This window comes from Eubacteriaceae bacterium Marseille-Q4139, from assembly GCA_018223415.1.
Taxonomy (GTDB): Bacteria; Bacillota; Clostridia; order Lachnospirales; family Lachnospiraceae; genus CABSIM01.
This window is the reverse complement of sequence record JAGTTQ010000001.1, coordinates 516,658-574,328: the sequence shown is the minus strand read 5'-3', so window position 1 is coordinate 574,328 and position 57,671 is coordinate 516,658. Positions and strand designations below refer to the sequence as shown.

52 protein-coding genes and 1 pseudogene (2 of these 53 only partly in view) are annotated in these 57,671 nt (G+C 54.1%); 39 read left to right on the top strand and 14 right to left on the bottom strand.

Annotated features, from left to right (window positions below; translation table 11 throughout):
* Both KE531_02785 and sigE read left to right on the top strand, forming a co-directional pair.
* A protein-coding gene (locus KE531_02785; protein MBR9952554.1) for a sigma-E processing peptidase SpoIIGA crosses the window boundary here: on the top strand, positions 1-412 show its 3' portion. It extends 377 nt beyond the left edge of the window; only the last 412 of its 789 coding nucleotides appear in the window; the start codon falls outside the window, past its left edge; it ends in the stop codon at positions 410-412.
* A gap of 40 nt (positions 413-452) precedes the next feature.
* Positions 453-1,193 (top strand): RNA polymerase sporulation sigma factor SigE, encoded by a 741-nt coding sequence (gene sigE / locus KE531_02780; GenBank protein ID MBR9952553.1) that lies wholly within the window; start codon positions 453-455, stop codon positions 1,191-1,193.
* A gap of 40 nt (positions 1,194-1,233) precedes the next feature.
* Here sigE and KE531_02775 read toward each other — a convergent pair whose 3' ends face one another.
* Positions 1,234-1,947, bottom strand: coding sequence for a hypothetical protein (locus KE531_02775; GenBank protein ID MBR9952552.1), 714 nt, complete (start codon positions 1,945-1,947; stop codon positions 1,234-1,236).
* A gap of 277 nt (positions 1,948-2,224) precedes the next feature.
* Here KE531_02775 and KE531_02770 point away from each other — a divergent pair, with 277 nt between their 5' ends.
* From KE531_02770 to holA, 7 genes and pseudogenes are all read left to right on the top strand, one after another.
* A complete protein-coding gene (locus KE531_02770) occupies positions 2,225-3,136 on the top strand; it encodes a DegV family protein (GenBank protein MBR9952551.1) in 912 nt (303 codons plus the stop codon).
* Positions 3,096-4,574 carry a two-component sensor histidine kinase gene (locus KE531_02765; GenBank protein ID MBR9952550.1) on the top strand — a complete coding sequence of 493 codons (1,479 nt, stop codon included), beginning with the start codon at positions 3,096-3,098 and terminating at the stop codon, positions 4,572-4,574. The genes KE531_02770 and KE531_02765 overlap by 41 nt, the downstream gene beginning before the upstream one ends.
* 20 nt (positions 4,575-4,594) lie before the next feature.
* On the top strand, positions 4,595-5,518 hold the full coding sequence (locus tag KE531_02760; protein MBR9952549.1) for a GerMN domain-containing protein: 924 nt from the start codon (positions 4,595-4,597) through the stop codon (positions 5,516-5,518).
* A gap of 46 nt (positions 5,519-5,564) precedes the next feature.
* The gene (locus tag KE531_02755; GenBank protein MBR9952548.1) at positions 5,565-7,913 is read left to right on the top strand and encodes a DNA internalization-related competence protein ComEC/Rec2; all 2,349 of its coding nucleotides are present in this window, start codon (positions 5,565-5,567) and stop codon (positions 7,911-7,913) included.
* A 71-nt stretch (positions 7,914-7,984) separates the two neighbouring features.
* Positions 7,985-9,412, top strand: a pseudogene (locus tag KE531_02750) (redoxin domain-containing protein).
* Positions 9,413-9,790: 378 nt separating this feature from the next.
* A complete protein-coding gene (locus KE531_02745; protein MBR9952547.1) occupies positions 9,791-10,204 on the top strand; it encodes an Rrf2 family transcriptional regulator in 414 nt (137 codons plus the stop codon).
* Entirely contained in the window at positions 10,192-11,166 is a 975-nt protein-coding gene (holA, locus tag KE531_02740; protein MBR9952546.1) for a DNA polymerase III subunit delta, read from the top strand. Before KE531_02745 ends, holA begins: the two co-directional genes overlap by 13 nt.
* A gap of 53 nt (positions 11,167-11,219) precedes the next feature.
* On the opposite strand, the gene KE531_02735 is transcribed toward holA, so the two are convergent.
* From KE531_02735 to rpsT, 6 genes are all read right to left on the bottom strand, one after another.
* A complete protein-coding gene (locus KE531_02735) occupies positions 11,220-12,260 on the bottom strand; it encodes an ABC transporter substrate-binding protein (GenBank protein MBR9952545.1) in 1,041 nt (346 codons plus the stop codon).
* A gap of 54 nt (positions 12,261-12,314) precedes the next feature.
* Entirely contained in the window at positions 12,315-13,169 is an 855-nt protein-coding gene (locus KE531_02730; GenBank protein MBR9952544.1) for an ATP-binding cassette domain-containing protein, read from the bottom strand.
* The gene (locus tag KE531_02725) at positions 13,072-14,103 is read right to left on the bottom strand and encodes an iron chelate uptake ABC transporter family permease subunit (protein ID MBR9952543.1); all 1,032 of its coding nucleotides are present in this window, start codon (positions 14,101-14,103) and stop codon (positions 13,072-13,074) included. Before KE531_02725 ends, KE531_02730 begins: the two co-directional genes overlap by 98 nt.
* Complete coding sequence (locus KE531_02720) at positions 14,048-15,079, bottom strand: iron chelate uptake ABC transporter family permease subunit (GenBank protein MBR9952542.1); 1,032 nt, start codon at positions 15,077-15,079, stop codon at positions 14,048-14,050. The genes KE531_02725 and KE531_02720 overlap by 56 nt, the downstream gene beginning before the upstream one ends.
* Before the next feature lie 182 nt (positions 15,080-15,261).
* Positions 15,262-16,185 carry a helix-turn-helix transcriptional regulator gene (locus KE531_02715; protein ID MBR9952541.1) on the bottom strand — a complete coding sequence of 308 codons (924 nt, stop codon included), beginning with the start codon at positions 16,183-16,185 and terminating at the stop codon, positions 15,262-15,264.
* Between the two features lie 202 nt (positions 16,186-16,387).
* The gene (gene rpsT / locus KE531_02710) at positions 16,388-16,651 is read right to left on the bottom strand and encodes a 30S ribosomal protein S20 (protein ID MBR9952540.1); all 264 of its coding nucleotides are present in this window, start codon (positions 16,649-16,651) and stop codon (positions 16,388-16,390) included.
* A 396-nt stretch (positions 16,652-17,047) separates the two neighbouring features.
* Here rpsT and gpr point away from each other — a divergent pair, with 396 nt between their 5' ends.
* The 9 genes from gpr to KE531_02665 all read left to right on the top strand — a co-directional run bounded on the left by gpr (position 17,048) and on the right by KE531_02665 (position 27,129).
* On the top strand, positions 17,048-18,025 hold the full coding sequence (gene gpr, locus KE531_02705; GenBank protein MBR9952539.1) for a GPR endopeptidase: 978 nt from the start codon (positions 17,048-17,050) through the stop codon (positions 18,023-18,025).
* Positions 18,026-18,256: 231 nt separating this feature from the next.
* Positions 18,257-19,486 (top strand): stage II sporulation protein P, encoded by a 1,230-nt coding sequence (locus KE531_02700; GenBank protein MBR9952538.1) that lies wholly within the window; start codon positions 18,257-18,259, stop codon positions 19,484-19,486.
* A gap of 129 nt (positions 19,487-19,615) precedes the next feature.
* Complete coding sequence (gene lepA / locus KE531_02695) at positions 19,616-21,430, top strand: translation elongation factor 4 (protein ID MBR9952537.1); 1,815 nt, start codon at positions 19,616-19,618, stop codon at positions 21,428-21,430.
* A gap of 15 nt (positions 21,431-21,445) precedes the next feature.
* A complete protein-coding gene (locus tag KE531_02690; protein ID MBR9952536.1) occupies positions 21,446-22,462 on the top strand; it encodes an NUDIX domain-containing protein in 1,017 nt (338 codons plus the stop codon).
* Complete coding sequence (locus KE531_02685; protein MBR9952535.1) at positions 22,459-23,598, top strand: oxygen-independent coproporphyrinogen III oxidase; 1,140 nt, start codon at positions 22,459-22,461, stop codon at positions 23,596-23,598. Before KE531_02690 ends, KE531_02685 begins: the two co-directional genes overlap by 4 nt.
* Before the next feature lie 7 nt (positions 23,599-23,605).
* Positions 23,606-24,397, top strand: a complete 792-nt coding sequence (locus tag KE531_02680; protein ID MBR9952534.1) for a glycoside hydrolase family 25 — start codon at positions 23,606-23,608, stop codon at positions 24,395-24,397.
* Positions 24,394-25,137 (top strand): GNAT family N-acetyltransferase, encoded by a 744-nt coding sequence (locus tag KE531_02675; GenBank protein MBR9952533.1) that lies wholly within the window; start codon positions 24,394-24,396, stop codon positions 25,135-25,137. The genes KE531_02680 and KE531_02675 overlap by 4 nt, the downstream gene beginning before the upstream one ends.
* A 14-nt stretch (positions 25,138-25,151) precedes the next feature.
* Positions 25,152-26,600 (top strand): HD domain-containing protein, encoded by a 1,449-nt coding sequence (locus KE531_02670; protein MBR9952532.1) that lies wholly within the window; start codon positions 25,152-25,154, stop codon positions 26,598-26,600.
* A gap of 22 nt (positions 26,601-26,622) precedes the next feature.
* Positions 26,623-27,129 (top strand): DNA topology modulation protein, encoded by a 507-nt coding sequence (locus KE531_02665; protein MBR9952531.1) that lies wholly within the window; start codon positions 26,623-26,625, stop codon positions 27,127-27,129.
* A 185-nt stretch (positions 27,130-27,314) separates the two neighbouring features.
* On the opposite strand, the gene KE531_02660 is transcribed toward KE531_02665, so the two are convergent.
* Together KE531_02660 and KE531_02655 are read right to left on the bottom strand one after the other, a co-directional pair.
* Positions 27,315-29,021: a CvpA family protein gene (locus KE531_02660; protein ID MBR9952530.1), complete on the bottom strand. Its 1,707-nt coding sequence runs from the start codon at positions 29,019-29,021 to the stop codon at positions 27,315-27,317.
* A 270-nt stretch (positions 29,022-29,291) separates the two neighbouring features.
* Positions 29,292-29,993, bottom strand: a complete 702-nt coding sequence (locus KE531_02655; GenBank protein ID MBR9952529.1) for a 3D domain-containing protein — start codon at positions 29,991-29,993, stop codon at positions 29,292-29,294.
* Between the two features lie 266 nt (positions 29,994-30,259).
* Between KE531_02655 and KE531_02650 the strand changes: the two genes are divergently transcribed.
* Positions 30,260-30,982 (top strand): hypothetical protein, encoded by a 723-nt coding sequence (locus KE531_02650; protein ID MBR9952528.1) that lies wholly within the window; start codon positions 30,260-30,262, stop codon positions 30,980-30,982.
* Between the two features lie 108 nt (positions 30,983-31,090).
* Here the strand turns inward: KE531_02650 and KE531_02645 are convergent, their stop codons facing one another.
* Complete coding sequence (locus KE531_02645; GenBank protein ID MBR9952527.1) at positions 31,091-31,852, bottom strand: 3D domain-containing protein; 762 nt, start codon at positions 31,850-31,852, stop codon at positions 31,091-31,093.
* Between the two features lie 272 nt (positions 31,853-32,124).
* Between KE531_02645 and hrcA the strand changes: the two genes are divergently transcribed.
* The 4 genes from hrcA to dnaJ all read left to right on the top strand — a co-directional run bounded on the left by hrcA (position 32,125) and on the right by dnaJ (position 36,957).
* Positions 32,125-33,156 carry a heat-inducible transcription repressor HrcA gene (gene hrcA, locus KE531_02640; protein MBR9952526.1) on the top strand — a complete coding sequence of 344 codons (1,032 nt, stop codon included), beginning with the start codon at positions 32,125-32,127 and terminating at the stop codon, positions 33,154-33,156.
* A gap of 60 nt (positions 33,157-33,216) precedes the next feature.
* The gene (grpE, locus tag KE531_02635; GenBank protein MBR9952525.1) at positions 33,217-33,786 is read left to right on the top strand and encodes a nucleotide exchange factor GrpE; all 570 of its coding nucleotides are present in this window, start codon (positions 33,217-33,219) and stop codon (positions 33,784-33,786) included.
* Positions 33,787-33,861: 75 nt separating this feature from the next.
* Positions 33,862-35,724, top strand: a complete 1,863-nt coding sequence (dnaK, locus tag KE531_02630) for a molecular chaperone DnaK (protein MBR9952524.1) — start codon at positions 33,862-33,864, stop codon at positions 35,722-35,724.
* A 90-nt stretch (positions 35,725-35,814) separates the two neighbouring features.
* Complete coding sequence (gene dnaJ, locus KE531_02625) at positions 35,815-36,957, top strand: molecular chaperone DnaJ (protein MBR9952523.1); 1,143 nt, start codon at positions 35,815-35,817, stop codon at positions 36,955-36,957.
* Positions 36,958-37,049: 92 nt separating this feature from the next.
* Here dnaJ and KE531_02620 read toward each other — a convergent pair whose 3' ends face one another.
* Positions 37,050-37,982 (bottom strand): LysR family transcriptional regulator, encoded by a 933-nt coding sequence (locus KE531_02620; GenBank protein ID MBR9952522.1) that lies wholly within the window; start codon positions 37,980-37,982, stop codon positions 37,050-37,052.
* A gap of 150 nt (positions 37,983-38,132) precedes the next feature.
* On the opposite strand from KE531_02620, the gene KE531_02615 reads away from it, so the two are divergent.
* From KE531_02615 to KE531_02605, 3 genes are read left to right on the top strand one after another with little or no spacing between them, the layout of a single operon-like run.
* On the top strand, positions 38,133-38,852 hold the full coding sequence (locus KE531_02615; GenBank protein ID MBR9952521.1) for a DUF5058 family protein: 720 nt from the start codon (positions 38,133-38,135) through the stop codon (positions 38,850-38,852).
* Between the two features lie 26 nt (positions 38,853-38,878).
* A complete protein-coding gene (locus KE531_02610; GenBank protein MBR9952520.1) occupies positions 38,879-39,580 on the top strand; it encodes a hypothetical protein in 702 nt (233 codons plus the stop codon).
* Positions 39,581-39,594: 14 nt separating this feature from the next.
* Positions 39,595-40,773, top strand: a complete 1,179-nt coding sequence (locus KE531_02605) for an amidohydrolase (protein ID MBR9952519.1) — start codon at positions 39,595-39,597, stop codon at positions 40,771-40,773.
* 13 nt (positions 40,774-40,786) lie between these two features.
* Here KE531_02605 and KE531_02600 read toward each other — a convergent pair whose 3' ends face one another.
* Positions 40,787-41,659, bottom strand: coding sequence for a LysR family transcriptional regulator (locus KE531_02600; GenBank protein MBR9952518.1), 873 nt, complete (start codon positions 41,657-41,659; stop codon positions 40,787-40,789).
* Between the two features lie 151 nt (positions 41,660-41,810).
* On the opposite strand from KE531_02600, the gene KE531_02595 reads away from it, so the two are divergent.
* Genes KE531_02595 through KE531_02565 form a run of 7 tightly spaced genes read left to right on the top strand, consistent with a single transcriptional unit; the run spans position 41,811 to position 49,440 of the window.
* The gene (locus KE531_02595; protein MBR9952517.1) at positions 41,811-42,260 is read left to right on the top strand and encodes a winged helix-turn-helix transcriptional regulator; all 450 of its coding nucleotides are present in this window, start codon (positions 41,811-41,813) and stop codon (positions 42,258-42,260) included.
* Entirely contained in the window at positions 42,257-43,996 is a 1,740-nt protein-coding gene (locus KE531_02590) for an ABC transporter ATP-binding protein (protein ID MBR9952516.1), read from the top strand. The genes KE531_02595 and KE531_02590 overlap by 4 nt, the downstream gene beginning before the upstream one ends.
* 16 nt (positions 43,997-44,012) lie before the next feature.
* Positions 44,013-45,899 (top strand): ABC transporter ATP-binding protein, encoded by a 1,887-nt coding sequence (locus KE531_02585; GenBank protein ID MBR9952515.1) that lies wholly within the window; start codon positions 44,013-44,015, stop codon positions 45,897-45,899.
* Between the two features lie 20 nt (positions 45,900-45,919).
* On the top strand, positions 45,920-46,099 hold the full coding sequence (locus KE531_02580; GenBank protein MBR9952514.1) for a hypothetical protein: 180 nt from the start codon (positions 45,920-45,922) through the stop codon (positions 46,097-46,099).
* A gap of 22 nt (positions 46,100-46,121) precedes the next feature.
* Positions 46,122-47,267 (top strand): amidohydrolase family protein, encoded by a 1,146-nt coding sequence (locus KE531_02575; protein ID MBR9952513.1) that lies wholly within the window; start codon positions 46,122-46,124, stop codon positions 47,265-47,267.
* A 32-nt stretch (positions 47,268-47,299) separates the two neighbouring features.
* Positions 47,300-48,601, top strand: a complete 1,302-nt coding sequence (locus KE531_02570; GenBank protein MBR9952512.1) for a hypothetical protein — start codon at positions 47,300-47,302, stop codon at positions 48,599-48,601.
* 23 nt (positions 48,602-48,624) lie between these two features.
* A complete protein-coding gene (locus KE531_02565) occupies positions 48,625-49,440 on the top strand; it encodes an MBL fold metallo-hydrolase (GenBank protein ID MBR9952511.1) in 816 nt (271 codons plus the stop codon).
* Positions 49,441-49,509: 69 nt separating this feature from the next.
* Here the strand turns inward: KE531_02565 and KE531_02560 are convergent, their stop codons facing one another.
* Positions 49,510-50,040 (bottom strand): dihydrofolate reductase, encoded by a 531-nt coding sequence (locus KE531_02560; protein ID MBR9952510.1) that lies wholly within the window; start codon positions 50,038-50,040, stop codon positions 49,510-49,512.
* A 264-nt stretch (positions 50,041-50,304) separates the two neighbouring features.
* Here KE531_02560 and KE531_02555 point away from each other — a divergent pair, with 264 nt between their 5' ends.
* From KE531_02555 to KE531_02540, 4 genes are all read left to right on the top strand, one after another.
* Positions 50,305-51,576, top strand: coding sequence for an SLC13/DASS family transporter (locus tag KE531_02555; GenBank protein MBR9952509.1), 1,272 nt, complete (start codon positions 50,305-50,307; stop codon positions 51,574-51,576).
* A 66-nt stretch (positions 51,577-51,642) separates the two neighbouring features.
* Positions 51,643-52,791: an amidohydrolase family protein gene (locus tag KE531_02550; GenBank protein ID MBR9952508.1), complete on the top strand. Its 1,149-nt coding sequence runs from the start codon at positions 51,643-51,645 to the stop codon at positions 52,789-52,791.
* Between the two features lie 124 nt (positions 52,792-52,915).
* Positions 52,916-54,154: a DNA methyltransferase gene (locus tag KE531_02545; GenBank protein MBR9952507.1), complete on the top strand. Its 1,239-nt coding sequence runs from the start codon at positions 52,916-52,918 to the stop codon at positions 54,152-54,154.
* Between the two features lie 4 nt (positions 54,155-54,158).
* Positions 54,159-54,941: an endonuclease gene (locus KE531_02540; GenBank protein ID MBR9952506.1), complete on the top strand. Its 783-nt coding sequence runs from the start codon at positions 54,159-54,161 to the stop codon at positions 54,939-54,941.
* A 111-nt stretch (positions 54,942-55,052) separates the two neighbouring features.
* Here KE531_02540 and KE531_02535 read toward each other — a convergent pair whose 3' ends face one another.
* Positions 55,053-56,015, bottom strand: a complete 963-nt coding sequence (locus KE531_02535) for a LysR family transcriptional regulator (protein ID MBR9952505.1) — start codon at positions 56,013-56,015, stop codon at positions 55,053-55,055.
* 216 nt (positions 56,016-56,231) lie between these two features.
* Here KE531_02535 and KE531_02530 point away from each other — a divergent pair, with 216 nt between their 5' ends.
* Both KE531_02530 and KE531_02525 read left to right on the top strand, forming a co-directional pair.
* On the top strand, positions 56,232-56,933 hold the full coding sequence (locus tag KE531_02530) for an RraA family protein (protein ID MBR9952504.1): 702 nt from the start codon (positions 56,232-56,234) through the stop codon (positions 56,931-56,933).
* A gap of 21 nt (positions 56,934-56,954) precedes the next feature.
* A protein-coding gene (locus KE531_02525; protein ID MBR9952503.1) for a hydroxyacid dehydrogenase crosses the window boundary here: on the top strand, positions 56,955-57,671 show its 5' portion. Its footprint extends 312 nt past the window's final position; the window shows 717 of its 1,029 coding nt (coding positions 1-717); it begins with the start codon at positions 56,955-56,957; its stop codon lies beyond the right edge, outside the window.

Below are 57,671 nucleotides of genomic sequence, written 5' to 3'. Positions count from 1 at the left end.
TTTTTCCTGGGGCGCAGGCCTCCTTTTGGGAATCTGGCGGGAGCGGACGGGACGCGGGAAGGCACGGCTTCTCGTGAGGCTCTATTACAAGGGGAATATGCGGGAATTCCGGGCGCTCTGTGATTCCGGGAACCGGCTTTTTGAGCCGGTCACGGGAAAGCCGGTCAGTGTGATTTCCTACGTGGACTGCCGCGGCTTCTGTGAGAGTGTGGCATCACTTCTTTTTATCCCCTACCGGGCAGTCGGGACGGAATCCGGGGTGCTGCCGGGGATTGTGTTTGAAAAAATGGAGATATTTACGGGGGAGAGGCAGTTCGAGATCACGAAGCCGGTGGTGGCCGTGGTGAAGGCGCCGCTTTCCGAAAACGGGGATTTTACGATGCTTCTTCCGGAGGCGTTGATTTCCTCATAAAGAATGGCCTGCGGAGAGCAGGCGCAAAAGGAGGGTTTACATGATTATAAAAGTTTCGGTTCCGGGCAGGTTTAAGCTTAAAAAGACGGCGACCTTAAAGACCGTCCTCATGCAGAACCAGGGCGAGGTTTATTATATCGGAGGGGCGGATATCCTTCCTGCACCGCTTTCGGCCGAGGAGGAGAAGAGGGCCCTTGACTGTTTCGGGACGGAGGGAGAGAAGGAGGCCAAGGCCAGCCTGATCGAGCATAATCTCCGCCTTGTGGTGTACATAGCCAAGAAGTTTGACAATACCAGCGTCGGCGTCGAGGATCTGATCTCCATCGGCACCATCGGGCTTATCAAGGCCATCAACACCTTTAATCCGGAGAAGAATATCAAGCTTGCCACCTACGCCTCCCGCTGCATCGAAAACGAGATCCTGATGTATTTGAGGCGCACCAGCAAGACCCGGCTGGAGGTGTCCATCGACGAGCCCTTAAACGTGGACTGGGACGGGAACGAGCTTCTTCTCTCGGACATTCTCGGAACCGACGAGGATGTGATCTATAAGGGCATGGAGGACGAGATCGAAAAGCAGCTTTTAAACAATGCCATCGAGCATTTAAACCCCAGGGAGAAGCAGATTGTGGAGCTGCGGTTCGGCCTTAAGAATTCCGACGGCATGGAGATGACCCAAAAGGAGGTGGCAGATCTGATGGGAATTTCCCAGTCCTATATTTCAAGGCTGGAAAAGAAGATCATGAAGCGGCTGAAAAAAGAGATTGTGCGGTTTGAATAAAAAAGCTGCCGGGCATTCTTTCCCGGCAGCGCAAGTTTCTTTATTCTTCTTTCTCATCGTACAGCTTCGCGTAAATCATGTCGCAGAGGGAGTCCACATAGGCCTGGTCGGGGAGATCACGGCCGGTGATCAGGTAATCCTGGATCAGCTCGAACCGCTTTAAACTCAGCTCTTCCGGGGAGAGGTCCGGCTCGTCCATGAGGATCTGGCTGTCCAGATCATCGCCGGAGTAGGTGATTAAAAACCAGTGCAGGATCTCTTCGGTTTCCTTCTCCTCGTCGGCCGCCTGGATTTTTAATTCCTTCGCAGACCGTCTGGAGGAGACAGCCACGGCAAAACAGCCGACGGCCATAACGGTCACGACGCCCTGGAAAATATAGCGGGATACCGTCACCATGGGCAGGGTGACAAAGCCGCTCCACATGAGGACGGCCAGCACAGCCAGTATGCCGCCCACGAGAAAGAAGGCGGAGGCAGAGGAATTCATGTCCTCGTACCGCTGTTCCTTTTTTACATAGGCGCGCACCCGGGTCTTTTTCTCCTCTTTTTCGGCTTCTTCCATGGCCGCCTGCTGGCCCTCGGGGGAAGCGAGGAATTCCTCGTATCTGCGCTTCATCTCTTCTTCTTCCTGTTTCCTGGAGGCTTCCAGAGCGGCCATGGCCTCTTCCTTTGTGTCATAGAGCGGGCCGCCGCAGTCGGTACACGTCGTGACGCCCTCTACAAATTCCATATCGCATTTCGGACAGTACGGCATATCAGAAAAACATCCTTTCCTTACGAAATCAAACCGGTCATTTACGGCTATTATAGCGCATCCTCTGTATTTCGTCCAGAGATATCACGTTTTGTGCTTCCATTTCTTTTGAAAATAGGATACAATAACCGCAGAGCGGTTATTGTATCCTGCGCAAGCCGGTTTCCGCGTTCACCGCGGAAAGCCGGGCGCTGAAATCCGCCGGAGGCATCGTGGCCGCGCAGCGGACAGGATACAATAATGAAGAATACGTTTGGAGCAAGAAAGGGGTAAACGGATGAAAATAGCGGTTGTAGCAGACAGCAACAGCGGAATTACACAGGCACATGCCAGGGAGCTGGGAATTTTTGTGCTTCCGATGCCGTTTATGATCGACGGGGAGACGTATCTCGAGGAAGTCGATCTGGCGCAGGAGGATTTTTATAGAAGACAGGAGGCAGGCGCAGATATTTCCACGTCGCAGCCGTCGCCGGAGGATGTGATGAATTTGTGGGACAGGCTTCTTGCCGACCATGACCAGGTGGTGCATATCCCCATGTCCAGCGGCCTTTCCGGCTCCTGTGAGACAGCGCTTATGCTTTCCGGGGACGAGCAGTACGAGGGAAAGGTCTTTGTCGTCGATAACCACAGGATTTCCGTCACCCAGGAGCAGTCGGTGAAGGACGCCGTCATGCTGGCAAAGAAGGGGCTTTCCGGCGCGGACATCAAACGGCGGTTAGAGGAAACGGCGGCCGATTCGACGATTTATATTACGGTGGATACGCTCAAATACCTGAAAAAGGGCGGCCGGATTACGCCGGCGGCAGCGGCCCTCGGAACGCTTTTAAGGCTTAAGCCGGTGCTCTCGATTTTCGGCGAGAAGTTAGACGCCTATGCCAAGGCACGCACCATGAAGCAGGCGAAGTCTATCATGGTGGCGGCCGTCCAGAAGGATCTGGAGACGAAATTCCAGGACAGCGAGTGCCGGTTCACGCATCTGGCCGTGGCCCACACGAGGAATGCGGAGGCGGCCGAGGAATTTAAGAAGGAACTGATGGAGCTGTTCCCGTATGCCGATGTGCTGGTGGCGCCGCTTTCCTTAAGCATCGCCTGCCATGTGGGGCCGGGAACTCTTGCGGTGGCGGCTACGAGGAAGATGGTTGAAGAATATGAAGACGGTTTGGAAGCTTCTCAGGGGCTTTTATCATAAGCATACGCCGAGTGTCAAGGTGCCCATGGTGATTCTGGCGCTGATTTTCTGCATGGTGCCCCTGATGATCCAGGCGCGGGTGCTTGCCAGCTCGTCGCGCCAGAGCCAGGTGGAGAACAGGATCATCGAGGTTCAGAACCAGTGCCAGATTTTAAGCAACAAGATGTCGCGGAACGGCTACCTTGCAAATTCCGTTGTGGACAACTCCGGCATCGATGCGGAGATTTCCACGCTGGCGGATATTTACAGCGGCCGGATCCTGATCGTAAATTCCGGGTTCAAGATTGTGGAGGACACGTTCGCCCTGTCGGAGGGGAAAATCTGCATCTCCGAGGAAGTCATCCGCTGCTTCCAGGGCGAGGCCACTTATACCTATGACACGAAGAAGCAGTATATCGTCCTGACGGTTCCGATTGCGGAGACGGCCGGCACGGCAGCGGCGGCCGGAGGGAACGGCGGGAAGACGTCCGGCGTCCTTTTGATGACGGCGTCGACGGAGGCCATGTTCGCCCTGGAGGAAGCCCTTCTGGAAAAGGCCTCCCTGTATGCCATTGTGATTTTTGCCGTCATGTTCGTGGCGGTGATGATTGTGGTGGGGATTCTCATGCATCCCTTTGACAGCCTGGTAAAATCCATCAACCGGGTGGCTGACGGGAACCTGGACGAGGATATCGCTGTCACGTCCTACCGGGAGACGAAAAATATCTCCATGGCCATCGACAGGACGTTAAAGACTTTAAAGGCGGCGGAACAGTCCAGGCAGGAGTTTGTCTCCAACGTCTCCCATGAGTTAAAGACGCCGATCACCTCGATCCGGGTGTTAGCCGATTCTCTGATGGGCATGGAGGAGGCGCCGAAGGAGCTCTATGAGGAATTCATGCGGGACATTTCCGACGAGATTGACCGGGAGAGCCAGATCATCGACGACCTTCTGACCCTCGTCCGCATGGACAAGGCCTCCCAGGAAAACAGTTTTGCGCCGGCCAACATCAATGCTCTGGTAGAGATGGTGTTAAAGCGGATCCGCCCCATTGCGAAGAAGCGGAACATTGAGCTGATTTTTGAGAGCATGCGCGAGGTGACGGCCGATATTGACGAGGTGAAGTTCTCCCTGGCAGTCAACAATCTGGTGGAGAATGCGGTGAAGTACAATAAGGAAGACGGATGGGTGCGCGTCACCCTGGATGCCGACCACAAGTTCTTTTATTTAAAGGTGGCCGATTCCGGCATCGGCATCCCGAAGGAATTCCAGGACCGCGTTTTCGAGCGGTTCTACCGCGTGGACAAGGCCAGATCCAGGGAGACCGGCGGCACGGGGCTCGGGCTTGCAATCACAAAGAGCGTGATCCTGATGCATCACGGCGCTGTCCGCGTCAACAGCACAGAGGGAGAGGGGACGACCTTCATGGTGCGTGTGCCCCTGATTTACATCCCGTAGGAAAGGAGCGGTGACAGGGAATGAAATTCCGGAAATTTTTGCTTGCTGTCTCCGTTCTGCTTCTCGTCTCCGGCTGTTCTGCCGGGACGGAAGAAGATGGCGGCGGAAGCGGCTATGAGGTATTTTATCTGAACTCTGCGGGCACGCAGCTCGTGGGGAGCGAATATGAGACGGAGACAGAGGATGCGGGGGCGCTTGTGGAGGAGCTTCTGGCGCAGATGGCGGCGGTGCCGCCGAGCCTCGACTGCCAGACGGTTCTGCCGGAGCGGGTGGAGAAGATCACGTACCGGCAGGAAAACAACGTGCTGTACCTTTATACGGATGCCAACTATGCGATGATGGGGGCAGTCAGGGAGATCCTCTGCCGGGCGGCCCTTACGAAGACGATGACGCAGATTCCCGGCGTGGATTACCTGGGGATTTACTGCGCGGAGCAGCCGATTGTGGACGCGTCCGGAAACCCGGTGGGGCTTTTGTCGGCCAGCGATTTTGTGGACAGCATCCGCAACGTAAACTCTTTTGAGCGGACGGAGCTGACGCTTTATTTTGCCAACGAGGCCGGGGACATGCTGGTGCCGGAAAAGCGGACGGTTATGCGGAGCACGAACACGTCCTTGGAGAGGCTCATTGTGGAACAGCTGATCCTTGGGCCGGGGGAGGGCGGCTTTGCGACGCTGCCTGCCGACGTGAAGGTTTTAAACGTATCGGTCAACGATTCCGTCTGTTCCGTGAACCTGGACGCGGCATTTTTAAACAATACGCTGAATGTGAAGGAATACATTCCCGTGTATTCCATCGTGGATTCCCTGACGGAGCTTTCCACGGTGAACCGGGTGCAGATCCGCATCAACGGTTCCCAGGAGGCGCTGTTTCGGGATTCCCTCTCCCTCAACACGACGTTTGAGCGGAACTACGAGTATATCGAAGGAGGGGAAAACAATTAAACGGCCTTTGCTGTATCTGACAGGGGGATTGGTACTTGGAGAGACTTTGGCCCTTTGGATACAGGAAAAAGAAGGTTTATTCTGGCTGGCTGCGGCATGGCTGGCTCTTCTTTGGATGTTCCAAAGGAGACGGCAGGCCGGGCCGGCCTTTTTTGCGGCACAAACCCGGCAGGGGAAAACCTTTCCATACTCGGTTCTCTGCCTGACGGCGGCCGGATGGTTTCTGGGAGCCGGTCTCATGACGGTGAAGACAGAGCGGCTCCTGTCTGCCGAACGCATGGCAGAGGAATGGGGCGAAAAGGAGGACTGTATCCTTTCCGGCCGGGTGGTAAAGCGGGAGGTCTCTTCCGGCGGCGGGTGGCGGCTTGTTTTGGAGCGGTGTGCCATCGGAGACGAAACGGAACGCACACGTGTGCCGGAAAAGGTGCTCTGCTATCTGGAGCCTGGGGAGAAACCGGGGCTCGGCATGTGGGTTTCTGTCCGCGGCCGGCCGGCGGTTTTTGACGGCATGAGAAATCCAGGAGAGTACGATTACCGGCTTTCCTGCTTTTCCGACGGCCTGGCGTTCCAGTTTTTTGCAGATGAAAGCCCGGTGATCCGCGGAGAAAAGAAGCGGCTTTCGGAAGCTATTTTGTATGTCCGGAACGTCCTTTCGGAGCGGATTGATCAGGCGGCGGAGCCGGAGAATGCCGGGATTTTCAAGGCGGCCCTTTTGGGGGACCGCTCCGGCCTTTCCGATGAGATCTACGGGCTTTACCAGAGGAACGGGATTTCCCACCTGCTTGCCATCAGCGGGCTGCATATGGCTGTCATCGGGGCCGGGATCTACGGCGTGCTTAAAAAGGGCGGCCTGGGGTTCGGGCTTTCCGGGCTTGGGGCCGGGATTTTGCTTTTGTGTTACGGGTACCTGGTGGGCGGTTCTCCGTCAGTCTGGCGGTCGGTGTTTATGCTGATCCTCTCCTTTGGGGCGGCCTTTGCCGGGAGGACGTATGATATCCTTTCGGCGCTTTGTGCGGCCGCCTTCCTTCTTCTGGCTTCGGAGCCGTATCTTCTGACCCAGGCCGGGTTCCAGCTTTCGTTTCTTGCCGTGGGCGGCATCGTCTTTCTCGGCCAGCCCATGATCCGGAAATTCCATGCAAAGGGGCTTTTCCAGGCCCTTCTCATCAGCCTTTCCGTGCAGGCCGCCACGGCGCCGGCCCTTCTCTGGCATTCGTTTACGTTCCCGCCTTACGGGATTTTTCTGAATCTTCTCGTGATCCCGCCCATGGCGCTTGTGCTGTATTCCGGGCTTTTATCCATGGCACTTTCCTTTGTTTCCCTGCCTCTGGCTGTGATGGCTCTTGGCGGCGGCCACGGGATCCTCTGGTTTTATGCGGCCCTTTGCCGGCAGGCGGAGCGCCTTCCCTGTGCGTCTGTCTGTACGGGGCGGCCGGAGAGCTGGCAGTTTGCCGTTTACGTCCTCTGCATCGTCTTTGGCAGGTATTTGCTTCTGCGGCCGGTAGAGAAGGGAAAGAAGCGGACGGCCTGTGGGGCCGGAGCCCTGCTTTTCGCCGCCGGCGTGCTTTCTCTGGCGCCGCTTCCCAAGACGGGGCTTTCCGTGACATTTTTAGACGTGGGGCAGGGGGACGGGATTTTCCTTGAGACGGCAGGCGGGAACCTTCTGGTGGACTGCGGGAGCAGCCAGGACGCGTCTGTCGGCGAATACAGCCTGGCGCCGTTTTTAAAGAGCCGCGGTGTGCAGCAGGTAGACACGGCTGTGATTACCCATGGGGATCTGGATCACATAAACGGGATCCGGTATCTTTTGACCCACCCGGAGGAAGGGATTTTTGTCGCAAGGCTTCTGATGCCGAAGGCCGGACAGGGGGATGAGGTTTATGAGGAGATTGAAGCCGAGGCGAAGGCCGCCGGGACGGAAGTGGAGTATATCGAGAGGGGGAGCGCCGTGGGGAACCTTGGCGGCGGGAGAGTGACAGCCGCCGTGTCATGCCTGTATCCGTTTCCGGATACCATCTGCGCGGACAGAAACAGCGAATCCCTGGTATTTCTTTTGGAGTATGGAAGGTTCCGGCTTCTTCTCACCGGGGATTTGGAGACGGACGGGGAGAACGAAATCCTGGCGGCCGGCGGGATAGGGCAGGTGACGGTTTTAAAAGCAGGCCATCACGGCTCGAATAGTTCCACCGGGGAGGCGTTTCTTGAAACTGTGCGGCCGGAGTTTGCCGTGTTTTCCTACGGCGAGGGGAACCGGTACGGGCATCCGGCAAAGGAGGTGAAGGAGCGGCTCCTCGCCCATGGCGTCCGGATTTTTGAGACGGCCAAAAGCGGTGCCGTCACTTTTTGGACCGACGGGGAGGCAGTGCGCGTCTGTGGCTTTCTTGGGGGCGGCAGTTGACAAACGCAGGCTTTTCTGTTATTGTTACAGAGGTAAACTGTAATAAAAAAAGTTACAGAAAGGATGAACATATGGGTTTTACAGTTGATGTCAGTGTCCCTGCCGTTACCGTTTTTTTGCAGGGGCTTTTGAGCTTTTTCTCGCCCTGCGTCCTTCCGCTTCTCCCCCTCTATATCGGCTATCTGTCGGGCGGGACGGGAAAGCGCGGGGAAGACGGGAGATTCTATTACGACAGGAAAAAGGTGCTTCTCCACACAGTCTTTTTTGTCCTTGGGGTAAGCTTTGCCTTTTTTGTCCTCGGCCTCGGTGTTTCTGCCGCAGGACGGTTTTTTAAGAGTAATCAGATGATGTTTGCCAGGGTCGGCGGGATTTTAGTCGTGCTGTTCGGCCTGTACCAGCTTGGCCTTTTCGGGGAGTCGAAGGTGCTTGGGACGGAGAGGCGCCTGCCGTTCCGGCTCAATGTGCTGGCCATGTCGCCGCTTACGGCTCTTCTCATGGGCTTTACCTTCAGCTTTGCCTGGACGCCCTGTGTGGGGCCGGCCCTTGCCAGCGTTCTTTTGATGGCGGCGTCGGCGGCGACGAAGACGGCCGGTTTTCTTTTAATCGGCGTCTATACGGCCGGTTTCGTCCTGCCGTTTCTGGCCGTGGGATTCTTTACCACGTCCCTTCTGGAATTTTTTAAGCGCCATGGAGACGTGGTGCGGTACACGGGAAAGGCCGGTGCCGTGTTGATGATTGTCATGGGCGTTTTGATGTTTACGGGCAAGATGAACGACGTGACAGGCTACCTGTCTGTGATTTCTGAGACAGGGACGGAACGCACAGGAAGCGTTCAGCAGGATGCCTCCGGGGATGCAGCCGGAGAGGGCGAAAATGCGCCGGAAAGCCAGAGCCCGGCGGCAGGAGACGCCGGCGGGACGGGTGCCGGGCGTGCGCCGGAAGAGGACGCCGCGGCGGATCATGAAGATGCGCCTGGAACCGGGGATTCCGGCAGTGCCGGAAACGGGAGCCAGCCTGGCGCCGGAGAGGATGAAAACGCAGGGGACGGCGCTCCCGATGCGCTTCCGGCCATTGATTTTACCTTAAAGGATCAGTATGGAACAGAGCATACCCTGTCAGACTATAAGGGAAAGACAGTTTTCCTCAACTTCTGGGCCACCTGGTGCCCGCCGTGCCGAAACGAAATGCCGGATATCCAGGAAATTTATGAGGAGTATCAGGCGGCCGGGGATGACTCGGTGGTGATCCTGGGCATTGCGGCGCCGGATTACGGCAATGAGCAGTCTGAGGAAGGGATCAAAAGCTTCCTTGAGGAAAACGGCTACACGTATCCCATCGTGATGGATCACGGCGGGGAAATGTTCTGGCAGTACGGCGTCTTTTCTTACCCGACAACCTTCATGATTGACGCGGACGGCAACGTGTTCGGCTATGCCGCCGGGCAGTTAAATAAGGATCTGATGGAGAGCATCATCCGTCAGACCGTGGAGGGACGGCGGGAACAGGAGCCGCCGGCCGGAGAAACTGTGACGGAGGAAGAAAGCATGTACGGGGAAGAGACATCCTATCAAAAAATAACGGCTGAAATGGCAAAGCAGATCATGGACGGCGGCGCGGCCACGGTGGCTGACGTCCGCACGGCCGAGGAATATGAGGAGGGGCACATCCCTGGCGCCGTCCTTGTCCCAAATGAGTCCATCGGGGAGGAACGGCCGGAGGCACTTCCTGATCCGGAAGCGCTGATCCTGGTCTATTGCCGGAGCGGGAACAGGAGCCGCCAGGCGGCAGAAAAGCTTCTGGAGCTTGGATATACGAATGTGTACGATTTTGGGGGCATCACAGACTGGCCCTATGAGATCGTGAAGGGGGAATAGGAAATGACGGGGGAGTTTGCAGTCGGCGTCCATGCGGCGGTCTTTTTGAGCCGCAAAAAGGGCGTCCATTCCAGCGAGGAGATCGCGGAGCGCGTCGGCACGAATCCGGCCAGGGTGCGGAAAATCCTGGCCGGCCTCAAACGGGCAGGGCTCGTGGAGACAAAGGAAGGAAGTGACGGCGGCTATATGTTCTGTCTTGATGCCGAGGCGGTGGATCTTAAAATGGTGGCAGACGCCCTTGGTGTCACGTTTGTCTCCGTGACACGCAGAAAGGAGAACAGCCGGATGGCAGGCGTCATGGAGGAGCTCTGCTGTTCCATGGATCAGCGCTGCCGGGAATACCTGGAGGGAGTGACTATCGCCCAGGTTGGGAATCTGGTTTGTTCCGGAGAGGAGGCGGATTCATGCAGACATTGAACCAGGACATCAAAACGAAGGAATTTAAGCGGGTCTATCTCCTTTACGGCGACGAGCCGTTTCTTGTGAGCAGCTATAAAAAACGGCTGAAGGAAGCCATCGCCGGCGAAGACACCATGAATTTCAATTATTTTGAGGGGAAATCACCGGATGTCCATGAGATTATAAGCCTGGCGGATACCATGCCTTTTTTTGCCGACCGCCGTCTGATTCTCATCGACGGCAGCGGCTTTTTTAAGAGCGCGCCCGAGGAGCTGGTGGAGTATCTGCCGCAGATCCCGGATACCACCTGCATGGTTTTCTGCGAGAGCGAGGTGGACAAGCGGAACCGGCTTTTTAAGAAGGTAAAGGAAACCGGTTATGCGGCCGAGCTGGGAAAGCAGAACACGGATCAGCTCATGAAATGGGCCGTCGGGATCCTGGCCAAAGACGGAAGGAAGATTACGCGGCCGGTGATGGAGTATTTCCTTGGGCGAACCGGCGATGACATGGAAAATATCCGCATGGAGCTGGAGAAGCTGATCTGCTATACCATGGGGCGCGAGGTGATTACGAAGGAGGACGTGGATGCCGTCGGGACGGTCCATGTGTCCAACCGGATTTTTGATATGGTGGCGGCCATCGTGTCAGGGAACACGAAAAAGGCCATGGATCTGTACGAAGACCTGCTCACCTTAAAGGAGCCGCCGATGCGGATCCTGTTCTTAATTGCCAGGCAGTTCAACCAGCTTCTCCAGGTAAAGGAACTGACGGGCCAGGGAGCCGACAAGGGCACCATCGCGTCGAAGCTCAAGGTTCCGCCTTTTGCCGTCGGGAGGCTTACGGCTCAGGCGCGTGCCTTTACAAGGGAGCAGATTTTGTCTTATGTGACGCTCTGTGTGGAATCGGAGGAGGCGGTGAAGACGGGAAAGCTTTCCGACCGGCTTGCGGTGGAGCTTTTGATTGCGGGGAAGTACAGATAGGAAGAAAAAAGCAGGAAGTCCGCGGCGGCTCCCTGCTTTTTTAAATGATTGATTTAATCAGCCAGGGCTGTCTCGATGTCGGAAATCATGACGTCGAGTGCCTGGATGCCGCCTTCGGCTGTGTACCAGACGTTGGGATGTGCGAGGTAGACGATGTTCCCGTTTTTATAGACGTCCAGCTCTTTAATCAGGTCGTTTTCAATGGCCTCCTGTACGGCGGGATTGCCTTCCGTGCTGCTGATGGCAGTGTTGCGGTCCAGGACGAACATGTACCCGGGATTTAAAGAGACAAGGGTCTCCCAGGAAGCTTCGTTTCCGTGGGTCGAGGTGACCTCACCGGCATCTACGCCCAGGTTCTGAAAACCAAGTTCCCTGCCGATGAGGGAGCAGCGGCCATCATTGCCCAGGACATTGAAATTGGAGCCGGAATACATGCCGACGACGGTGCTTTTTCCGCCAAACTCCTCTTTTATTGCAGCAATTCTGGCATCAAAGCCGGAGGTCATGGCATCAATCTCCGCTTCCTTTCCAAAGAGGGAGGCAATCGTTCTGGCATTGGCCGCAGTGCTCTGAACGACACCAAGTTCGGAATCCGTGGAGAGATAGACGACAGGCGCAATGGCTGCCAGATCGTTGTAGACGCTGTTTAAGCGGCCTCCGATGAAGATGACGTCAGGCTCGCAGGCAGCTACCTCCACGAGGTCGGCATTCTTGATGGTTCCCAGATTGGCGATTCCATTTTCATCGGAGGGGACATAGTCCAGCAGATAGTCAATGGTGGTGGAGGCGCTTCCGACAACGCGGTCTCCGAGACCGAGCGCATCGAGGATGTCTAAGGACGCCATGTCTAGGATGGCAATGCGCTGCGGGTCATAAGGGATCTCCAGCTCCACAAGCTCGCGTTCTCCGTTATAGGACTGGATGGTGACGGATTCCGGGGCATCCGCCAGGCTTTCTGAGGCGGCTTGTTTAGAACCGGTTTCCTCTGAAGCAGAAGAAGACATGTCTTTTGTTGTTTCGGCAGCCGAAGAAGAGGCTGCCGTGGTTTCTGTGCTTTTCGCAGTGCCGCACCCGGCAAGCGCGAGCGCCGCCATGCAGGTCAGGGCCAGTGCAAGTCCATGTTTTTTCATAAACTCCTCCTTGTGTTGTTAATAATAGATGGACAGTGGTTTTTCGTTGACTCGGATAATCTCGAAATCAACCTTATATATTTCAGAAAGGTTTTCCCTGGTAACAACCTGGTCCACCGTTCCGAATTTTTTAATTTTCCCGTCGGCAAAGGCGCAGATATAGTCGGAGTAAAAGGCGGCGTAATTGATTTCATGGAGCACCAGGATGACGGTTTTTCCAAGCTCGTCGCAGAGCTTCCTCACCGTCCGCATCATCCTGGAGGCGTGATAAATGTCCAGGTTGTTGGTGGGCTCGTCAAGGAGCACATATTCCGTATCCTGTGCGATAACCATGGCAATGTAAGCGCGCTGCCTCTGGCCGCCGGAGAGCTCGTCGATGAAGCGGTTTTCAAACTCCTCCAGCTCCATATAAGAAATTGCCTGATCGATCATGGCCTCGTCTTCCTTTGTCAGGCGGCTTCCGGAATAGGGGAAGCGGCCGAAAGCCACCAGCTCGCGCACGGTCAGCTTCATCTGCACATTGTTGTGCTGCGTTAAAATTGCCAGCTTTTTTGCCAGGTCGCGGCTTTTCCATTTGGAGATGTCTTTCTCTTCAAAGCAGATGACGCCGGCATCCTTTGCGATCAGGCGGGAGATCATCCCCATGACCGTGGACTTTCCCGCCCCGTTGGGGCCGATTAAAGAGAGTACCTTGCCTTTGGGAATTTCAAAGCTGACGGAATCTACGACGGTCTTTCCATCATATTTTTTTATCAGATCCAGGACGTTCAAAAGTTTAATTTCCTCCCTTCTTAAAGAGCAGCAGGTATAAAAAGTAAATGCCGCCGCCGATGGTGATAAAGGTGCTGATGGGGACGGCAAAGGAGAAGACATGCTCCATCACAAGCTGGCCGGCGATGATGGCTAACATCCCCATGAGAGCAGAGCCGACGATTAAGAGGCCGTGCCGGTAGGTATTGAGGCTCTGGCGGGCCAGATTTGCGATAATCAGGCCGAGGAACGACACGGGCCCCACCATGGCCGTGGCAACGGCGATACAGAGCACCACGCCTAACAGAAGCCGGCGGATCGTCCTGTCATAATCGACGCCGAGGTTGATGGCCTGATCCTTTCCGAGGGTGATGACGTCCAAAAGCGCCAGGTCTTTTCGCAGGAAAAATGCAAGACCGCCTAAAAGGACAACGGCAAAGCCAATGACTTCGGCGTTTACATTGTTGAAATCGGCCACCAGCGATACAAGAAGCGAGTCGTATTCGTTGGGATCCATGATCCGCACGAGCGTGGACTGGATGCTCCCGAAGAAGGAGGACAGAACCGTACCGATTAACAGGACATACAGCACGTTGTGGTTGGTTTTCCGGAACAGATACCCGTAAATAAAGGTGGCTGTGACGGCCATGATGAGTAAGTCGACGGCGAAGGACAGATTGCTGTTTGTCACTAAGAGGCTGCCGGAGCCTGCAAAGAACACCACCGCCGTATGTACCAGGGTGTACATGGAATTCATGCCTAGAAGGCAGGGCGTCACGATCCGGTTGTTGATGACGGACTGAAAAATGATGGAAGCAGCCCCGATGGCAAAAGCGGCTGTCAGCATGACGGCTAACGTGGGGAGCCGCAGGCTCAGTACAAATCGGAACAGTTTCGGATTATGCATTTTTGAGTCCATAAGCAGGTAGCCGGCGCCTGCCATGATAACAAGTGCCGCTAAAACCAGCAGCAAAAAGATATTTTTCTGAAAGGCCTTTGATCTAACCACAGCTTCCTCCCTCCTTTGCTTTTCCCAGACGGATGGATGTCCTGCCATGCTTCAGCTTGTATAAGAGCAGGACGATAAATAACAGGCTTCCGGCAATGCCGATAATCAGTTCGATGGGAAGCTCGTAGGGCATAATTACGGATCTGGCGATGATATCGGCAGCCAGAACAAACAGAGCGCCGAACAGGGCCGTATCAGTCAGCGTCCCGCGGATTTTATCGCCGCGGAACATGGCGACAATGTTGGGAACCAGGAGGCCGATATAGGAGATCGAGCCCACCACGGTGACAACGCTGGCCGTGATGACGGCGGCGATTGTCAGGCCCAGAAACAGAATGACGCGGTAATTGACGCCCAGGTTTCCGGCAAAATCCTTTCCCATCCCCACGATGTTGAAGTGGTTGGCATAAAGAAAGGCCAGCACCACCAGGGGAACAGCTAAGAACACCAGCTCATAGCTTCCGCGGATCACCAGGGAAAAGGAACCCACCAGATACGAGGAAAGCTGCTGTGTCACCTCGAATTTATAGGCAAAGAAATTGGTGATGCCGCCGATCACATTGCCGAACATGATTCCGACCAGGGGCACCAGCACCGTATCTTTGAACTGGATTTTCTGGATGAACCAGACGAAGACCCAGGTGCCTAAAATTGCCGTCGAAAAGGAAAAAAGCGTTTTGCCCCACATGCCCACGTTCGGCATGAAAATTAACGACATCAGGATACCGAACTGGGCCGAAGAAATTGTGGCGCCTGTGGTAGGCGATACGAATTTATTCATGCAGAGCTGCTGCATAATAAGGCCGGCGACGCTCATACCCACCCCGGTACAGAGCACGGCGAAAAGCCGCGGGATCCGGGACAGCAGAAAGATCTTCCATTTCATAGCGTCCCCGCCGGAAAAAAGCGTCTGCACGTCGAGGTCGATGACTCCGACAAACAGAGAAAAAATGGATAACGGCACCAGAAGCGCCGTAAGGATCAGGGTACCGAACCAGCTTTTCTGGCAGATTTTATGGAACATGGAAACATGATTCCCTCCTTTCTGTAATTTTCATATTTGTTAGTTTTAACTAACTGCTTGTGAAAAAAGAAAGCCTTACCAACGAAGGCTTATCCAGTTTATCACAAAGGCTTCGGTTTCTCTACTCCAAAAGCGAAAAGAAATGCTCCAAACGGGAATGGATGTTCTTTATTCCCGCAGGTCTAAAATCTGCGGTGTGCTTTCCGGTATTCCAGCGGCGTCTTTCCGATGACCTTCTGGAAGGCTGAGGAAAATTTGCTGGGATTGTTGTAGCCGAAACGGGCAGCGATTTCCAGGACGGGAAGCTCCGTTTCTGCCAGCGCATGCGCGGCCTCCTGCATTTTCAGAACTTTTATATAGGAAAAAACAGAGACGCCGTAAACGCTCTTAAAGGAAGTCTGAAGGTGGCGGGCAGAGATGTGGAACTGCCGCGCCAGTTCGGATACGGTGATTTTCTCGTCAAGATTTTCCTTTAAATGGGCGGAAACCGACCGGGCCAGACGGAGCTGCCCATGAGCGGAGGAAACTGCGGCGGCAGGCGTTTCTTCGGAAATCCCGTTCAGGATATAGAGAAGTTCCATTACCTTGATTTTTAGATAGCCTGCCCGCTGGCTTTCCGGAACTTCATAGAGTGCGGAAAAGAAGCTTTTCATTTGCGCCTGGCTGTGGAGAATGAAAAACGGGCAGCTGCTGCAAAGCCGGCAGGCAATCTTGCGCGGCTGGACTTTGACGTCCTTTAAGAAACAGGAAAAGCATTGCGGCGCCGTTTCCATATGGATCCCGACCGATATTCCGCGGTAATGTCCGGTGGGAAAAGACGGCGTCTGAGGCGCCTGGCGGCGGAAGAAAACGGACAGATCGCCGGGAAACAGATAATGGCAGTCATTTTCCAGGCAGTATTCCATCCGCCCTTCGCGGCAGTAATGGATTTCCAGGAAGGTTCCATCTTTGGGATTTCCCATGGGACACTGCTTCATGCTGATGTTTCGGTAGGCCAGCTCGACGCCGGGAAAGACCTGATACACCTGAATATGTGCGTGGCCGGTACCGTCCTGGAGACGGATATATTTTTCAGTATCGGATACCCTGGATGTTGTCATCTTCATAGCAGGTCTGTTCCTTTCTATAAATATAAAAAAGTTAGGAAAAACTAACTAAAAGTTATTATATGAGATGCCGCTGCAAAAATCAAGAGGATTGCGGCCGGATGGCCTTTCATGCAAAAAGAAAAAACGCTTTCCTGGTACACCCAGCAGGAAAGCGTTTTGGATATCGTTTATTTATGTGTTAAGAGATCCAGTCTTATGATTAAGCCATTGCGTTCACAGCTTTGGACAAACGGGATACTTTTCTGGAAGCCGTATTCTTGTGATATACGCCCTTGGAAGTAGCTTTGTCGATTTCGCTGATGGCGGAAAGAAGCGCAGCCTGTGCAGCAGCCTTGTCACCGGCAGTAATCGCAGCTTCCACTTTCTTTACATAAGTTTTTACTCTCGAACGGATCGCTTTGTTTCTGGCAGCCTTCGTCTCTGCTACCAGGATTCTTTTCTTCGCAGATTTAATGTTAGCCAATCTGTACACCTCCACATGATATAATCGCTGTTTGTTTTGCATCAAAGTCTGGACACGGACAGTTCAATGTAAACATACTATTGTATTCTAACGAAATTTGCCTGGAATGTCAATACATATTTCCCTGTTTTTTGCGGAAAAATAGTTACGATTCACAGCCGATTCAAACCGCCGCACAGCGGCGTCATGCTCGCATGTAAGGCGCTGTGCGGCGGTTTGAATCAGGACTGCGAAGCAGTCACTCCACCCACATAAGCAGTCTTAGCTCCGTAAGGAGCGGGACTGGAGCATCTTTAGATGCGACGAGTGCGCATGTGGGTGGAGTAGCTGTGAATCGTAACGAAAAATACAGGCAGAAAGGGCAAAAAACATCCGCCAGCGAGAAAGGAAACGAGAATGGAAGAGACAGAAAGAAAGACCTTTGAGGTGAGGACCGACCTTGCCATGGAAGAGCGGGAGAGCTTTCCTGGAGACGGCGGCGAGATTTCAGGCGTGGAGCTAAGGGAATGGGAGAAAAAAGATTCCGGGATCCGCCTCACAGAGGTTGTTATTAAAAATGAACAGGGTGCACGGAGCATGCGAAAGCCGGTGGGCACGTATCTGACACTGGAGGCACCGCTCCTTTTTAAGCAGGATTCCCATGAGGAGACGTCAAAGGAGCTGGCAAGACAGATCAGGCTTTTGTTTTCCCGCCGCGGGTTCCGGCTTGACCAAAGAAAGCCGTCGGTGCTGGTGGTGGGGCTTGGGAACCCGGAGGCGACGCCGGATTCTTTGGGGCCGCGGGTATTGGAGCATCTTCCGATGACGCGCCATCTCTGCACCGAATACGGAGAGGGTTTTTCTGAGGAACAGGGCCTTCCCGTGCTTTCCGGGATTGTCCCCGGCGTCATGGCACAGACCGGCATGGAGACGGCGGAAATCCTGCGCGGCATCATCGAGGAGACAAGGCCGGACGCTGTCCTTGCCATCGACGCGCTGGCTGCCAGAACGGTACACAGGCTCGGCGTCACCATCCAGCTTTCCGACACGGGGATCCACCCCGGCTCCGGCGTCGGGAACCACAGAAGCGGGCTTACAAAGGAGAGCCTTGGCGTCCCCGTGTTTGCCCTCGGCGTCCCGACCGTGGTAGGCGCGGCGGCCATCGTCCATGATACGGTTGGTGCCATGACAGAGCTTCTTCGCAGGAACACGGCTACGGGCCAGTACGGCGATTTTGTGGAAAATCTGGAGCCGGAGGAGCAGTATGAGTTAATCCGGGAAATTCTGGAGCCCCAGTTCGGCCCCATGTATGTGACACCCCATGATATTGACGAAAAAGTGGAACGGTTAAGCCGGACGGTGGCGGAGGCGATCCATGAGGCGTTTTTCAGGTAAGAAATCCGGCTGTCCCACATAGAATAAAAGGAAAGAGATTCTCCGGGCGGTGGGGGCATGAGAAGAAGATGGTACTGGTTCATACGGAAGTCCGGCTATTACAAAAGGACGGCCATATGGGGACTTGCCGTTTTCTTTCTCCTGCTCTTTTTTTGGGCGGTTCGCGGGCCGGTTTCTGAGGCCGGGAGAAAAATCTATGATTCATACGGCGTCCGGCTTGCGGGACGGATCATGAAGCAGGCGTGCCCGGCGCTTTTTGGCGCGGAAGAGGACGGAGCGGCCAAATCCTGGCTGCTTCGGGAGAGCCCGCTGCTTGCGGCACTGTCGGAGAGCCAGGGGAACGCGTATGAGAGGCTTTTGGCTGAAAGCGGCCGGAACGGCGAAAACGGGGAGAAAACCGCTGGCGGAGACGGCGCTTTGGCGGGAGAGGAAAACGCGGCGGGGAGTGAGCAGGATGCGGCCGGGGCCGGAGCTTCGGAGGGGCAGGGAAACTCTTTCGCAGCCGGAACCGGCGCCCAGGGCAATCCGGCCGGCCAGGAGAGCGCAGCCGGAAATCAGCTGGGAGCCGGGAAAGAGGATGCCGGCACCCCTGAAAACGGCAGCCAGGACGCGGCCGGGACAGACATGACGGCAGCGGCAAACGCCGCCGCGCCTCCCGGGACAATCGGTGAGAAAATCTCGGAAAAGGCGGCGGAACCGGCATTTATTTTAGAAAAGCTGGCCGATTATGACTATCTCATGAAAAATTTTTACAGCGTCCATCCGACGACGACAGCCGGCCGCGACGTGATGAATGCGGAAAAATTCCTGAGCATGGACTTTTCCATTGACAAGGAGGCCGACGGGCCGCAGATTCTCATCTACCACACCCACTCCCAGGAGGAGTTTTCCGACTTTTCAGAGAACCCGGAGGCGACCATTGTCGGCGTCGGAACGTACCTGGCCGGGCTTTTGGAGGAAAAGGGCTATGAGGTCATCCATGACACAAGCGTTTACGATTTGCGGGACGGGAAGCTGGACCGGAGCCAGGCTTATACATATGCATTAGACGGAATTACCGGGATTCTCCAGAAATACCCGTCCATCGAGGTGGTGCTTGACGTCCACCGGGACGGCGTCGCCGAGGGGACGCATCTTGTGACGGAGGTGAACGGGAAGCCGACGGCCCAGATCATGTTTTTCAACGGCATGTCCCAGACGCCTGACGGGCCCATCGAATACCTGCCGAACCCCAACCGGGACGCGAACCTAGGCTTCAGCTTCCAGCTCCAGCTAAAGGCGGCGGAACAGTTCCCGGGCTTTACCAGGCGCATCTACTTGAAAGGCCTGCGCTACAACGAACATGTGCGGGCGCGGGCGGTGCTCATCGAGGTAGGCGCCCAGACGAATACATATGCGGAGGCGAAAAATGCCATGGAGCCTCTCGCGGAAATCCTGGACGCAGTGCTTGGCGGCGGCTGAGAAAGCAGGGGGAAGCAGATGTGTCTGAAAGGCGCAGGAAGGCCCCGGAAAGTCCTTGCATGGACTCTGAAAAAATGGTATATTGAAAACGATATTGATATAGGAAGACAAGAGAAAAGAGGTAAAAGAATGGCAGCAGCCGACCAGAGCAAAATCAGGAATTTCTGCATCATTGCCCATATCGACCATGGGAAGTCGACCCTTGCAGACCGGATCATCGAGCAGACGGGGCTTTTGACGAGCCGCGAGATGCAGGCCCAGGTGCTTGACAACATGGATCTGGAGCGGGAGCGGGGGATCACGATCAAATCCCAGGCCGTGCGTACCGTTTATAAAGCCAAAGACGGAGAAGAATATATTTTCAACTTGATTGACACGCCAGGCCATGTGGACTTTAACTACGAGGTTTCCAGAAGCCTTGCGGCCTGCGACGGCGCGATCCTTGTGGTGGACGCGGCCCAGGGCATCGAGGCCCAGACGTTAGCGAACGTCTATCTGGCGCTGGATCATGACCTGGATGTGTTCCCGGTTATCAATAAAATCGACCTTCCGAGCGCAGAACCCGACCGGGTGGCGGCGGAAATTGAGGATGTGATCGGCATCGAGGCCGAGGACGCCCCGCGGATTTCCGCGAAAATGGGCATCGGCATCGACGAGGTTTTGGAGGCCATCGTCCATAAAATCCCGGCGCCGAAGGGCGATCCGGAGGCGCCCCTTAAAGCGCTTATTTTCGACTCCCTTTACGACTCCTACCGCGGCGTCATCGTGTTCTGCCGCGTCATGGAGGGCACCGTAAAGAAGGGGACTCCTGTCCGTATGATGGCGACGGGGGCGTCCTACGACGTGGTGGAGGTCGGGTATTTCGGCGCCGGCCAGTTCATCCCCTGCGATGAATTAAGCGCCGGCATGGTTGGCTACATCACGGCCAGCATTAAAAACGTCCGCGACACCCGCGTCGGCGATACGATCACAAACAGGGAGAACCCGTGTGCCGAACCGCTTCCCGGCTACAAAAAGGTGACGCCGATGGTGTACTGCGGCCTCTACCCGGCCGACGGCGCCAAGTATCCGGAACTGCGCGACGCCCTGGAAAAGCTGCGCTTAAACGACGCGTCCCTGTTCTTTGAACCGGAGACGTCGGTGGTGCTTGGCTTTGGCTTCCGCTGCGGTTTCCTGGGCCTTCTCCATCTGGAAATCATCCAGGAGCGGCTGGAGCGGGAATATAATCTGGATCTTGTGACGACGGCGCCCAGCGTTGTGTACCGCGTCCACAAGACCAACGGCGAGGTCTTTGACCTGACGAACCCGACGAACCTGCCGGATCCGTCGGAAATCGACTATATGGAAGAGCCCATCGTCACGGCGGAAATCATGGTGACGACAGAGTTTGTGGGCGCCATCATGAAGCTGTGCCAGGAGCGGCGCGGCGTGTATCTGGGCATGGAGTACATGGAGGCCACGCGGGCGCTCTTAAAATATGAGCTTCCGCTCAACGAGATTATCTACGATTTCTTTGATGCGTTAAAATCCAGGTCCCGCGGCTACGCATCCTTTGATTATGAGTTAAAGGGCTATGAAAAGTCGGATCTGGTGAAGCTTGACATCCTCATCAATAAAGAGGAAGTGGACGCCTTATCGTTCATCGTGTTCGGCGGCTCGGCTTACGAGCGGGGAAGGAAGATGTGCGAGAAATTAAAGGACGAGATCCCGAGGCACCTGTTTGAGATTCCGATCCAGGCGGCCGTCGGCGGCAAGGTCATCGCCAGGGAGACCGTAAAGGCCATGCGAAAGGACGTCCTCGCCAAGTGCTACGGCGGCGACATTACGAGAAAGAAAAAGCTTCTGGAAAAGCAGAAGGAAGGAAAGAAGCGGATGCGCCAGGTGGGAAGCGTGGAGATTCCGCAGAAGGCCTTCATGAGCGTCCTGAAGCTGGACGACGAATAGACACAGGAGAAAAAAATGAAGCTTACGACCCTCTGTTATCTGGAACAGGATGACAAATACCTGATGCTCCATCGGATCCGCAAAAAGCATGACGTCAACAAGGACAAATGGATCGGCATCGGCGGAAAGTTTGAAAAAGGCGAGAGCCCGGAGGACTGCTTAATCCGCGAGGCCATGGAGGAGACAGGCTACCGGCTCACCTCTTACCGTCTCCGCGGCGTCGTGACGTTCCTCTATAACGATGAGGAGGCAGAGTACATGTTCCTCTATACGGCCGACGGCTTTGAGGGGGAGCCGGTGCTCTGCGACGAGGGGACGTTAGAATGGGTCAGGAAGGATGAGATCGACGCGTTAAACCTCTGGGAGGGCGACAGGATCTTTTTTGAGCTTTTAAAGGAGGAACACCCGTTTTTCTCCTTAAAGCTCCACTACCGCGGCGACAGTCTGGAGGAAGCTGTCCTCGACGGGACGCCCATGGAGCTTTTAGACGTGCTGGATGCAGACGGGAACCCGACGGGACTTGTGAGGGAGCGTGGGCTCGTCCACAAGCGCGGTGATTTCCACAGGACAAGCCATATCTGGATCGCCAGACGGCGGCAGGACGGCGGCTTTGACCTTCTCCTCCAGAAGCGGAGCAGAGAAAAGGAGTCGTTTCCCGGCTGCTACGACACGTCGAGTGCCGGCCATGTGCCGGCGGGAAGCGGCTTTCTGGAATCGGCCGTGCGGGAGCTTTCTGAGGAGCTTGGCATCGCGTGCCGGGAGGACGAGCTTTCCTTCCTTGGATTTTATGAGGAACAGTATTCGGGGACGTTTTTTGGAAAGCCGTTCCGAAATCATGAGCTGGGCGCCGTCTATGTGTACACGGAGCCGGTGGATGAACATGGGCTCTCCCTTCAGGAATCAGAGGTGGAAGCCGTCTGCTGGATGGACATGGAGACGGTGCTTTCGGAGACAGAAAAGGAAAATCCCGGCTTCTGCCTGGAAATGGGCGAGCTCCTCATGGTAAAGAAGTATCTGGAAGGTTTGAGATGAAAAAAAACATGGAGCTTTATATCCACGTCCCGTTCTGCGTAAAGAAATGCGCCTACTGCGACTTTTTATCGTTTCCCGCAGATGAGGGGACGAAGAGGCGGTATGTGGAAAAGCTGATGGAAGAGATGAGGACAATGGGTGCCGTCTGCCGGGACAATACGGTTTCAACCGTGTTTGTGGGCGGCGGCACCCCTTCTATATTAAAAGGGGAATGGATGGAAGAGCTGTTTTCCGTCCTGCGGGAAAATTTTTCCCTGGAGCCGGATGCGGAAATCTCCATGGAGGCCAACCCCGGCACCGTGACGAAGGAAAAGCTTTTCTCCTACCGCCGGGCCGGCATCAACCGTCTAAGCTTCGGCCTCCAGTCGGCAAAGGAAAGGGAGCTTTCTGCCCTGGGGCGGATCCACAGCTTTGAAGATTTCCTGGAAAGCTTCCGGGCGGCCAGGGAATGCGGCTTTGAAAACATCAACGTGGATCTCATGTCGGCGCTTCCCGGCCAGACGGCGGACTCCTGGATGGAGACGCTAAAGCGGACGGCAGAGCTTTCGCCGGAGCACATTTCGGCGTACAGCCTGATCGTCGAGGAAGGGACGCCTTTTTATGAGGCCTATGGAAGCGAGGCGGGAAGAAAGCTTCTTCCGGACGAGGAGACCGAGCGGGAGATGTACCACCGGACAAAGGCATTTTTAAGGGAATGCGGCTATGAACGGTACGAAATCTCCAACTATGCAAAGCCGGGCTTTGCCTGCCTCCACAACATCGGCTATTGGACAGGGGTACCATATTTGGGACTAGGCCTCGGGGCGGCATCCTACCTGAACGGGAAGCGGTTTTCAGGACATGGGGACATGGAAACCTATCTGGCATCGGCGGCCGGGACGTATGAAAACGAGGTGCAGCTCACAAAAAAGGATATGGAAGAAGAGTTCTTCTTTTTGGGGCTGCGGCTCACAAAAGGCGTGTCCCTGGCAGAATTTAAAGAGCGGTTCGGTGAGGACGCCGCCGCCGTGTACCCAGGCGTCATGGAGCGGTTTGTAAAGGAAGGTGCGGCCAACCTTTCGGACGGACGGTTTTTCTTAACAGACTATGGCATGGACGTGAGCAACTATGTGATGGCGGAATTTTTGCAGGAGTAGGGCGGTTATGGGACAAATGGAAGAAAAGAGGGCGCGCTTCCTAAGCCGCCGGAAGAAATGGCTGATTCTCTCCGTGTTATTGGCGGCTGCCGCACTGGTTTTAATTCTGGCTGCTTATGGGAGACGCCTGACACCGGTCTTTGCTTCAAAATACGGCGTTTTCGGTGTCGATGTCTCCCACCATCAGGGAAGCGTGGACTGGGAGCTGTTTAAAGAGCAGGGCGTTCAGTTCGCTTATATAAAGGCTACGGAGGGGAGCAGCCACACGGATACGGAGTTTTTCAAAAACCTGACTGGGGCGGACGCGGCCGGAATCGCGGCAGGCGTCTATCATTTCTTCAGCTTTGACAGCAGCCCTGAGACCCAGGCGGAACACTTTATCAGTACGGCAGGAGACCTTTCCGGACACCTGCCTCCGGCCGTGGACGTGGAGTATTACGGGGATAAGGAGGCGAATCCGCCGCCAAAGGAAGCGGTGACGGAAAGCCTCTCGGAGTTTTTGGCCCTTTTGGAGAAGGAATACGGGAAAAAGCCGGTGATCTATACGACTTACAAGGTGTATCATCGGTATTTAAAAGGGAAATTCGACGGATATCCTCTTTGGATACGGAATGTCTATTACCCGCCCGCCGACATCGGCAGGACATGGACGTTCTGGCAGTATTCTGACCGCGGAGAGCTTTCCGGCCATGCGGGGGCGGAAGCGTATGTGGATCTCAATGTCTTTGGCGGGACAAAGGCGGAGCTTGAAATGCTTTTGCTCCCGGCCGGAGAGGATGGAAAAGGAGAAACGTCATGATCTGGAAACTGGAAAACCCGGAGGCGGCAGCGCCGTTTTTCGCGGGGAGAAAGGATACCCTGATTCATTCGGCCCTTGCAGGCATCATGGGGGACGTGTACGGGAACGGGACGGCGGCCATGGTGAATCTGGGGGATTTCTGCCTGTTCGGCGGAGAGCCGGATAAGGAGCTTGCCTCGTTCCGTGTGCCGGGACATGAAAAGGACTATATGATTCTCGTGCCGGGAGACGAAGGCTGGGGGCGTTTTATTGAGGAAGCTTACGGGGAGCGGGCGAAAAAGATTACCCGCTATCAGATGGAATTTTCAGGGCCGGAGGCATTTTCTTCTGTCACGGCGCCGGTTCCGGAAGGGTTCGTTTTGGCTCCCATGGACGAAAAGCTTTATGAGGCATGCCTTAAGGATAAGTGGAGCGAAGACCTCCCAGGACAGTTTGGTTCCTTTGCGGCCTATGAGAAGATGGGGCTTGGCGTCCTGGCGCTTTTGGACGGAAAGCCGGTGGCCGGCGCATCGTCTTATTCGGCGTTTCCGGGCGGCATCGAAATAGAGATTGATACAAAGCAGGAGTTCCGGCGAAGGGGGCTTGCACGTGCCTGCGGCGCGGCGCTTATAAAGGCCTGCCTGGAGAGGGGGCTTTGGCCCTCCTGGGACGCCCACACAGAGATTTCCAAAGATCTGGCAGAGTCCCTGGGCTACCGTCTGGTCTGCGGCTATACGGCATACGAAGTTAACGGATACTAACGGGGGAGGGAAACATGGGAGAATACCGGCTTATTTTTACCGACAAGATTCTTGACAACGTCCACGGCTTCATCGAGTTCACCCAGGTGGAAAAGGAGCTCATCGAGCTCCCTGTTTTTAAACGGCTCCAGGGCATCAAGCAGCTCGGCCTCACCAACTGGATTTTTCCCGGCGCCGAGCACACGCGGTTCATCCATTCCCTTGGTGTCATGCATGTGGCGGATCAGATGGCGGTGCAGCTTGGCTATGACGGGGAAAAGCGCCAGCTTGTGCGCCTGTCCGGCCTTCTCCATGACATCGGCCATTATCCCCTGTCCCATGTGGGAGAGCGGGCCTACAAGGCGAAGGAGGACGGGACAGGGGACGTTTTGGAGCGCCAGCGGGCCCATGTGCGGCAAACCATAGAGTCTCTCGACGAGGAGCCGTTCCTCTACATGCAGCAGGCGGGAAATCCCTACCACCATGAGCAGGTGACAAAAAAGGTCATCGAGAGCGACCGGGATATCCGGCGGATTATCGAGGCCCGCTGCGGCGGGAGCCGTCTGATTACCATCGAAAATATCTGTGACATCATCACCGGGAACGTGGAGCGGAACCCGGAAATTTCAGGGCCGGCGCAGCTCATCCACTCGGAGCTGGACGCCGACCGCATCGACTACATCCTGCGGGATGCTACCTTTTCCGGTACCAGTTACGGAAACTTCGAGCTGGGACTGTTCCTTCGGAATTTGTCGTCCACCATGTACCGGGGGACGGAGATCATCGGCGTCCATCCGAAAGGCATCGCCATCGCCGACCAGTTTTTAATGAACCGGTACTATTCCTATACCCAGGTATTTTTTAACCGTCATGTCTCGATTCTGGAATTCATGTCCGAGGCGCTTTCTGAGGCGTTTTTAAAGGCACCTGGTTCGGAGTTCCCGGACAGGGAAGCGCTCTGGCAGGCGGTGGAACATCACTGTGACGGTACGGATTTCCTCTATTTTACCGACCGCGCCTTCTGGGACAGCCTTCATCACATGGAATTTCCGGCCGGCTCCTTTAAGGCCGTGTTCCAGAGGCTGCTTCTGCGGTATCAGGAGATGGAGCTTACAAAGAACCGGGAGCTTTCGGTGAACTTTACGGGCCGTTCGGAGTTGATGGCGTATCTTTCGTCCCACCCGATTTATCGGAACCTGGACGGTGGGGAAAAAGACAGGATTCCGACGGTATTTGTGGAGCGGTTTACGAACCAGGTGCCTCTTTCCGTGTTCCGGGAGCGGCTTTCGCGGGCGTCGGCCGGCCGGGATTTTTCGGAGGAAGAAGAAAAGAGGCTCCATGTGCGGCGGCTCCAGGAGGGGATCACAATCCTTCACGAGGGCAGAGAGCCGGAGCTTCTCTGCGACAGCCCGGCGTCTTTGATGTCGCAGCTTTACAGGCTACGGGTGCTTATTATGAGAGAATACCAGTATCCCGGCGCATGATCCGGGGGGAAAGGAGACAGGAATGAAAATTGCAGTGATCGGATACAGCGGTGCGGGGAAATCCACGTTTTCGGCACAGATGGGTGACAAGTACGGCTGTCCCGTCCTCTATCTGGATACGGTCAATTTCCTTCCGGGATGGGAGGAGAGGGACGGAGATGAGGGGAGAAAGCTTGTAAGAGAGTTTATGAAGACGAATTCCTCCTGGGTCATCGACGGGAATTATGAGCGGTTTTATCAGAAACGGCGGCTCGCCGAGGCCGACCGGATTTACTTTTTTGATTTTCCGCGGTATGTCTGCTTTTATCAGGCCTTTCGCAGGTTCCTCACCTTCCGCAACAAATGCCGTGACAGCATGGCCGAGGGCTGCGAGGAAAAGCTCGATCTGGAATTTATGAAATGGATTTTATGGGACGGGCGGACAAGGAAGCGCAGGCGCCATTACGAAGCCATCTGCAAAAAATATAAGCAGAAGACCGTGCGGCTTAAGAACCGCAGGCAGGTGGAACAGGCGCTCCGGGAGGCATAAAAAGACAGTATAAATAAGGGACGAACCGTTTGAAGCCGGCCGTCCCTTATTTCGTTTTCTTTAGGGAAACGCTGATTAAAGCGTTTCACGTGCCGGATTTGCGCTGCGAAGCAGCAATTTCCCTTTGCAAATCCGTGCGCATCCACCGGAGGTTCTAAGGAAACGGTGATTTAATCAACGTTTCCTTAGTTTCTTATCTCCGTAATCTCCATCACCGTTTTCGGCGTATCGCCTTCCGTATAAGTAAAGGTGATCCGGTCGCCGGAGGCGAGGAACGGAAGCTTTTCATTGACGGTGACGGCGGCCGCATAGACCGTATCGCTTCCCGTCAGCGTGAAATAGTAGCAGGTGTTCCCGGATACGACTGCGTCAGCGATAGCGTCGATGATGCCTGTCATTTCCTGGATATCCTCCGGAGCTGTGGTTTCCACATCCTCTAAATTCAGAGCCGTCCGGTAGTTGCGTCTGGCCTCGTCGATGGTCTGGCCGGTGCCGACGATCTGGTACTGTTCCACGTCCACGAAGGCGTACATTTTCACGAGCCCCGCGTCATCCTTTAAAGAGATGAAATAGGTGGGGCGGTCGGAAATGTTTAAAAGTAACGGGAAGGTGGCTGTGTACTTTAAGTGCTGCACCTGACCCTGGGCCGAAGCCATGGCCGACATCTCCGTTGCGCCGGGCACCGTGTAGAACTTCGTCTCCTTTGTCCTTAAGTTGACGAGGACGAAACCAATGTTGGACTGATCCCCGGTGACGGAGGACATGCCGGTATAGAGGTAAACGTCGTCGTTGCTGGCAAGATAATTGTAGCCGTAGGTGGTGCGGCGGACGTTCTTCTGGCCGAAGATGGAGTTCAAATATCCGTTCTGGTAGAGGCCGTTGTCGTCAAGCTGAGAAATAATCAGGTCGGAATCGTAAAGCTGGTCGATCCACTCGGGCACGTCTTCCTTTTTATAATAGGTAGATTCTCCCGTGACCGCGTTCACCAGGACGGCGCCTTCAATGTCTTTTCCGCTCCACCAGCCGATCCGGTAGGCGATGGTCGGGGCCACCCAGTAGGGCGTGCCGTCATCGTCGATCTCGAAGGTGACTTCCTCAAAGATCTTCGTGGGATAGCGGAAGCGGATATGGCGGTAAATATTGCGGAAGAAATATTCGCTGGGGGAATACTTCATGCCGCTCTCCAGCCATACCAGGTCGGTCTGCTGCGTCACCATGTTGACGGTGATGTAGGCCGGAAGGCCTTCCGTGCGGTTAAAAAACCACTTGATCGGGTCAGCATAGGCCAGGGGCGTGACGCGGTAGGGACTTCCCTTGTAGTTGATCTGGGTGTAGTCATTCTCAATTTCAAACTGGGACACCAGCTCGGACATCTCGCCAAGCTTCCGGCTTCCTAAGCGGCTTGCTGTGTCCTTATCCACAACGGGGATCTGGGACATGTCAAGCTCCGCCACATCCGTGGTAAAATCGCCGTCGGAGATTTTGATCAGGTCACGGTACCTGGTGGCGTTAAAGAACGGGATTCCGATGATGTTTGCAATCATCATGAACACGATGATGATGCCGATGGCGCCGAAACCGTATTTGAGCGGCTTTGCCATCGGAAGCTTTGTCCTCGGGCTCCCGGTATCCTCGGTGTGGAACAGGATGCGCCCGGTTAAGGGGTCACGCTCCATACGGATCCCGCGGTTCCCGAAGCCGGACAGAAACTCCTTGACGCAGGAGATAAAGTTCACGGTCAGGAAAATCAGGATACAGAGGATCAGAAAAACGAAGAAATCCTGGCTCTTCGGGTTCAGGGCCGGAAGCATCGCATAAAACAGCAGGAAAATGATCGCTGCCGTCACGAGGAGCCGCCCGGCTATGGACAGAAGGTTTCCTTTTTTATTCATATTTTGCAGTATGGCACTCCTTTCCGCGGACAATTACCGCGATGGGGCTATTGTATCAGAAATCATGGGCAATTTCAATGGAAGCTTTTCGGAAGGGGAGAGGACATAAAAAAGTGTGCGCTGCGGCGCACACTCGCGCCGGAGCGCGGCTGCGCCGGCAGCCATATTCTTCTGCGCGAAGTGCGCATCCTCGCGGAGCGTTTTTGTTTCATAGGGCACAGTTCCCTATGAAACAAAAAAAGGCCGCCCGGGAAAGGGCGGCCGGATAGCTTAACCTGTGATTAAAAAGACTTCGGAGCGGCGGACACCGTGCTGTCTCGTTTCGCCGTGGGTGTTATAGTAGATGTCGATGTGGTTCCCCTTGACGCCGCCGCCGATGTCCTCGGCCACGTATTCCACTCCGTCGATCATCAGACGGCTCCCAATGGGGATCACGCGGGGATCCACAGCAACCGTGTGGCCTGCCGTCGCCAGGGCGCCGGAGCTGGTGCGCCGTCCCCAGCCTTCGGAACAGCTTCTGCACGGGCAGTAAGCCGTGGTCTTAAAGGTTCCCAGGGATACGAGGGAGCCGCTGTTTCCGACCGTGTGCTGGAGCGTCTGGGGAAGCGTCTGCCCGTCGGAGGAAAGGCTGATGGTATAGACGGCGTCCGGAAGGTCTTCCCAGACGATCTCCACATGGAAACCGTAGTTTCCTGTTCCTTTTCCGGCTGCTAAAAGATCTTCGCGGTACTCGTTGGCCGTCGTGATTGCCTGGACGGCAACCTCTCCGGTGGCCCGGTTTGTCACGGTCACAGTCACGGCCTTTTCTGCTTCAGGATCTTTGGAATCCCAGAGCCAGCCGGCGACAGCGTTTCCGACGACGCTGTCCAGATGTCCGCTGATCCCTGCGGTATTTGCGAAAACACAGGCAGCATTCATCCCCATGAAAATCATCATCAGTATGGTACATGCCAAAAGTTTCATTTTTTTCATAGCTTAAAAATTCCTTTCTGTTGTCTGTTACATCTTTTAAATAAATATTTCAAAATCGTAACAAAAATGTAACAAATTAGCAACAGATAGTTATTTTACACCTTTTTTTTATTTTGTCAAGGGGAAACGGAAAAAAAGTACAAGGCCTGAACATGGCCAAAACCCTGGAAAAACCTGTTTTCCTGCATCATTTGAGGTGGACAGGAGGCCTTTTGGGAGAGTAAAATGGAGCCATCAGACTGAGAAAAGCAGGGAGGAAAAGCAGTATGGGAAACTTGAGGGATGCAGCGCCTTTTATCAATGTCCGGTTCTATAAGGTTCTGACGGAAAAGTACGGAGAACAGGGGAAAAACGCCTTTTTCCTGGGCTTTCATCTCTATGCCTTCCGAAAGGGCATCCGGTGTGCCCAGAGGGCGGTGAGCCGGAACCTGCCGTTAAATTACGACAGCTACCAGCTTTGCAGGGAAGCCGTGGCCAGGTGCCCGGAAATGGAAGGGGTGCCGGCAAAGCCTGGCGCGTCGGAAAAATGTTATCTGGACGGGGAAGCCGTCAGCCGCAACTATTCCTGTGCCACGCCGGAGGCCTTTCATGCTTACGGTGCGCCGGCGGAGTTAGAGGAAATGTTCTGCCGAAACGTGGACAGGATGATGATGTACAGCTATAACCCGGAAATCGGCCTGGGCTACGAGGTGACGGAGACGTTCCTCACGGCGCCTTACTGCGAGCACCACTGCAAGGCCAGGGAAATCACGCCGGACATGGTTCTTACGAAGCGGACAGAACCGGCGCCGTCCCTTTTCTACCTGACCTGGAGCAGCTATTCCTCCATGGCAGAAACCGTTTCCGCTGTTTTCGGGGATGAAGGCACGGCCATTGCAGAGCAGGTGGCACAGGATACGATTCAGGAATTCGGAAGCGAAATGTGGGAAGAAATCTGCCGTTACCGCGGGATGAATCTCGACATGTTTTATGAAGGCCAGGCAGAATAGGACAGGAAATGCCGTCTTTCTTCTATATTAAAATACAGACAAAAAGCCCTCCCGGACGGCAGTTTTTCGCCGCCCGGAAGGGCTGTCTTTCTTTAAGGAAAAACTTTTTTATTCTTCTTTTAACGCTTCGTAGACGTCCACTTCTTTCAGGCCGAAGTCCAGGGCTTCCTGGTGGCTGTCAAAATAGATGTCGAGACGGTCGGAATGGACGCCGCTTCCCATGTCCTCCACGGTGTAGGTGATGCCGTCAATCATGATCTCCGTGCCGAGGGGGAAAACCGAGAGGTCGGCAGCGATGGTGTGGCGGGCCTTCGGAACCGTGCCGGAGTAGGTGCGGTTATGGCCGCCGGAACAGCGGGGGCAGTTGCAGTAGCCGGACGCCGTGAAGGTGCCGAGGAATTCGCCCTGTCTGCGGACTGGCTGTGAATCGTCTTCTTCGGCTTCCGGGCTGGAAGCGCCGCCCTCGGATTTTGTATAGGTCAGGGTGCCTTCTAAGGGGAACCGGCTCCCGTCGACGACAGCTTCTGCCGTTATGGTGTAGGAATCGCCGGCGAGGCTCTCCCAGTCAACGGAAACGGAAAAGCCGCAGTCAGAAGAACCGGCCGTCTCCGTAAGTTCCGGGCGGGATTCGCTGGCTTCTGCTTCCAGGATGACAGAATCGCCGGGGCCGCCGTCTCCGGAAAGGAGAAGCTCGACAGTGATGCGGGAACCCGGGTTTTCCGGATCGTAAGCCCATCCGGAAATGGCTGTATGGCCCGCCGCCTCCAGGGAACCTGCGGGGCTGGCTGAAAAGGCAGGAAATGTAAGGGACGCAGACAGGAACAATGCGGTTCCGGCAGTCTGTATCAAACGTCGTAAGCGTATGTTCATTTGTGTACCTCTCTTTTTTACGAAAGTAATAAAACTGTTGCAATTTAACTTCATTATATTTACAAAAATGTTAAATGTCAAGAAAAGTTGCATGCGGACGGATTTCTGCCCCAAATCAGCCGAAAAACGGCCGCAGGCAGCGGAGAAAGTTTTAAAATAAAAGAAAAAATATCTTGACAAATGCAGGCATTAGTAATATAGTAACAACTGTAAATGTTAGCACTCCATGATTGAGAGTGCTAATAAAAAGAAAACAGAGAGGGTGAGAGGATTTGGAACTGGACGAGAGAAAAGAAAAAATATTGAAGGCCATCATCCAGACCTACCTGGAAACCGGGGAACCGGTGGGCTCCAGGACGATTTCCAAATATTCTGACCTGAACTTAAGCTCCGCGACGATCCGCAACGAGATGTCGGATCTGGAGGAGCTTGGATACATTATCCAGCCGCATACGTCGGCAGGCCGGATCCCTTCCGACAAGGGCTACCGCTTCTACGTGGATCAGATTATAAAGGAAAAAGACAGCCAGGTAAACGAGATGCAGGAACTGATGATTAAGCGTGTGGATCGGGTGGAACTGCTTTTAAAGCAGCTTGCACAGCTTCTTGCCGTGAACACCAATTATGCCGCTTTGATCAGCGGCCCGCAGCTCCATCAGACAAAGCTAAAGTTCATCCAGCTTTCCCGTGTGGAGTCTCACAAGCTTCTGATTGTCGTAGTCGTCGAGGGGAACATCATCAAGAATTCCTTTGCCGACATCGGCGAGGAATTAAGCGACGAAGAGCTTTTGAATCTGAATATCCTGTTAAACAACTGTTTAAACGGGCTGACGATTGAGGAAATCAACCTCGGCGTGATTTCAAGGCTCAAGGAACAGGCAGGCGCCCACCGTCATGTGGTGGAGCTGGTGCTTAACGAGGTGGCCGACGCCATCGAGGCCCAGGAGGAAGACCTTCAGATTTACACGGGAGGCACGACGAATATTTTCAAATATCCGGAGCTTTCCGACGGGCAGAAGGCCAGCCAGCTCATCAGCACCCTGGAACAGAAGGAGCTGTTAAAGGGACTGTTCGATGAGAGCAGTGAGCCGTCGGCTTCCGACTCAGAGATCCAGGTGTACATCGGCGACGAGACGCCGGTTCAGACCATGAAGGATTGCAGCGTTGTCACCGCCAATTATGCACTTGGCGACGGGCTGCGTGGCACCATCGGAATCATCGGGCCGAAACGGATGGATTATGAAAAGGTCGTCACGACGCTGCGGACGCTTGTGGCGCAGCTCAATGAGACTTTTAAAAAGTGAAAGGTGTAGAGCAGAGTGGAAGATAAAGAGTTAAAGAAAGAAGACCTCAAAGAGGAGGAAATGCCCGCAGACGCAAACGAAACGGCCGAAGGCCAGGGCACGGAGGAACAGGAAGAGGCTCCCGCTGAGAGCGGGGAAGACGAAGCCGGCAGTTCCCAGGAAAAGAAGGGCTTCTTTGGAAAGAAAAAAAAGGACGCGAAGGACACACAGATCGAGGATCTGACGGATCGTCTGAAGCGGACCATGGCTGAGTTTGACAATTTCAGAAAGCGCACCGACAAGGAAAAAGCTTCCATGTATGAGGTCGGCGCGAGGGATGTGATCGAAAAGATTCTCCCGGTTGTGGACAATTTCGAGCGCGGCCTTGGAACCATCCCGGAGGAAGCGAAGGAAACACCGTTTGCCGAGGGAATGGAAAAGATTTACAAGCAGCTTATGAAGACGCTGGATGACATGGATGTAAAGGCCATTGAGGCTGTGGGAAAGGAATTTGACCCCAATATCCACAACGCCGTCATGCATGTGGACGACGAGGCCCTCGGTGAAAACATGGTGGCGGAGGAGTTCCAGAAGGGATATACCTACCGCGGCACAGTGATCCGTCACAGCATGGTAAAGGTTGCCAATTAAAGACAGAAAGCAGTCATGCCCGGAAGCGGGCACAGAATGGTATAGATTCAGGAAATTGATCAGGAGGAAAAAACTATGAGCAAGATCATTGGTATTGACTTAGGTACTACAAATAGCTGTGTTGCCGTCATGGAAGGCGGAAAGCCAACCGTTATCGCAAACACAGAAGGCGTCAGGACGACGCCGTCCATCGTTGCGTTCACAAAGACCGGCGAGCGTCTTGTGGGCGAGCCGGCAAAGCGCCAGGCTGTCACAAACGCGGACCGCACCATCTCTTCCATCAAGAGACACATGGGTACGGACTACAAGGTTGACATCGACGGGAAGAAATATACGCCCCAGGAGATCTCCGCAATGATCCTTCAGAAATTAAAGGCAGACGCAGAGAGCTACCTTGGCGAGAAGGTATCCGAAGCCGTCATCACGGTTCCGGCTTACTTTAACGACGCACAGCGCCAGGCGACGAAGGATGCCGGAAAGATTGCCGGACTGGAAGTAAAGCGTATCATCAACGAGCCGACGGCGGCTGCGCTGGCTTACGGCCTTGACAATGAGAAAGAGCAGAAGATCATGGTTTACGACCTCGGCGGCGGTACCTTCGATGTTTCCATCATCGAGATCGGCGACGGCGTCATCGAGGTTCTGGCTACCAACGGCGATACCCACCTTGGCGGCGATGACTTCGATAACCGGATCACCCAGTGGATGATCGACGAATTCAAGAAGGCCGAGGGTGTTGACTTGTCCGGCGACAAGATGGCGCTCCAGAGATTAAAGGAAGCTGCCGAGAAGGCAAAGAAGGAGCTTTCCACGACGACGACGACCAACATCAACCTTCCGTTCATCACGGCAACGGCTGAGGGCCCGAAGCATCTGGATATGAACCTTACGAGAGCAAAATTCGACGAGCTCACAAGCGACCTCATCGAGCGCACGGCAGTTCCGGTACAGAACGCATTAAGAGATGCAGGCCTTACGGCAGCAGATCTTTCCAAGGTTCTCCTGGTAGGCGGTTCCACGCGTATGATCTCCGCGCAGGAGAAGGTAAAACAGCTTACCGGCAAGGAGCCGAGCAAGTCCTTAAACCCGGATGAGTGTGTTGCCATCGGTGCAGCCATCCAGGGCGGCAAGCTGGCAGGCGATGCAGGCGCAGGCGATATCCTGCTTCTGGATGTAACGCCGCTTTCCCTGTCCATCGAGACCCAGGGAGGCATTGCCACAAGGCTGATCGAGAGAAACACCACGATCCCGACGAAGAAGAGCCAGATCTTCTCCACGGCAGCCGACAACCAGACGGCCGTTGATATCCACGTGGTACAGGGCGAGAGACAGTTTGCAAGGGACAACAAGACCCTCGGACAGTTCCGTCTTGACGGGATCCCGCCGGCAAGAAGAGGCGTTCCGCAGATCGAGGTTACGTTTGATATCGACGCCAACGGCATCGTAAACGTATCCGCAAAGGATCTGGGAACAGGAAAAGAACAGCACATTACCATCACCTCCGGCTCCAACATGTCCGACTCCGATATCGAGAAGGCCGTCAAGGAAGCCGCAGAGTATGAGGCACAGGATAAGAAGCGCAAGGAAGCCATTGATGCGAGAAACGATGCAGACTCCATGGTATTCCAGACCGAGAAGGCCCTTGAGGAAGTCGGCGACAAGTTAGACGCCAACGACAAGGCAGCCGTCGAGGCAGACTTAAATGCCCTGAAGGAAGCCATCAACCGTGCGCCGATTGACCAGATGACCGACGCCCAGGTGGAGGACATCAAGGCAGGAAAAGAGAAGCTCATGCAGAGTGCACAGCAGCTCTTTGCCAAGGTCTATGAGCAGGCACAGGCAGCCGGCCAGGCAGGCCCGGATATGTCCGGTCAGGCAGGCGGGACTCAGCAGAACTACGGCGACGACGTGGTTGACGGGGACTACAAGGAAGTATAATAAGCCGGAAGAAACATTCAGCGGGGATTAGACGGCGTCTGCCGTCTAACCCCTTTCCCACTATATAGAGTTTGAAAGGTAAGACAGATCATGGCAGAGAGCAAAAGAGACTATTATGAGGTCCTCGGCGTACCGAAGGACGCGGATGACGCTGCGTTAAAGAAGGCGTACCGTGTCCTGGCAAAGAAGTACCACCCTGACGCAAATCCGGGAGATAAGGAGGCGGAGGCCAAATTTAAGGAGGCGTCCGAGGCTTACAGCGTGTTAAGCGATCCGGAAAAGAGGCGCCAGTATGACCAGTTCGGCCATGCGGCCTTTGACGGCGGCGCAGGCGGCGGTTTCGGCGGCTTCGACTTTACCGGTGCGGACATGGGCGATATTTTCGGCGACATCTTCGGCGATTTCTTCGGCGGACGCACGAGCCGGGGAAGGAGCGGCGGGCCCATGCGCGGCGCCAATTTGAGAACCGGGATCCGTATTACCTTTGAGGAAGCAGTTTTTGGCTGCCAGAAGGAGATTGAGCTAAACTTAAAGGATGAATGTCCGAAATGCCACGGCACAGGCGCAAAGCCGGGAACATCGCCGGTTACATGCCCCAAGTGCAACGGAAAGGGAAAAATCGTCTATACGCAGCAGTCCTTCTTCGGACAGGTGCAGAATGTCCAGACATGTCCGGACTGCGGCGGCACGGGAAAAGTCGTCCGTGAGAAGTGCCCGGACTGCTACGGAACGGGATATATCACGAACCGCAAGAAAATCCAGGTTACGGTGCCGGCCGGCATTGACAACGGCCAGAGCATCCGCATCGCCGGAAAGGGCGAGCCGGGCACCGGCGGCGGTGAGAGGGGCGACCTTCTCGTGGAGATCACGGTGTCCCAGCACCCGATCTTCAAGCGCCAGGAGACCAGCATCTTTTCCACGGTGCCGATTTCCTTTGCAAAGGCAGCGCTGGGCGGGACAATCCGCATCAAGACCGTGGACGGCGAGGTGGAATACGACGTGAAGCCGGGCACCCAGACCGACACGAGGGTGCGCTTAAAAGGAAAAGGCGTGCCGTCTCTCAGAAACAAGAACATCCGCGGCGACCACTATGTGACGTTAGTTGTTACGGTGCCGGAGAAGTTAAACGAGGAGCAGAAGGAAGCCCTGCGCCGGTTTGACGATGCCATGAACGGGATTGCGCCCGAAGGGCCGAAGAAAAAACGCGGGCTCTTTAAGGGACTGGAAAAATAGAAGATCAGAATCTCTGCCCCCTGCGGGCGCCTTGGGAAATGGGCGCTTGCAGGGGGCTTTTTTGCGTCTTCAGGAAGTTCCTTTCCGAGAGGTTAGTAGGCGGCCAGCTCTTTCCGGAATTCTTCCAGGATCGCGGCGAGGACGCGCTCCGATTCCGGTGCCGGTTTCCGCCCTTTTTTCGTCACATAGCCGTATTCATAGGCGGAAAGTGCCGGATTTAAGGGGACGGCGGCCAGATGGTGCTGCTTTAGGGTTCTGGAATAGGTGTGGGAGGACAGCATGGCCAGGTTGTCGATGTTTGCCAGCATGTCGAGGTTCCCGGCCCGGCCGGTACCGTGGCAGATTCCCTTTACAGGCGGAAGCAGGGAAAAGATATCTTCGGCCCGGATCCCGATGGGGTCAAAATAATCTATGTTTACCATTAAGAGCGTTTCGGGAAAGCAGATACCGGGCGGCTGTTTTTCCGGCTGGAAAATCCGGCTTTCCTGGCTCACGATCACGTAGGCGGGGCTTTCCCCGACGGCATGGTATTCCAGGCCTCTCGACCGGCAGTAATCGTCAAGGGACTTGGACATATCCGTCCCCAGAAACAAAAAGGCCGCCTCGGAGGCCTCGGAAACCACATCGGAAAACAGCTCCCGGCAGTCGGTGCGCTCGGTGCAGCCAATGTCGAACTGGCCGCGGAAGGCTTTGGTCGCGGCAAGGATGATATTCACATAGAGGGAAGATGGGACGGAGGAAAAGCGGAGACGGCGCGTCTTCTCCAGCCGGATGGATTCCGCTGTTCGGGTGAGGCGGGAGAGAAGCGTTTCGGCTTCTTTTAAGAACCGTTCGCCCTCCGGCGTTGGGAGCATGCCTTTTTTCGTGCGGAGAAAGAGCGGAAAGCCAAGGCTTTTTTCCAGCTCGGAGACAGAGCGGCTTAAGTTGGGCTGGGCGATATAGAGGGAGGCGGCCGCCTTCGTGAGAGAGCCCTGGCGGTACACCTCCACGGCATCCCGCAGATGGCGGAAATCAAAGAGTTCCATGTTCTGCATGACCTCCTTTTCATTGGTACTGCTTTAAGTATATCATTTTTGATATGTTTATCAAGCAGGATCCATATTATTTTTTTCCGGCGGCCTGTGATAGAATGGAGGAAAGAAAAGCCGGGCCCGGCAAATTGTTAGGAGGTACATATGGGTTATATTGATGTTGCGAACAGTCCGCTCCTTTACGGGGCAGTGGCTGTTGGAATTCTGTATATTGTGGGGTTAGCGGCCGTGTTTTTAAAAAAGGCCTGGAGCAGGTGCCTGGCGCTTGGAATTTCACAAAAAAAGCTGTGGGAGATTGCCCGCTCGTCGGCGGTTTTTACGGTTGTCCCCTCGCTTTCCATCGTGATCGGCCTGTTTACCCTGTCGACGGTCCTGGGGATTCCCTGGTCCTGGTACCGGCTTTCCGTGGTCGGCTCCGTGACCTATGAGCTGACGGCCGCGGAGATGGTGGCGGACGGAATGGGCTTTTCCTCTGTGGGTGACATGGCGGCCAATGCCGATTACCATGCTTTCGGAGCCGTGATGTTCGTCATGAGCATCTGTATCCTGGCGGGGATTCTGGTGAACCTGTTTGCCGTGGAGAAGATCCAGAAGGGAATGTCGAATTATAAGAAGAAAAAGGGAGACTGGGGCAGTGTGATGAATTCCTGCTTTTTCCTGGGAATCATGGCCGCGTTTACGCCGCTCATCTTTGCCTCCGGCTTCATCTATGCCATGACTTTTGTCGTCAGCGCCCTGACAGCGGCAGCCTGTCACTGGCTCATGAAGCGGTTTGAGATCCGCTGGCTCGGGAGCTTTATCATGTCGATCTCCCTGATTGCCAGCATGGTGTTTGCGGTCTTCATGACCGGAGTGATGGGATAAAGGAGGATGCAGCGATGAAAAACCATATGGATTATGAGAAGTCCATCCATCGGATCGGACGGATCGGCAGTGTGATTGCCGTCGTTTTTATGCTGGGGATTCCGGCGCTCATGTGTGCGGTTTATGACATGTTCCCGTCGGCTTCGGAGCTTCTTCTGTTCGGAAGCGGGCTTTTAGCCCTCTATGTGCCGACGGGGATTTCGGAGGTCATCACCTATGTGCCGATGTTAGGGTCAGCCTCCTATCTGACCTTTATTACGGGAAATATTTCAAATTTAAAGCTGCCCTGCGCCCTCAACGCCCTGGAGATGGCGGACGTGGAACAGAACACGGATGCCGGTGACGCGGTGGCAACCGTGGCCGTGGCGGTTTCTTCCATGGTGACGGTGGCGATTATTTTGGCAGGTGTGGTGCTTTTGGTGCCGCTCAGGCCCCTTCTTGAGAGCGGGCCGGTGAAAGTTGCCGGAAATTATATGCTGCCGGCGTTATACGGCTGCCTGTTTTTAAGCCAGGTGACGAGCCGGGCAGGCGGTACGGTGATCCGCGGGAAATTAAAGGCGGCCATTCTGCCGGGACTTTTGGTGTTTGTGATCCATGTCTTTGTGGCACCGGTCAACCGCGGCCTGGCGATTCTGGCCTGCATCCCGCTTTGTATGGCGTGCGCGTGGGTGCTCTTTCAGGCAGGACAGATCCGCGTGGAACATGTGAGAGAAGAAAAGGGAGAATAAAGGAGGAAGCAGACATGACATATCTGGAACGGGCAATGGAAATAAAAGAAGAGCTCATAAGGAACCGGCGGTACCTGCACGAGAGGCCGGAGGTGGGAATGGAGCTTACCGGGACGGCAGCTTTTGTGACAGAGCGGCTTAAGGAAATGGGGTATGACCCGAAGCCCTGCGGGAAATCCGGCGTGACGGCGCTCTGCGGCGACCCGGCCGGCGGCGTGTTCCTTTTGAGGGCCGATATGGATGCGCTGCCCATGAAGGAAAAGAGCGGCCTGCCTTTTTCGTCAGCACGGGACTGCGCCCACACCTGCGGCCATGACATGCATACGGCCATGCTTTTGGGGGCGGCAAGGCTCTTAAAGGAGCGGGAAAAGGAGCTTCCCGGAGCGGTGAAATTCATGTTCCAGCCAGGGGAAGAGCTGCTTGAAGGGGCGAAGGACATGATTGCGGCAGGGATTCTGGAAAATCCGAAGGTGGACGCGGCCATGGCCTGCCACATGATTACCGGCTATCCGGCCGGCGTGATTGGCTACGGGAAAGGGGCTGTTTCCGCCTCCAGCGACCATCTTCGGATCCGGATTCTCGGAAAGGGCGGCCACGGGGCACATCCGCAGACGGCAGTGGATCCCATCAACATCGGCGTCCACATCCACCTGGCGCTTCAGGAGCTTTTGAGCCGGGAGTGTGATCCGTTTGAACCGGCGGTGCTGACCTTCGGGAAATTTCACGGCGGAGACGCGGCCAACATCATCCCGGATTCGGCGGTGATGGAGGGGACGCTGCGGACGTATAATGAGAAGGTGCGGGAACGGTTCTTAGAGCGGATCCGCGAAATCTGCGACCTGACGGCCAGATCGTTCTGCGGCAGGGCAGAGACGGAGGTTTTATCGTCCACCTGCGTTCTCCATGTGGACGGGGAGACGGCGGAGGCGGCCGCAAGTGGATGGAAGAAGGAGAAGCTTTTCTGTATGGAATCCGGCCAGAAAATGAGCGGGTCGGAGGACTTTGCCGAGGTGACGGCGAGAGTGCCATCCGCCATGTTTGTCGTCGGCGCCGGGACGAAGGAGGAGTGCCGCGCAGGACTCCACAGCCCGGAAATCCTGTTTAACGAGGACGCGCTGCCCTTTGGCGCGGCCGCCTACGCGGCCGGCGCGGCGGGCTGGCTTGATAGGAGGAAGGCGGCCGGGAAAGCGTAAAAACTTCCCAAATTCAGAACTCCTCACCTAAAAACCGCATAAAGTCTTTGGAGATCTTGTCTCCCTGACGGCTCTTATAGTAGATGCCGAAGGAGAGCAGGATCTCTTTTTTTATGGGCAGGCGGACGAGGGCGTCGGTCTCCGGAAGGAAAAGATCCGGCAGGACGGCGGCCCCGAAGCCTGCTTCGGCCAGGGTGATGGCGGCTTCCGGCGAGGCGCTGAAGTAAAAGTCTGAGGGGGAGCGGGATTCGATTAAGGGGCGGTGGGCCGAGGCGATTCCCGCGGGCGTCTGTACCGGGTCGGTGAGGATGATCTTTTCCCTTCTCAGATCGTTTAAATCCACGGCAGGGAGGGCGGCGAGGGGAAAATCCGGCGCGCAGACGCAGACGATGGGGATTTTCTTCAATTCCCGGTAGGAAAAAGGATGCTTTTTCGTGTCGGTCTCCCGGAAACTTAAGAGGATATCCAGGGAGCCCTCGTCCAGCATTCGGAACAGGTACGGGAGAGGGCCGATCTGGAACCGCGGATGGAGCCTTTCATAGGCGGCGTGAAGTTTTTTTAATGCTCCGGGAAGACGCAGAATCTGGATATGGCTCTGGCAGCCGATGGAAAAAGGCTGGATCTCGCTGCCGCCGTTTTGGAACCGGCTTACGGCACGCATGGACGTTTCCAGGATCGTTCTGGCGTCGCCTATGAAGGAGAGGCCTTCGTGGGTTAAGGCGACGCTTCTTGTGGAGCGTGTGAACAGGCGGACGCCGAGCTCAGCCTCGAGGGACTGGATCTGGTGGGTGACGGCCGGCTGGGTGACGGAAAGCTGTTCGGCGGTTTTTGCAAAATTCAGGGTTTCCGATAAGGTGAGGAAGCAGGTGAGCTGGAACGTATTCATGGGCAATCCTTTCTATAAGATTGATAAAAGTTTTTTATCAATGATAACATTTTTTGAATTCACATGCAAGCCGGAATGTGTATAATAGTGGATAGCGCGGAATGTTAGGAAACGAACAATTTATAGACAAACGGAAGGAAGATGAAATGCGATGGAAGAAGAACGGATTGTGCGGCTGATCCGGCAGCTGAACCTGTTTCTCATGCAGTATGAGAGGGAGCTGATGGAAAGCCGTGCGCTGACCCCGGCCCAGAGCCGGATGCTGGGATACCTGCTTTCGCAGAAAAAAACGGAATATTCCGCGACGGATATCCACGAGGCGGCGGGGATTTCCAGGCCTACCATATCCGGTACCTTGAAGGAGCTGCGCCGGAAGGGGTTTCTCCTTATGGAAGAGATGCCGGAGGACGAGAGGAAGAAGCGGATCGTCCTGACGGAACAGGCTTACGGGGAAGAGGAAGAAATTGCGAAAAAGCGGAAGGAAAGGCAGGAATGCATTCTGAAAGGGATTCCGAAGGAGAAGCTGGAAATCGCCGAGGAATGCCTGGAACAGATGCTTTCCAATATCAGACAGGAACGAGACAGGAGGAATAAGACATGATAAAAACGCTTCTTGCACAGGTGAAGGAGTACCGGAATGTATCCCTGATAACGCCTGTATTCACGGCTCTTGAGGTGGTGATGGAGGTTTTGATCCCCTTTGTCACGGCATCCATCATCGATAAGGGAATCGAGGCCGGAGACATCGGACAGATTTACTTTTACGGCGGGATTATGCTTGTGATCGCATTTCTCAGCCTGTTTTTCGGCGTGATGGCAGGGCGGACGGCCTCTAAAGCGTCTTCCGGCTTTGCCGCCAATTTAAGGGACGGGATGTACGAAAACATCCAGAAATTTTCCTTTTCCAACATTGACAAATTCAGCACGGCCGGCCTTGTAACGCGTATGACGACGGATGTGACAAATATCCAGATGGCCTACCAGATGTGCATGCGGATTGCCGTGCGGGCGCCCTTAATGTTCATCAGCAGCATGGTTATGTGCATGTTCATCAACGTGAAGCTGAGCATGATTTTCCTGGTGGCGATCCTCGTGCTGGCAGCGGCCCTGTTTCTGATTATGAGCCATGCCACAAAGACCTTTTCAAAGGTGTTCCGGAAGTACGACGATTTAAACGCCAGCGTCCAGGAAAACGTGTCCGGCATCCGCGTGGTGAAGGCCTTCGTCCGCGAGGACTATGAAAAGGAGAAGTTTTCAAAGGCGGCGGAGAACCTGTACCGGCTGTTTGTGAAAGCTGAAGGGCTCCTGACGCTCAACAGCCCGGTCATGATGCTCGTGGTTTACGGCTGTATGATTTCGCTTTCCTGGTTCGGCGCCCGCTTTATCGTGGCCGGCAGCCTGACGACCGGCGAGCTGACTTCCATGTTCAGCTACGTCATGAGCATGCTCATGTCCCTCATGATGTTATCCATGGTGTTCGTCATGATTACCATGAGTGCAGCCAGCGGACAGCGTATCGCAGAGGTGTTGGAGGAAAAGCCGGATCTTGTGAACCCGGAGGGCGCCATCCACGAGGCAGCCGACGGCAGCATTGATTTCAACCATGTGGATTTTTCCTATAAGCACGGAAGCGGCGAGGATACGCTCCATGATATCGACCTTCATATCCGCTCCGGCGAGACCATCGGCATCATCGGAGGCACGGGAAGCGGAAAATCGAGCCTTGTGAACCTCATAAGCCGCCTGTACGACGTGGACAGAGGAAGCGTGCTGGTGGGCGGCCGGGACGTGCGGGCCTATGATATGGAGGCGCTGCGAAACCAGGTGGCCGTCGTTCTCCAGAAAAACGTCCTGTTCTCCGGGACGATTCTCGACAACTTAAGATGGGGAAAAGAGGACGCCACCTTAGAGGAATGCAAAGAGGCCTGCGAACAGGCATGTGCCGACGAATTTATAAAACGGTTCCCGGACGGGTATGACACCTGGATCGAGCAGGGCGGAAGCAACGTCTCCGGCGGCCAGAAGCAGCGGCTCTGCATCGCCAGGGCGCTTTTAAAGAAGCCGAAAATCCTGATTCTCGACGATTCCACCAGCGCCGTGGACACGGCCACGGACGCGAAGATCCGCCAGGCCTTTGCAAAGAAAATCCCGGGTACGACGAAGCTCATCATCGCACAGCGAATCTCCAGCGTCCAGGATGCCGACAGGATTCTGGTTCTTGACGGCGGCCGGGTGAATGGGTTTGACACCCATGAGCGGCTGCTAAAAACCAACGAGATTTACCGGGATATCTATGAGACCCAGACCCAGGGCGGCGGCGACTTTGACGAGGCATAAAGGAAGGTGAGACGTGATGAAGGAAAAAGGAAAGAGAAATGCAAAGGATATGATCCGGATTGTCGGACGTATCCTTTCGGAAATGGTAAAAGATTATAAATGGCAGATGGTTCTTGTGGTGGCCTGCATTATCGGTTCGTCGTTGGCGACCCTGCGGGGGACGTTATTCATGCAGAGCCTGATCGACGATTACATCCTGCCTCTCACGAAGGCGGAAAACCCCGATTTCGGGCCGCTGGCCGCGGCGCTGTTTTCTGTGGCAGCCACTTATGCGGCCGGGATTTTATGTTCCTACGCCTACACGAGGCTCATGGTAAATGTCAGCCAGGGGACGTTAAAGCGGTTCCGTACCGAGCTTTTCAGCCACATGGAATCGCTGCCGATCCGCTACTTTGACACCCACGCCCACGGCGATATCATGTCGGTGTACACCAACGATGTGGATACGCTGCGCCAGCTCATCAGCCAGAGTATCCCACAGATTGTGAACTCTTCGGTGACGCTTGTGACGACGCTTGTGAGCATGCTGGTTCTGGATATTCCGCTGTCTCTGCTCTCTCTTGCCATGGTGGCCGTCATGCTGTTTGCGGCTTCCAAATTGGGGACGTTGTCCGGCATGTATTTTGCAAAGCAGCAGAAGGCCATTGGTACCGTAAACGGTTATATCGAGGAGATGATGGAAGGGCAGAAGGTCGTGAAGGTGTTCTGCCATGAGGAAAAGAGCCTGGAACAGTTCCGGGAATTAAACGAGGAGTTAAGAAAGAGCACGTACCATGCAAACAGCATCGCCAATATCATGATGCCGCTCAATGCAAACCTCGGGAACATCAGCTATGTGCTCTGTGCCGTGGCCGGCGCTTTGCTCGCCTTAAATGGGTATTCCGGCCTGACGCTTGGAACGCTTGTCTCCTTTATGTCGCTCAATAAGAGCTTTACGCAGCCGATTACCCAGATCAGCCAGCAGTTAAACAGCATTGCCATGGCTGTGGCAGGTGCAGACCGTATTTTTACGATGTTAGACGAAGAGCCGGAGACGGACGAGGGCTATGTGGAGCTGGTCAACGCCAAAGAGGCGGAGGACGGCACCCTCACGGAAACCACGGAGCGCACCGGCATCTGGGCATGGCGCCATCCCCACAAGGCGGACGGCACCGTCACCTATACGAAGCTTCTCGGCGACGTGACCTTCAACGACGTGGATTTCGGGTACGACGAGAATAAAATCGTTCTCCATAACATCAAGCTTTACGCCACGCCGGGCCAGAAGATCGCTTTCGTGGGCAGCACCGGTGCAGGAAAGACGACGATCACCAACCTGATTAACCGCTTTTACGACATCCAGGACGGAAAGATCCGCTACGACGGCATCAACATCAACAAGATCAAGAAGGCCGACCTGCGCCGCTCCCTCGGCATGGTGCTTCAGGACACCCACCTGTTTACGGGGACGGTTCTTGACAACATCCGCTACGGGCGGCTGGACGCCACCGACGGCGAGTGCATCGAAGCGGCAAAGCTTGCAAACGCCGATGACTTTATAAAGCGTCTTCCCGACGGCTACAACACGATGCTGACGGGAGACGGCGCCAACTTAAGCCAGGGCCAGAGGCAGCTCCTTGCCATCGCCAGGGCGGCCGTGGCCGACCCGCCGGTGTTAATCTTAGACGAGGCCACCTCGTCCATCGACACGCGGACAGAGGCCCTTGTCCAGGAGGGGATGGACCGGCTCATGAAGGGCCGCACGACGTTTGTGATTGCCCACCGGCTTTCCACCGTGAAGAATTCGGACTGCATCATGGTTTTGGAGCAGGGCCGGATCATCGAGCGCGGTACCCATGAACAGCTTTTGGAGGAAAAGGGGAGATATTACCAGCTTTATACGGGGAATGCCATTGGGGCGTAGAAAAAGAGAAGAGAGAGAAAATGGAACGCGGACAGACGCTGGGGAAACGGCGTCTGGCCGCGTTTTTTGGCACCAAGATAACAAATAATTTTTGTGAAAAAGGCCAGAAATCATTGTTTTACTTTTTAAACGGGGGGGGGGTATTATGGGAATGTAATAAAAATGTGACAGAAAATCAGAAAAAACAGGTCGGTATTTAGGAAGGGGAGGTGCAGGGCTGTGATGTCTCTGATTATCAGAAACGGAACTGTGATTGACCCGGAGACGGGCAGGAAAGAACGGATGGATCTTACGGTCGAGGGAACGGAAATCGTGAGGATGGAGCCGGAGATTTCCGGAGCCGCCGTCAGCGAAATCGATGCAGAGGGATGCATGGTGACGCCGGGGCTCATCGACCACCACGCCCATGTATATCCCTGGGCAAAGATCGGGATTCCCGGGGAAGCCGCCTGCTTTTCTGCCGGAGTGACGACGGTTGTCGATGCTGGAAGTACGGGCTGTGAGACGTTTGAGCAGTATCTGCCGGCGTTGGAACATACGAAGTTAGAGGTCTTCTTTTACCTGAACGTATGCAGCACGGGGCTTTCCAGCCTGCCGGAAGCCATGGAGGACGTGGCTCCGGCCCATATGGACAGGCAGGGAATCCGAGAGACGCTGGAACGGTACCGGGGCCGTATCCTGGGGCTTAAGCTCAGAACCAGTAAGAACATCGTCGGGGATCTGGGACTTGGCCCACTCAAGGAAGCGGTCAGCATCGGAGAGGAATTGAAAGCGCCGCTCATGGTTCACATCACCAACCCGCCGGAGCCGGTGGAAGAAATCTTAAGATGTCTCCGCCCGGGCGATATCGTGACCCACATGTATCAGAATACAGGATACAGTATTCTGAAAAACGGGCAGGTGTCCCGGGAGGTGAAAGAGGCGCGGGAGAAAGGCATCCTTTTTGAGGCGGCCGACGCGAGAGCCCATTTCTCCTTCGAGGTCAGCGAGGCGGCCATGAAGGAGAAGGTCTATCCGGACTTTATCGGCACAGACCTCACAAAGCTCAGCATGCATCTGCGGCCGACGTCCTTTAATATGGCGATGCAGGTATCGAAGTATGTGTTTTTAGGGCTTCCATTTCCGGAGGTAATCAAAAGATGTACCTGGAACCCGGCCGTTTCCATGGGGATTTCCGGCCGCGTTGGCAGCCTGAAGCCGGGAAAGCAGGCGGATATCGCCGTATTCCGTCCGTGCCGTAGGAAAAATGTGTTTGGGGACAGGCCGTATTCGGACAAGATCGGTTCACTTCGGACAGGGGATCTTGTCTATGAGCCGGTGCTTACGGTGAAAAACGGGGAAATGGTATTTCGGAATGTCACGTTTTAAGGGGAAGAAAAACGAAGGAGGAAGAAAAGAGTATGGTAGCAGTTATAGGCTTAGTTATGTTTATTGTCTCGGCCGTTCTGGCACTGAGCAAGAAAATGCATCTGATGGTTCCGTTCATCGTGGTGCCGGTGATTGCCGGACTTTTATGCGGGTACTCGTTCAATGACATCATGGGCTTTGCGGCGACGGGGGTCAGCGGCACGTTTAATTCGGTGCTGCTCTGTATCTTCGCAGTGCTTTATTTCAGCATCCTGTCGGAAACGGGAATGTTTGACATCATCGTAAACAAGCTGGTCGGCATTACGAAAGGCAATATTTACGTCGTCATGGTTGTCACCATTGCGGTGGCCTTCATCGGCCATCTGGACGGTGCCTACAATACGACATACCTGATCGCCATTCCGGCTCTGGCGCCGCTTTATAAGAGATTAAACATCGACAGGCGCTGCCTGGTGCTTCTCGTATCCCTGGCGGCTGCACCGATGACGGGCATGGCATGGGCACAGCCGGCAAAGATGCCGGTCTATGCGCCGGAAATCAACCCGGTTGTCATGGCACAGAGCCTGTATCCAGTGATTGCAGTCCTGTTTACGCTGGCAGTTTTATACGCCGTTGGCTGCGGAAGATATTATTCCAGACAGAACGCGGCGGAGCTGGCAGCCCTGCGGGCTGAGTTTTTGAAGGACGACGGGAATAAGAAAGTGGACTTTTCCGATAAGCCCCTTGCACGTCCCCAGTTATTCTGGGTCAACTTCGCAATTTTTGCCGTTTCCCTGCTCTGCTTCATGTTCCTTACGAAGGTTGCAACGTATCTCTTATTTATGCTGTTCTCGGCCGTGACGCTTTTGGTGAATTACCATACCCAGAAGGAGCAAAACCAGATCGTGAGAAAGCACTCGGCAACGATGCTGGCACCGGCAATCCTGTTTTTGGGAATTGGAATTATGGTCGGCATCTTAAACGGAACGGGAATGGTAACGGCGATGGTAGACGTGGTACTTTCCGTAATCCCGGAATCCATGGCAAGGTTTACCCATGTGCTGTATGCGATTGTGGTGCTTCCGCTCCAGATTTTTATCCCTTATCAGGCATTCCAGAGCATGAATCCGCTCCTTTTGGGAATCGGCGCGGGCTGCGGCCTTACGGCTTATCAGGTACTGACGGTTTTGTGTATTTCCTACTTAAATCCCTGTTCACCGCTGGTTGCGGCAAACAACCTGGCCTGCGAGCTGGCAGAGGTGGATATCATCTCCCAGGTGAAATACTCCGTCATCCCCTGCTTTGTGTTTAATGTGCTCGGTGTTCTATTGTGTACCCTGTTTGGGCTTGTATAATTACAGAAAGGTAAAATGGCGATATGGCAGAGATTAAGAAAACACCAAAAAATATTGTAATGGCATCCAAAGACACCCCCTGGGAAGTGGATATCGAGCCCTTCCGCGTGGCTCCGCATATTTATTACGTGGGCAACCTGTTTGTGGGAAGCTTTCTGATTGAGACCTCAGAAGGCCTGGCTCTCATTGACTCCACAATGTTTGAGACGACGTACCTGCTTTTGGAGGCCATCCGGAAGCTGGGCTTCGATCCGAAGGATATCAAAAAGATTCTTTTAAGCCACGCCCACATGGATCACGACGGCGGCGCGCGCTGCTTAAAGGAGCTGACCGGGGCGAAGATTTACCTGGCAAAAGAGGACGATGAGTGGAGAAAGAAGCCGGAAGCCGACATGAGCGGAGAGGGCTTTAAGATCATCGACTACACGGTGGACGAGTATTACAGCGATGATACTCCCATTGTCATGGGCGATGTGGTAATCCGTACCCGCCTGACGGCCGGCCATACGCCGGGGTGCACCTCTTTCTTTGTGGAGGTAAAGGACGAAGATGGGAAGACGCTCACCTGGGCCATGCACGGCGGCGTGGGAACAAATACCATCAATACGGAATATCTGAATAAAGTCCATCTCCCGCTTTCTCTCCAGCAGACGTTTTTAAAGGACTGCGAGGACATGAAGTCCATCCATGTGGACATCTGCACGCCGAGCCATCCGTCCCATTCGGACATGCTAAAACGGGTTCCGGCAGACAGGAGAGACTACCGGCCGTTTATTGACACGGAAAAATGGGCGGCCTTCCTGGACGAGAGGGCAGAATTTGTCCGCCAGGTTATGTAAAAGGAAAATAAGAAAAGGCGCCGCGGCCATGAGCTTATGGAAAGGCCCGGCCGCGGTGTAAAAAGATTTTTACCGCTTCCGATATACCAGTTCCGCAATCCCGCCATACTCCCGGGAGCGGAGAAGCTTAAGGTTTTTCTCTTCGGAGGCCGGCGAAAAAAGGCGGATCCCAGAGCCCAGGATCACGGGAATCACGGAAAGCTGATACTCGTCAATGAGGTTTGCCCCCTCCAGCTGACGGATTAAATCGGCGCCGCCACAGATCCAGATCCGCCTGCCGTCCTCCTTCCGAAGGTTTTTTATCAGCTCGCAGGGATCCTGAACGGTGAAGACGATACCTTCTTCGGACGTGAGGTTCCTGTGGGTGATGACATAGGTTTTAAGCCCCTCATAAACCCATTGGCCGGGCGACAGCTCCGTCACAACCTGGTGATAGGTGTTCCAGCCCATGACGACCGTGTCCACATCTTTTATGAAGGTTCCGTAGGAGTCCATGGGCTCGTCCGCGTCTCCCTGTCCGGAAAGCCAGCCGACGCCCCCGTTTTTGTCGGCGATATATCCGTCCAAGCTCATGGCAATAAATAAAACAACGTCTCTCATGTGCACACTCCTGATTCTTATCTTTGCTTTCTATCAGTTATACCACAGGAAGAGGCAGGTCATAACAAGGATATTTTGTTGAACTGGAAAAATAACCTTGTTTCATTTTTTGATGCCCGTATGCTATAATCAAAAACGTCAAAAAAAGACGGAATTCCTGTCAGTTCATCGTACAAAATGACAAATGCAGACGTGCATTGCGGAATTCCGAAAACCTGGAATCGCCGGCAGCTCCAGAGTACGGAATCGAAAAGAGGGGGCAATATGGAACCATCCACATTAACAATTATTATTTTAATCCTGGCAGTCATATCCTTTCTTCTGGAAAAAATTCCGGTCAATATGACGGTCATGCTGACGCTGTGCGTCCTGGTGCTTACGGGGCTTGTAACACCGGCCGAGGCGGTCAGCGGCTTTGCCAGCACTACAATTTTAATGCTGATCGGCGTCGTCATCGTCGGAAGTGCCCTGTTTGAGACGGGAGTCTGTGACAAGGTGGCGGCCGTCGTCACGCGGTACGCAAAGACGGAGCGCCAGATGATTATGGCGATTCTGATCCTTTCCAGCATCATGTCAGCCGGCTTAAGCAACTCCGGCACCGTTGCCGTTTTCATCCCGATTATCATGGGAATTGCGGCGACAACAGGCTTTTCCAGGTCAAGGCTTTTGATGTGTGCATTTCTGGGTGCCATGGCAGGCGGCAGATTGACGTTAGTGGGCGACGCGGCCGTCAACGTCCTGATCGGAAATCAGATTAAAGAGCTGGGCCAGCCCTTCGGCTTCTTTGAAATCTCGAAAATCGGCCTTCCGCTGACCGTTATCATGCTGGTGTACATGTATTTCATCGGCTACAAATTCCTGCCGGATATCAAAGTCTTCAACGATGAGTCGAATATCTTCAGCCAGAAGGCGCCGAAGGACGCTCCCATGTGGAAGCAGGTGGCCTCAGTAGTTGTACTGCTCGTTGTTTTTGTCGGCATGGTATTTGAGGAACAGACGGGAATCCCGTCCTACATGGTTGCCATCATGGGAGCTGTTGTGGACGTTCTTCTTGGAATCTTTACGGAACAGCAGGCATACAACCTGGTGAGCATTAAGACCGTGATCCTGCTCGGCGGAATGACGCCTCTTGCGACGGCGCTTAAGAACACCGGCGCAGCCCAGATCATTGCGGATACGTTAATCAACATCATCGGCGGCTCCACCAATGTTTACTACATCACGATTGTCATTTTCATCCTCACCTGCGTCATGACCCAGTTCATGTCCAACGTGGTTACGATTACGCTTTTGATGCCAATCATCATCGCCATTGCGGAAACCATCGGGGTATTCCCGTCCGCGCTTCTCATGGTGCTCTGCATCGCATCGACCATGTCCATTTTAACGCCGATTGCCTGCCCGCCTGCAAACCTGATTTATGCATACGGCGGCTACAAGTTCTCGGATTACTTAAAGAGCAACATCGGAATGACGGTTGTGTTCTTAGTGGCCTGCGTGATCCTGATCCCGTTATTCTGGCCGCTTTACGTGTAAAAACAAAAAGAAAGCTTGTCCGTCAGACGGCAGGCTTTCTTTCTATATAAAAAGGAGTGTGTATCTATGGATTTTCTGATAAAAAACGCGGTGTCTATCGACTGTGAGACGGGAGAAGAGAAGGGCGTTTCCGCATGGATTGAGAACGGAAAGATTAAGGAGCTGGGGGAACATACAGAGGCCAGGGGAGAATGCGCCGTCATCGACGCGGACGGGGCGTACCTGCTTCCGGGACTCATTGATTTCCATACCCACCTCTTTACAAGAGGCAGCGCCTTTGGCGTAAACGGCGACCTGCTTCTTTCCGGCGGCGTCACGATGGCCGTGGACATGGGGACGGCCGGGAATCTGGGCTATGAGGCGTTTCACCGGTTGGATGTGCAGCCCAGGGACATAAAAATCAAGAGTTTTTTAAATCTCTCCCCGCTGGGCCAGCCAGGCTCGGGGATTTCGGAGCCCCTTGGAGAAAACGCCGTCCAGGAGACAGAAATCATGCGGCTAGTCAAAAAGTACAGGGGAGAAATCCTTGGGATCAAGGTGCGCTTAAGTAAAGAGATTGTCGGAGACCTTGGCATGGAACCACTCGAGCATGCCATCCGTCTGGCTGGACGTCTGTGCCTTCCTGTCTGCGTCCATACGACGAACCCGCCGGCAGACCCGGCAGAGATTGTGAGCCGCCTGCGCCCCGGCGATGTTTACAGCCACATGTACCACAAAAAGGGTATGACGATTCTCAAAGAAGACGGAACCGTGAAAGAGGAATTTAAGAAAGCACAGGAGCGCGGCGTCTATCTGGAGGTCGGAAACGGCAGGATGAATTTTAACTTTGAGGTGGCCGAAAAAGCCGTGGGGGACGGGCTTTTTCCCGATATCATCAGCAGCGACGCCACGGCCAGGACACTTTACAATGCCCCGGACATGCGCGACCTGCCTTATGTGATGTCGAAGTTTTACAATATGGGGATGCCGCTCCATCAGGTAATAAAGGCTGTGACAAAGACACCGGCCGCCTGCCTTGGGCTGGCAGACTGCGCCGCAAGCCTTTTAGAAGGCCGGCTGGCGGATCTTACGCTCATGCGGAAATGCCGGACGGCGGCAGAATTCTGCGATTCCGACGGGAATGTGAGAAAAGGCGATACGGTGCTTTCGCCGGAGATGACGATGATCGGCGGGAGAGTGGTTTATTTGCAGGGGAAGAGCCGGATGGGGAGGTAGAAACGGAGTCGTGGTTCGAATCTGCGATGGCAGAAATCAGCGTTTAGAGATTGCTGAATTGCCGGATGGATTTCTTTCTCATTCTATGCTAAAATAGTGAAATCATAGGATTAGGAGCATGGATGTGAGTAATGAGAACAGAGTTAAGGATATAGATTCTCCTGTACATGATTGGTATCGGTTTGTCCTGTCCTTTCCGCCTCATCTGGTGCGGGAATATATCAAAAAATTTAGTATATGCAAAGAGGATGTTGTCTTAGACCCGTTTTGCGGAACCGGAACAACAAATGTGGAATGCAAAAAACATGGCATTCCGTCCATTGGCATAGAAGCGAATCCGATTGCCTGTTTTGCAAGTTCAGCGAAATGTAACTGGGCTGCTGATACGGCGCAGATGTTCCAGGAGGCAGAGCAGATTGCACAGCGGGTTGCTGATCTGATAGAAAATTGTAAAGAATTAAAGTGTCTGACAGAGGAACAAAGTAAGTTAATCATAAAAAATTCAATAAGTGAAAGGCCATTAAGCCAAGTCCTGATTTTAAAGGAGGCAATTCTGGCGGCACATTCACAATACGAGGAGCACTTCCTTCTTGCGCTGGCAAAAAATATTGTATGCTCTTACAGCAATTTAAAATTTGGGCCCGAGGTAGGCATCAGCAGGAAAAAAGTGTACGATGTGGATGTTGTCTCAGTATGGCTCCGGCAGGTTCTCGTTATGCAAAATGACATTTGCCGTATTTCCGGGCTGAGGGACGTTCCGTCTGACATTATTAGCGGAGATGCTCGTTCAATAAGTAAGATGCCCTTTACGAAAAAGGTCAATTTCGTTATTACATCTCCACCATATCCGAATGAAAAAGACTACTCGAGAACAACGCGATTGGAATCTGTTCTGCTGGGATTTATAAACAGCAAAGAGCAGCTCAGGGAGGTAAAAAAACAGTTTATCCGTTCCAATACAAAAAATGTTTATAAAGGAGATAATGACTCACAATACGTCGAAAAGATTGATTCCATATCAGAGTTAAGCAAATCCATAGAAAAAAAGCGCATAGAACTTAACAAAACTTCTGGTTTTGAGAAGCTGTATTCCAGTGTGGTAAAACTCTATTTTGGGGGAATGGCAAGACACTTTCAGGAATTGAAGCCGATATTAGCTCCAAATGCAAAATTGGCATACGTGGTAGGGGATCAGGCATCGTACTTTAAAATCCCCATACGAACCGCAGAATTGCTGGCAGAAGTTGCAGAAAATGCAGGTTTTGAAGTAGAAGGCATTGAGAACTTTAGAAAGCGCTACGCAACAGGGACGGATGCCTGGCTTAATGAAAATGTTTTAGTTTTAAAGTATTTGGGAGATTAAAACTATGGGAATATATGACTCCATTATTTATTCAATCTTTTTTGAACATTATGAGGAAGGAAAAACCCCGATTCGTTTTGAACGGGAAGAATTTCTGAAAAAAGCTGAGGAGTTAAATATTAACGCCGCTAAAAATTTAGGTGACATCGTTTACAGCTATAAGTATCGAAAAAAATTACCAAAAGAAATCCTGGAAACAGCTCCGGCGGGTCATTATTGGCGCATAAGAAGTATTGGGAAATCTCATTATGAGTTTGTATTGGAGAAAGGTATGGAATTTATAGAACCGGATCCCATGCTGGCCACAATCAAGATCCCGGATGGAACGCCGAGTATAGTAAAAAAATACAGTGTGTCTGACGAGCAGGCATTGCTTACCATTGTTCGCTATAATCGGCTAATCGATACTTTCTTGGGGATTACATGCTACTCTCTTCAGAACCATTTACGCACAACCGTGGATGGAATCGGCCAAATTGAAACGGATGAGCTGTATGTTGGCGTGGATAAAAAAGGCCGTCAGCTCATTATACCAGTACAGGCAAAGGGTGGTACCGACAAACTGGGTATTACGCAGATTGAACAGGATATGGAGTTATGCAGGCAAAAATATCCTGAACTGATATGCCGTGCCATTGCATGTCAGTTTATTACATCTGATATTGTTGCCATGTTTGAATTTGGTGTTGAAGATGGAAAAATTGTTAAGGAAAATGAGCGGCACTATAAGATAACTGATGCAAGAGAGATCACAGGAAACGATTTATCTCAGTACAAATTTCGTTGATGCAATTTTTAATTAAAAGCAGTATCATATACCTATGAATTGGAGCATGCGTCTGCGGACGCATACTTAAGGGAGCCGGAGCAATCTGGCTCCCTTGCTTTTCACCTATTTCTACTCCAAACTCCCCTGCGGCCGCACCGCCGCAATTCTCCCAAACACTTCCTCCGTAATCTCCATAAAATCTTTTGCATACGGCGGCAGGAACCGATCCTTGTGATGGGCCAGGACGAGCCTATGCTGGACGATGCTGCCCTTTAATTTGAGTGGAAAGGCATTGGCGTCCGGGTACATTTCAAATAAAAGCGGGAGCCGCATCTGGGTGCAGAAAAATGCGCCATAATGGTAGGGATAGAGGGAAATCAAAAGCTCCGTCGTCGAAGATTCCAGGAAAACATGGGGCGTAACCCTGGCATCCTGGAAGCACTGGTCGATGGTGCGGCGAAGGCGCATGGGCGGCTCCGGAAGCAGGAAGGGTACGGCCTCAAACTGCTTTAAGCTGACGCCCGATAAAGCGCTCTGCTTCAGGCTTTCAAAGTTGTCCGGCAGATACTTTTTCAGGAGTTCGTCGGAGCAGACGAGATAAATCCTGTCGTTTAAGATGGTCTTTATATGGAGCTTTGGGCTGTCCTGGTACATGATCCCGATAAAAAGATCCAGTTCCCCGTTAAATATCATGTCTTCCATTTTCCCAGACGACTCATTTACAAGGATGATCCGCACATTGGGCCATTTTTCATAGAACTGCGGCAGGATTTCCGGCAGGCAGATCTGCCCGCGGTAGGCCGGGATGCCGACTTTTAAGCTTCCGCCGTTGCTTACGGAAATGCTGCTTAAGCGGTTTACCAGCTCGTTTTCCTCGGCGAGGATTTTTACTGCGGCCGTATAGAGCTGTTCCCCGGCATAGGTGAGGGCTAACTTCGGCTTCCGGTAGAACAGGGTCACGCCATAGTGCTGTTCCAGGCGCTGGATGTGCTGCGTTAAGTTCTGCTGGGAAATGTAAAGCTTCTGAGCTGTGTTTGTGACATGGAGCTCCTTGGCGAGTTCCACAAAATAGTACAGGCTGATCAGGTTCATGGACGCCTCCCTCCTGTGCCCCAAAATCATTTCCGGGGCAGAATCCGTTTCCTTTTATTATAACCTGAAAGGGAAAAAATGTAAATCAGACAACAAAAATTACTTGTTGAAAACTGAAAAAAGCCTTGTTTGTCTTTGTGACTAAAAGGCAGTACAATAAAACCAGAAAAGAAAAGCTTTGAGGCACGAAAGCTAAGAGAAAGGACGGAAACGAAAATGCCAGTAGGAAAGAGAATTTATTTGAAGCGCAATCTGCCGGATAAGGACGTCATGATGCAGTTTAAGACGATTCCGGCTTCCAACACCTGTGACGTTATGGAACGGAACTCGGCCATGAACCCGAGAATCCGGCTTATGAGCAGCCCGAAGGAGCAGATGATGGTGGGGCCGGCCCTGACCGTAAAGGTGCGGGGCGGCGATAACCTGGCACTCCATGCAGCCTTAAACATTGCCGAGGAGGGCGATGTGGTTGTGGTATCCAACGAGGGCGACAATACGAGATCCCTCATGGGCGAAATCATGATGGCATATCTCCGCTACGGAAGAAAGGCGGCCGGCATCGTCATCGACGGCCCGATCCGCGACATCGACGAGATCGCCGGATGGGATTTCCCGGTCTATGCCACGGGCACCACGCCGGGCGGCCCCTATAAAGAGGGCCCGGGCGAGGTCAACGTGCCGGTTTCCTGCGGGGAGGTCAGCGTGAACCCCGGCGACATCATCCTTGCCGATCCCGACGGAATCATCGTGATCCCGAGAAAGGACGCGGCCCAGGTGCTTGAAGATGCAAAGAAATTCCAGGCGGCCGATGAAAAAAAGCTGGAGGCAGCAAAAAACGGGACATCCAAGAGGGACTGGGTGGAAAAGTCCCTGATGGAAAAAGGCTTTGAAATCATCGACGGCGTTTACGAGCCATAAAAAAGAGGAGGAAGACAGATTATGGGATGGAAAATTTTACTGCCGCAGGAGATCATGAGCGAGGGAAGAAAGCTTTTGGAGGATGCGGGACATACGATCATTGAGGGACGCGGCTTTGAGACGGAGGACGTGCTGGCCGATATGAAGGAACACCAGCCGGACGCCATGATCGTGCGAATCACGCCGATTACGAGAGAGGTCATTGAAGCCAACAGGAATTTAAAGGTTATCGTGCGCCACGGCGCCGGCTTTGACAGCCTGGATGTGAAGGCCTGCCATGACAACGGCGTGCAGGCATTATATGCGCCGGTGGCAAACAGCACGTCGGTGGCCGAGACAGCCATGCTTTTGATTTTAGAGTGCAGCCGGAATGTGACCATCCTTCATAATACCTGGGTGGACGACTACTACAAGGCAAAATTAAAAGTCCATAAGACCACTTTAAACGGAAAGACCCTGGGGCTCATCGGCTGCGGAAACATCGGAAGCCGCCTTGCCGTCCGTGCACTTGCCATGGAGATGAATGTGCTGGCTTACGATCCCTATAAGCCGGCGAAGGACTTCCCGGAAGGCGTCGAGGTGGTGCGTGACCTTGACAGGATCTTTAAGGAGAGCGACTACGTCTCCCTCCATACGCCGAACACGCCGGTGACGAAGAACATGGTGGACATGCGCCGCCTTTCCATGATGAAGCCCACCGCCTTTTTAATCAACACGGCAAGAGGCGGCTGCGTGGTG

Bases quoted from the DNA above. Each gene is read 5' to 3' on its own strand.
- KE531_02555 (MBR9952509.1), top strand. From the start codon at position 50,305: ATGGAACCATCCACATTAACAATTATTATTTTAATCCTGGCAGTCATA.
- KE531_02775 (MBR9952552.1), bottom strand. From the start codon at position 1,947: ATGCCGTACTGTCCGAAATGCGATATGGAATTTGTAGAGGGCGTCACG.
- KE531_02665 (MBR9952531.1), top strand. From the start codon at position 26,623: ATGAAAATTGCAGTGATCGGATACAGCGGTGCGGGGAAATCCACGTTT.
- lepA (MBR9952537.1), top strand. From the start codon at position 19,616: ATGGCAGCAGCCGACCAGAGCAAAATCAGGAATTTCTGCATCATTGCC.
- KE531_02615 (MBR9952521.1), top strand. From the start codon at position 38,133: ATGGGTTATATTGATGTTGCGAACAGTCCGCTCCTTTACGGGGCAGTG.
- KE531_02735 (MBR9952545.1), bottom strand. From the start codon at position 12,260: ATGGCGGCGCTCGCGCTTGCCGGGTGCGGCACTGCGAAAAGCACAGAA.
- KE531_02760 (MBR9952549.1), top strand. From the start codon at position 4,595: ATGAAATTCCGGAAATTTTTGCTTGCTGTCTCCGTTCTGCTTCTCGTC.
- KE531_02730 (MBR9952544.1), bottom strand. From the start codon at position 13,169: ATGTCTTCTCCTTTGCCGTCCCCATCAGCACCTTTATCACCATCGGCG.
- KE531_02565 (MBR9952511.1), top strand. From the start codon at position 48,625: ATGGCAGAGATTAAGAAAACACCAAAAAATATTGTAATGGCATCCAAA.
- holA (MBR9952546.1), top strand. From the start codon at position 10,192: ATGCAGACATTGAACCAGGACATCAAAACGAAGGAATTTAAGCGGGTC.
- KE531_02550 (MBR9952508.1), top strand. From the start codon at position 51,643: ATGGATTTTCTGATAAAAAACGCGGTGTCTATCGACTGTGAGACGGGA.
- grpE (MBR9952525.1), top strand. From the start codon at position 33,217: ATGCCCGCAGACGCAAACGAAACGGCCGAAGGCCAGGGCACGGAGGAA.
- KE531_02660 (MBR9952530.1), bottom strand. From the start codon at position 29,021: ATGAATAAAAAAGGAAACCTTCTGTCCATAGCCGGGCGGCTCCTCGTG.
- KE531_02675 (MBR9952533.1), top strand. From the start codon at position 24,394: ATGATCTGGAAACTGGAAAACCCGGAGGCGGCAGCGCCGTTTTTCGCG.
- KE531_02560 (MBR9952510.1), bottom strand. From the start codon at position 50,040: ATGAGAGACGTTGTTTTATTTATTGCCATGAGCTTGGACGGATATATC.
- KE531_02680 (MBR9952534.1), top strand. From the start codon at position 23,606: ATGGGACAAATGGAAGAAAAGAGGGCGCGCTTCCTAAGCCGCCGGAAG.
- KE531_02600 (MBR9952518.1), bottom strand. From the start codon at position 41,659: ATGAATACGTTCCAGCTCACCTGCTTCCTCACCTTATCGGAAACCCTG.
- KE531_02575 (MBR9952513.1), top strand. From the start codon at position 46,122: ATGTCTCTGATTATCAGAAACGGAACTGTGATTGACCCGGAGACGGGC.
- KE531_02650 (MBR9952528.1), top strand. From the start codon at position 30,260: ATGGGAAACTTGAGGGATGCAGCGCCTTTTATCAATGTCCGGTTCTAT.
- KE531_02620 (MBR9952522.1), bottom strand. From the start codon at position 37,982: ATGGAACTCTTTGATTTCCGCCATCTGCGGGATGCCGTGGAGGTGTAC.
- dnaK (MBR9952524.1), top strand. From the start codon at position 33,862: ATGAGCAAGATCATTGGTATTGACTTAGGTACTACAAATAGCTGTGTT.
- KE531_02725 (MBR9952543.1), bottom strand. From the start codon at position 14,103: ATGGCAGGACATCCATCCGTCTGGGAAAAGCAAAGGAGGGAGGAAGCT.
- KE531_02605 (MBR9952519.1), top strand. From the start codon at position 39,595: ATGACATATCTGGAACGGGCAATGGAAATAAAAGAAGAGCTCATAAGG.
- sigE (MBR9952553.1), top strand. From the start codon at position 453: ATGATTATAAAAGTTTCGGTTCCGGGCAGGTTTAAGCTTAAAAAGACG.
- KE531_02535 (MBR9952505.1), bottom strand. From the start codon at position 56,015: ATGAACCTGATCAGCCTGTACTATTTTGTGGAACTCGCCAAGGAGCTC.
- dnaJ (MBR9952523.1), top strand. From the start codon at position 35,815: ATGGCAGAGAGCAAAAGAGACTATTATGAGGTCCTCGGCGTACCGAAG.
- KE531_02655 (MBR9952529.1), bottom strand. From the start codon at position 29,993: ATGAAAAAAATGAAACTTTTGGCATGTACCATACTGATGATGATTTTC.
- KE531_02670 (MBR9952532.1), top strand. From the start codon at position 25,152: ATGGGAGAATACCGGCTTATTTTTACCGACAAGATTCTTGACAACGTC.
- KE531_02540 (MBR9952506.1), top strand. From the start codon at position 54,159: ATGGGAATATATGACTCCATTATTTATTCAATCTTTTTTGAACATTAT.
- KE531_02590 (MBR9952516.1), top strand. From the start codon at position 42,257: ATGATAAAAACGCTTCTTGCACAGGTGAAGGAGTACCGGAATGTATCC.
- KE531_02585 (MBR9952515.1), top strand. From the start codon at position 44,013: ATGAAGGAAAAAGGAAAGAGAAATGCAAAGGATATGATCCGGATTGTC.
- KE531_02770 (MBR9952551.1), top strand. From the start codon at position 2,225: ATGAAAATAGCGGTTGTAGCAGACAGCAACAGCGGAATTACACAGGCA.
- KE531_02690 (MBR9952536.1), top strand. From the start codon at position 21,446: ATGAAGCTTACGACCCTCTGTTATCTGGAACAGGATGACAAATACCTG.
- gpr (MBR9952539.1), top strand. From the start codon at position 17,048: ATGGAAGAGACAGAAAGAAAGACCTTTGAGGTGAGGACCGACCTTGCC.
- KE531_02700 (MBR9952538.1), top strand. From the start codon at position 18,257: ATGAAGCAGGCGTGCCCGGCGCTTTTTGGCGCGGAAGAGGACGGAGCG.
- KE531_02715 (MBR9952541.1), bottom strand. From the start codon at position 16,185: ATGAAGATGACAACATCCAGGGTATCCGATACTGAAAAATATATCCGT.
- KE531_02645 (MBR9952527.1), bottom strand. From the start codon at position 31,852: ATGAACATACGCTTACGACGTTTGATACAGACTGCCGGAACCGCATTG.
- KE531_02595 (MBR9952517.1), top strand. From the start codon at position 41,811: ATGGAAGAAGAACGGATTGTGCGGCTGATCCGGCAGCTGAACCTGTTT.
- KE531_02610 (MBR9952520.1), top strand. From the start codon at position 38,879: ATGGATTATGAGAAGTCCATCCATCGGATCGGACGGATCGGCAGTGTG.
- KE531_02720 (MBR9952542.1), bottom strand. From the start codon at position 15,079: ATGTTCCATAAAATCTGCCAGAAAAGCTGGTTCGGTACCCTGATCCTT.
- KE531_02580 (MBR9952514.1), top strand. From the start codon at position 45,920: ATGGAACGCGGACAGACGCTGGGGAAACGGCGTCTGGCCGCGTTTTTT.
- KE531_02570 (MBR9952512.1), top strand. From the start codon at position 47,300: ATGGTAGCAGTTATAGGCTTAGTTATGTTTATTGTCTCGGCCGTTCTG.
- KE531_02765 (MBR9952550.1), top strand. From the start codon at position 3,096: ATGAAGACGGTTTGGAAGCTTCTCAGGGGCTTTTATCATAAGCATACG.
- KE531_02745 (MBR9952547.1), top strand. From the start codon at position 9,791: ATGACGGGGGAGTTTGCAGTCGGCGTCCATGCGGCGGTCTTTTTGAGC.
- KE531_02685 (MBR9952535.1), top strand. From the start codon at position 22,459: ATGAAAAAAAACATGGAGCTTTATATCCACGTCCCGTTCTGCGTAAAG.
- KE531_02530 (MBR9952504.1), top strand. From the start codon at position 56,232: ATGCCAGTAGGAAAGAGAATTTATTTGAAGCGCAATCTGCCGGATAAG.